56 protein-coding genes (2 of these 56 only partly in view) are annotated in these 57671 nt (G+C 30.8%); 51 read left to right on the top strand and 5 right to left on the bottom strand.

Features of this window, described 5'->3' with window-relative positions:
• The 12 genes from MOK21_RS10655 to MOK21_RS10600 form a co-directional block, all read left to right on the top strand.
• On the top strand, nt 1-686 hold the 3' portion of the coding sequence (locus MOK21_RS10655) for a hypothetical protein (protein ID WP_249073918.1). It extends 40 nt beyond the left edge of the window; 686 of the gene's 726 nt are visible here — the last part of the coding sequence; the start codon falls outside the window, past its left edge; the stop codon is at nt 684-686.
• 28 nt (nt 687-714) lie between these two features.
• Nucleotides 715-1077, top strand: coding sequence for a hypothetical protein (locus MOK21_RS10650; protein ID WP_249073917.1), 363 nt, complete (start codon nt 715-717; stop codon nt 1075-1077).
• Between the two features lie 26 nt (nt 1078-1103).
• Nucleotides 1104-1286: a hypothetical protein gene (locus tag MOK21_RS10645; protein ID WP_249073916.1), complete on the top strand. Its 183-nt coding sequence runs from the start codon at nt 1104-1106 to the stop codon at nt 1284-1286.
• Nucleotides 1287-1310: 24 nt separating this feature from the next.
• The gene (locus MOK21_RS10640) at nt 1311-1535 is read left to right on the top strand and encodes a hypothetical protein (RefSeq protein WP_249073915.1); all 225 of its coding nucleotides are present in this window, start codon (nt 1311-1313) and stop codon (nt 1533-1535) included.
• Nucleotides 1536-1587: 52 nt separating this feature from the next.
• Complete coding sequence (locus MOK21_RS10635) at nt 1588-1794, top strand: hypothetical protein (RefSeq protein ID WP_249073914.1); 207 nt, start codon at nt 1588-1590, stop codon at nt 1792-1794.
• A 68-nt stretch (nt 1795-1862) separates the two neighbouring features.
• Nucleotides 1863-2078 (top strand): hypothetical protein, encoded by a 216-nt coding sequence (locus MOK21_RS10630; RefSeq protein ID WP_249073913.1) that lies wholly within the window; start codon nt 1863-1865, stop codon nt 2076-2078.
• 40 nt (nt 2079-2118) lie between these two features.
• Entirely contained in the window at nt 2119-2262 is a 144-nt protein-coding gene (locus MOK21_RS10625) for a hypothetical protein (RefSeq protein ID WP_249073912.1), read from the top strand.
• A 187-nt stretch (nt 2263-2449) separates the two neighbouring features.
• On the top strand, nt 2450-2617 hold the full coding sequence (locus MOK21_RS10620) for a hypothetical protein (protein ID WP_249073911.1): 168 nt from the start codon (nt 2450-2452) through the stop codon (nt 2615-2617).
• A gap of 25 nt (nt 2618-2642) precedes the next feature.
• A complete protein-coding gene (locus tag MOK21_RS10615; protein ID WP_249073910.1) occupies nt 2643-3095 on the top strand; it encodes a hypothetical protein in 453 nt (150 codons plus the stop codon).
• A 77-nt stretch (nt 3096-3172) separates the two neighbouring features.
• Nucleotides 3173-3436, top strand: coding sequence for a hypothetical protein (locus tag MOK21_RS10610; protein WP_249073909.1), 264 nt, complete (start codon nt 3173-3175; stop codon nt 3434-3436).
• A gap of 1098 nt (nt 3437-4534) precedes the next feature.
• Nucleotides 4535-5506: a hypothetical protein gene (locus MOK21_RS10605; protein ID WP_249073908.1), complete on the top strand. Its 972-nt coding sequence runs from the start codon at nt 4535-4537 to the stop codon at nt 5504-5506.
• The gene (locus MOK21_RS10600) at nt 5475-6701 is read left to right on the top strand and encodes a hypothetical protein (RefSeq protein ID WP_249073907.1); all 1227 of its coding nucleotides are present in this window, start codon (nt 5475-5477) and stop codon (nt 6699-6701) included. The genes MOK21_RS10605 and MOK21_RS10600 overlap by 32 nt, the downstream gene beginning before the upstream one ends.
• Before the next feature lie 1639 nt (nt 6702-8340).
• On the opposite strand, the gene MOK21_RS10595 is transcribed toward MOK21_RS10600, so the two are convergent.
• Entirely contained in the window at nt 8341-8541 is a 201-nt protein-coding gene (locus MOK21_RS10595) for a hypothetical protein (RefSeq protein ID WP_249073905.1), read from the bottom strand.
• Between the two features lie 382 nt (nt 8542-8923).
• Here MOK21_RS10595 and MOK21_RS10590 point away from each other — a divergent pair, with 382 nt between their 5' ends.
• The 35 genes from MOK21_RS10590 (at nt 8924) to MOK21_RS10410 (ending at nt 51099) form a co-directional block, all read left to right on the top strand.
• Nucleotides 8924-9157, top strand: a complete 234-nt coding sequence (locus MOK21_RS10590) for a hypothetical protein (protein WP_249073904.1) — start codon at nt 8924-8926, stop codon at nt 9155-9157.
• Between the two features lie 210 nt (nt 9158-9367).
• Nucleotides 9368-10828: a competence protein CoiA family protein gene (locus tag MOK21_RS10585; RefSeq protein WP_249073903.1), complete on the top strand. Its 1461-nt coding sequence runs from the start codon at nt 9368-9370 to the stop codon at nt 10826-10828.
• Nucleotides 10815-13406: a hypothetical protein gene (locus MOK21_RS10580; protein ID WP_249073902.1), complete on the top strand. Its 2592-nt coding sequence runs from the start codon at nt 10815-10817 to the stop codon at nt 13404-13406. The genes MOK21_RS10585 and MOK21_RS10580 overlap by 14 nt, the downstream gene beginning before the upstream one ends.
• Nucleotides 13396-14232 carry a hypothetical protein gene (locus MOK21_RS10575; RefSeq protein WP_249073901.1) on the top strand — a complete coding sequence of 279 codons (837 nt, stop codon included), beginning with the start codon at nt 13396-13398 and terminating at the stop codon, nt 14230-14232. Before MOK21_RS10580 ends, MOK21_RS10575 begins: the two co-directional genes overlap by 11 nt.
• 75 nt (nt 14233-14307) lie before the next feature.
• On the top strand, nt 14308-14637 hold the full coding sequence (locus MOK21_RS10570) for an HU family DNA-binding protein (RefSeq protein ID WP_249073900.1): 330 nt from the start codon (nt 14308-14310) through the stop codon (nt 14635-14637).
• A 59-nt stretch (nt 14638-14696) separates the two neighbouring features.
• The gene (locus MOK21_RS10565; protein WP_249073899.1) at nt 14697-14999 is read left to right on the top strand and encodes an HU family DNA-binding protein; all 303 of its coding nucleotides are present in this window, start codon (nt 14697-14699) and stop codon (nt 14997-14999) included.
• 200 nt (nt 15000-15199) lie between these two features.
• Entirely contained in the window at nt 15200-15391 is a 192-nt protein-coding gene (locus tag MOK21_RS10560) for a YonK family protein (protein WP_249073898.1), read from the top strand.
• Nucleotides 15392-15402: 11 nt separating this feature from the next.
• Nucleotides 15403-16620: a hypothetical protein gene (locus MOK21_RS10555; RefSeq protein WP_249073897.1), complete on the top strand. Its 1218-nt coding sequence runs from the start codon at nt 15403-15405 to the stop codon at nt 16618-16620.
• Nucleotides 16621-16939: 319 nt separating this feature from the next.
• Nucleotides 16940-17944, top strand: coding sequence for a hypothetical protein (locus MOK21_RS10550; RefSeq protein WP_249073896.1), 1005 nt, complete (start codon nt 16940-16942; stop codon nt 17942-17944).
• A gap of 43 nt (nt 17945-17987) precedes the next feature.
• Complete coding sequence (locus MOK21_RS10545) at nt 17988-18872, top strand: hypothetical protein (protein WP_249073895.1); 885 nt, start codon at nt 17988-17990, stop codon at nt 18870-18872.
• Nucleotides 18872-20659 carry a terminase gene (locus tag MOK21_RS10540; RefSeq protein WP_249073894.1) on the top strand — a complete coding sequence of 596 codons (1788 nt, stop codon included), beginning with the start codon at nt 18872-18874 and terminating at the stop codon, nt 20657-20659. Before MOK21_RS10545 ends, MOK21_RS10540 begins: the two co-directional genes overlap by 1 nt.
• A gap of 47 nt (nt 20660-20706) precedes the next feature.
• Entirely contained in the window at nt 20707-22230 is a 1524-nt protein-coding gene (locus tag MOK21_RS10535) for a hypothetical protein (RefSeq protein ID WP_249073893.1), read from the top strand.
• A gap of 31 nt (nt 22231-22261) precedes the next feature.
• Complete coding sequence (locus MOK21_RS10530; RefSeq protein ID WP_249073891.1) at nt 22262-23710, top strand: AAA family ATPase; 1449 nt, start codon at nt 22262-22264, stop codon at nt 23708-23710.
• Between the two features lie 31 nt (nt 23711-23741).
• Nucleotides 23742-24278 (top strand): hypothetical protein, encoded by a 537-nt coding sequence (locus tag MOK21_RS10525; RefSeq protein WP_249073890.1) that lies wholly within the window; start codon nt 23742-23744, stop codon nt 24276-24278.
• A 41-nt stretch (nt 24279-24319) separates the two neighbouring features.
• Entirely contained in the window at nt 24320-25336 is a 1017-nt protein-coding gene (locus MOK21_RS10520) for a hypothetical protein (RefSeq protein ID WP_249073888.1), read from the top strand.
• A 76-nt stretch (nt 25337-25412) separates the two neighbouring features.
• Nucleotides 25413-25877, top strand: a complete 465-nt coding sequence (locus tag MOK21_RS10515; protein ID WP_249073887.1) for a hypothetical protein — start codon at nt 25413-25415, stop codon at nt 25875-25877.
• A 12-nt stretch (nt 25878-25889) separates the two neighbouring features.
• Nucleotides 25890-26288 (top strand): hypothetical protein, encoded by a 399-nt coding sequence (locus MOK21_RS10510; protein WP_249073886.1) that lies wholly within the window; start codon nt 25890-25892, stop codon nt 26286-26288.
• The gene (locus MOK21_RS10505) at nt 26285-26539 is read left to right on the top strand and encodes a hypothetical protein (RefSeq protein ID WP_249073885.1); all 255 of its coding nucleotides are present in this window, start codon (nt 26285-26287) and stop codon (nt 26537-26539) included. Before MOK21_RS10510 ends, MOK21_RS10505 begins: the two co-directional genes overlap by 4 nt.
• Nucleotides 26505-27197 (top strand): hypothetical protein, encoded by a 693-nt coding sequence (locus tag MOK21_RS10500; protein WP_249073884.1) that lies wholly within the window; start codon nt 26505-26507, stop codon nt 27195-27197. The genes MOK21_RS10505 and MOK21_RS10500 overlap by 35 nt, the downstream gene beginning before the upstream one ends.
• On the top strand, nt 27194-27739 hold the full coding sequence (locus MOK21_RS10495) for a hypothetical protein (RefSeq protein WP_249073883.1): 546 nt from the start codon (nt 27194-27196) through the stop codon (nt 27737-27739). The genes MOK21_RS10500 and MOK21_RS10495 overlap by 4 nt, the downstream gene beginning before the upstream one ends.
• Nucleotides 27736-28494, top strand: a complete 759-nt coding sequence (locus MOK21_RS10490) for a hypothetical protein (RefSeq protein WP_249073882.1) — start codon at nt 27736-27738, stop codon at nt 28492-28494. The genes MOK21_RS10495 and MOK21_RS10490 overlap by 4 nt, the downstream gene beginning before the upstream one ends.
• A 36-nt stretch (nt 28495-28530) precedes the next feature.
• A complete protein-coding gene (locus tag MOK21_RS10485; RefSeq protein WP_249073881.1) occupies nt 28531-29502 on the top strand; it encodes an Ig-like domain-containing protein in 972 nt (323 codons plus the stop codon).
• Between the two features lie 70 nt (nt 29503-29572).
• The gene (locus MOK21_RS10480; RefSeq protein WP_249073880.1) at nt 29573-30073 is read left to right on the top strand and encodes a hypothetical protein; all 501 of its coding nucleotides are present in this window, start codon (nt 29573-29575) and stop codon (nt 30071-30073) included.
• A 45-nt stretch (nt 30074-30118) separates the two neighbouring features.
• Nucleotides 30119-31099, top strand: coding sequence for a tyrosine-type recombinase/integrase (locus tag MOK21_RS10475; RefSeq protein WP_249073879.1), 981 nt, complete (start codon nt 30119-30121; stop codon nt 31097-31099).
• A gap of 223 nt (nt 31100-31322) precedes the next feature.
• On the top strand, nt 31323-31820 hold the full coding sequence (locus MOK21_RS10470) for a hypothetical protein (RefSeq protein WP_249073878.1): 498 nt from the start codon (nt 31323-31325) through the stop codon (nt 31818-31820).
• Between the two features lie 101 nt (nt 31821-31921).
• Nucleotides 31922-32440, top strand: a complete 519-nt coding sequence (locus tag MOK21_RS10465) for a hypothetical protein (protein WP_249073877.1) — start codon at nt 31922-31924, stop codon at nt 32438-32440.
• Nucleotides 32441-32656: 216 nt separating this feature from the next.
• Nucleotides 32657-41512 (top strand): phage tail tape measure protein, encoded by an 8856-nt coding sequence (locus MOK21_RS23755; protein ID WP_283164675.1) that lies wholly within the window; start codon nt 32657-32659, stop codon nt 41510-41512.
• Nucleotides 41512-42297, top strand: coding sequence for a distal tail protein Dit (locus tag MOK21_RS10445; protein ID WP_249073876.1), 786 nt, complete (start codon nt 41512-41514; stop codon nt 42295-42297). Before MOK21_RS23755 ends, MOK21_RS10445 begins: the two co-directional genes overlap by 1 nt.
• Before the next feature lie 15 nt (nt 42298-42312).
• The gene (locus tag MOK21_RS10440) at nt 42313-45351 is read left to right on the top strand and encodes a phage tail protein (RefSeq protein WP_249073875.1); all 3039 of its coding nucleotides are present in this window, start codon (nt 42313-42315) and stop codon (nt 45349-45351) included.
• A 126-nt stretch (nt 45352-45477) separates the two neighbouring features.
• Nucleotides 45478-45876, top strand: a complete 399-nt coding sequence (locus MOK21_RS10435; protein ID WP_249073874.1) for a hypothetical protein — start codon at nt 45478-45480, stop codon at nt 45874-45876.
• 76 nt (nt 45877-45952) lie between these two features.
• Nucleotides 45953-46381, top strand: coding sequence for a hypothetical protein (locus MOK21_RS10430; RefSeq protein ID WP_249073873.1), 429 nt, complete (start codon nt 45953-45955; stop codon nt 46379-46381).
• 35 nt (nt 46382-46416) lie between these two features.
• Entirely contained in the window at nt 46417-49323 is a 2907-nt protein-coding gene (locus tag MOK21_RS10425; protein ID WP_249073872.1) for a peptidase G2 autoproteolytic cleavage domain-containing protein, read from the top strand.
• A 240-nt stretch (nt 49324-49563) separates the two neighbouring features.
• On the top strand, nt 49564-49977 hold the full coding sequence (locus tag MOK21_RS10420; RefSeq protein WP_249073871.1) for a hypothetical protein: 414 nt from the start codon (nt 49564-49566) through the stop codon (nt 49975-49977).
• 17 nt (nt 49978-49994) lie between these two features.
• Nucleotides 49995-50279, top strand: coding sequence for a phage holin (locus MOK21_RS10415; protein WP_249073870.1), 285 nt, complete (start codon nt 49995-49997; stop codon nt 50277-50279).
• Nucleotides 50280-50346: 67 nt separating this feature from the next.
• Entirely contained in the window at nt 50347-51099 is a 753-nt protein-coding gene (locus MOK21_RS10410; protein WP_249073869.1) for a peptidoglycan DD-metalloendopeptidase family protein, read from the top strand.
• 167 nt (nt 51100-51266) lie between these two features.
• Here MOK21_RS10410 and MOK21_RS10405 read toward each other — a convergent pair whose 3' ends face one another.
• From MOK21_RS10405 to MOK21_RS10395, 3 genes are all read right to left on the bottom strand, one after another.
• Complete coding sequence (locus MOK21_RS10405; protein WP_249073868.1) at nt 51267-53552, bottom strand: FtsK/SpoIIIE domain-containing protein; 2286 nt, start codon at nt 53550-53552, stop codon at nt 51267-51269.
• Nucleotides 53549-54709: a hypothetical protein gene (locus tag MOK21_RS10400; RefSeq protein ID WP_249073867.1), complete on the bottom strand. Its 1161-nt coding sequence runs from the start codon at nt 54707-54709 to the stop codon at nt 53549-53551. The genes MOK21_RS10405 and MOK21_RS10400 overlap by 4 nt, the downstream gene beginning before the upstream one ends.
• A gap of 381 nt (nt 54710-55090) precedes the next feature.
• Complete coding sequence (locus MOK21_RS10395; protein WP_249073866.1) at nt 55091-55228, bottom strand: hypothetical protein; 138 nt, start codon at nt 55226-55228, stop codon at nt 55091-55093.
• Between the two features lie 80 nt (nt 55229-55308).
• Between MOK21_RS10395 and MOK21_RS10390 the strand changes: the two genes are divergently transcribed.
• From MOK21_RS10390 to MOK21_RS10375, 4 genes are all read left to right on the top strand, one after another.
• A complete protein-coding gene (locus MOK21_RS10390; protein WP_249073864.1) occupies nt 55309-55485 on the top strand; it encodes a hypothetical protein in 177 nt (58 codons plus the stop codon).
• A gap of 393 nt (nt 55486-55878) precedes the next feature.
• On the top strand, nt 55879-56091 hold the full coding sequence (locus MOK21_RS10385) for a hypothetical protein (protein ID WP_249073863.1): 213 nt from the start codon (nt 55879-55881) through the stop codon (nt 56089-56091).
• Between the two features lie 256 nt (nt 56092-56347).
• Nucleotides 56348-57184, top strand: a complete 837-nt coding sequence (locus MOK21_RS10380) for a ParM/StbA family protein (RefSeq protein ID WP_249073862.1) — start codon at nt 56348-56350, stop codon at nt 57182-57184.
• Nucleotides 57171-57482 (top strand): hypothetical protein, encoded by a 312-nt coding sequence (locus MOK21_RS10375; protein ID WP_249073860.1) that lies wholly within the window; start codon nt 57171-57173, stop codon nt 57480-57482. The genes MOK21_RS10380 and MOK21_RS10375 overlap by 14 nt, the downstream gene beginning before the upstream one ends.
• A 149-nt stretch (nt 57483-57631) precedes the next feature.
• Here the strand turns inward: MOK21_RS10375 and yfkAB are convergent, their stop codons facing one another.
• Nucleotides 57632-57671: the final stretch of a radical SAM/CxCxxxxC motif protein YfkAB gene (gene yfkAB / locus MOK21_RS10370; RefSeq protein WP_249073859.1), read on the bottom strand. It continues 1064 nt past the right edge of the window; only the last 40 of its 1104 coding nucleotides appear in the window; its start codon lies off the right edge, out of view; it ends in the stop codon at nt 57632-57634.

The raw sequence follows: 57671 nt of genomic DNA, 5'->3' as shown, positions 1-57671 counted from the left end.
ATGAATATGACGCAAGCGTAGGAATTTATTCAATTGAAAAAATTGATACAGAAGTTGCTTCAGAAATTGAAGAATCATTTAATCTAGACATAATTGACTATCAAGAAAATTACTTTATCTTCAAGGATAAAACAGACTATAATGTTTATCATAAAATTATTGATGGTACATGGAAAGAACGTATTTTCACTCAAAAGGAATATGAGCGATTACAATATAAAAATAGTGAAGAGACTGAAATTTATCATAATGGTATAAATGTTTGTAGGATCAACTTCTTTATGGATAATGAAAACTTCAAAAAAGCTCTACAGTTTATGAGAAATAATAATATGTATACTTTCGACGACAGTAAGATTTTAGATTTTTCCATTAGAGAAGGTAATAACTGTTTACCATACGTACCTGTAAAGTTTGTTTCTGAAATCGAAAAGCATCTTAATATAAAAATTAAAACGGATTTTGATCGTCATTTCTTAGGATTAAACGAATTAAAGGAATTAAACGTTGGCCAAAAAGTAGAAATAACTATGTATAATGTTTTTGGCGATAGTGTAGTAAAAGGTACAGTTATTCAAACAAATGATGATAGCGTGCATGTTAGACCGTATAGAAGTAAAAGTAAATATTATGAATTAAATATATGTTCAGAGTGTACAGTTAAACCTATAGAGAGTTTTAAATAATAAAATAAAAAAAGGATGGTACTTAATTATGAAAATCAAAAACATTTTACTTTCAATTGCTGCAGCTTTCACACTTTTCACTGGAGTTTCAAATACAGAAGTCTTAGCTAAAGAAATAAAAAACACTTCAAGTAAATGCACTTTAGTACAAACAAGTAAATTAAAAGATAATCAAACAGAATTATTCTATATGTATAGTAATGAGTATGGTCACTACTTCTTAGATCCTAAAGCAGAAACTGAAAACGTTGTTTATGTTGGATTAAACGATTATAAAATAGATGAGAATTTTAAAATTGATACTACTACCCTTCATCATGGTAAAAAGTTTATCGGTACTTTTGCAGACGATTCTTTATGGGAACTTATGAAGATTAAAGAAGCTAAGTAATTAAATCATGAATGGAGAATAAACATATGAGATGTCCAGAAAGCCAATCAATAGCTTACATTGAAAACATGTCAGACAATGAAAGAAATGTAGCTTATAAAATGTATTTAGAGGAATTAAGACATGAAGAAACCGATCACAAAAACTTTAATGATTGGCTTTCTGACTATGTGTTTTTCAAGATTTTTGAAGATGGATTAGATGATTAACTTTTAATAAATGGAGTGAATAAAATGAACATTACACAATTAGAACAAATATATAAATCATGCCTACTTACTCTTAGAGAGTACAAGATCCCATATAGCGAAAAGCATGAAGAGTTACTTAATACAATCATTAGCTATACTGAAACCGATGCAGTTGACTTATTAGACGTTATAGAGCCTTTACATGAACTAATTTACAATCATGAAAACTATGTACACTATCGAGAATTGGACAATGATGAAGATTAAGTAAAACAACTGTTTTTTTATCTAAAAAATATAAGAAAAGGAGTGAATAAAAATGTTTGATTCTTTATATGCTCAAATTGGCTTAAATGGAAAATATCAAGTATGGTATACGACAATTAAAAGAGGCTTAAGGAAATGCAAGTCATTTAATGACATGGCAGAAGTAACAAGATGGTGTAACTCAAATAAAAATAAAGTAACTGTCAACAGTGGTAGTTGGCAAGTATTAGACGCCTTTAAAGAAGTTACTTCTAAATAAAATAACCATATTAATTACTCCTCTCCCTCCTACAACAAGTTAGATACATAAAAAGGAGGTAGAACAAATTGAAAGTATACGCTGATTTAAGACACATCATAGATGATTTAAAAGCAAGTAAGAACTCAAATGAGTTATACAGCAAGATCCAAAAGTATAAAGATAGTATTAACTGTATAGCTGCAGAAAACGATACAAGTATTATTGTTGAAGTTATTCAAAATGAATTGATCGTTGTTGCTGATAATGTAGATAAGCATATAAAATTAAAATTTGATGATTGAGAGGTTTTCCCTACTCTCATCTTCCATAGGAGGAATCATGATGATTAGTAAAATTAAGTCTGTTGTAGATGATTTTTTATGGATGGATGATGACTCGCAAGAAGATAAGGTTTCTTTTTATAAGATCGGAGTTACTGTTAATGCAATTTCAGTTGCTTTATTTTTAATGACAATAATTAATTAATAAAATACATAATACAACTTTACATTATTGTGTATCTGTAGTATTATAAAGACAAGGAAATAGTAACGAGTCATTAAGTTGACTGCTTAAAGCTTAATCTAAGTAAGTAAATTAGATACAGTTATTTATTTAGATTAGGTTTTAAGTTAGAATGAAACTACATACTAAATTTTGGGAGGAAAAACAAATGAAATTAGTTTATGTACATGATGAAAACAATGTTGAAGTATTGACGGAGGTTGTAACTAATCATTCAATGAGTGTAGAGGATATACTTGATTTAACAGATTTTGATCTTAATGCTTGGGCAGACGGTGAAGATTATGATTATAATGCTTTGCAAGTACGAGCATAGTTAGTCCTGTTAGAGGTATATAAAAATGAAATTAATAGATTTAACTGGTAAACGTTTTGGTAGATTAACAGTCATAAATCGAGCTGATTACAATAAAAATAATCGTACTGTATGGTCATGTAAATGTGACTGCGGAGAGATAGTCGATAAGATTGGTAACTACCTAAAAAGTGGCGAAACGCAATCGTGTGGGTGTTATAAAAAAGATAAAGATTTTAAAAACTTGAGAGAAGAATATGACAATAAACGAGTTGACGGTATTGTGAAACCTCTCTTTAAAGATAAAGATCCTCGCAAAGATAGTACAACTGGGTTTAGAGGAGTTAGCAAGTATTATACCCGTAAATCTAAAGAAGTTCGCTATCGTGCTTGGATAACAGTTAAAGGCAAGAGACATTATAAGTCTGGATTTTTAACACCAGAAGATGCTTATTATAAAGGACGCTTGATATTAGAGTCTGAACATTTACCTAAATAAGTTCGGGAGATTATTTCTCCCCTACTCTTCTTTAAATAATATATGCTTTTTATCTAAATAATTGGAGGTAAAATAAAATGAAAACTCTTGAAACAAGCCAACCATTCACAACTTTAAAAGAGTTAAATAAAGAATATAAGATCATTCGTGAATCAATTATGATTAGAAATGGTTATGATAAAAATAGCAAAGTAAAGTTAGTTAACGCTGTAATGCTTTGGATCGATTTAGGAATAGGGTTTATGAAATGCACTTCTAATTTATCTGATATGAAAGACAAATTAAAGATGTATGAAGTTATAAACAAAAGCGTTAATTTTAAATTAACGGCAATGGTTTAAAATTAAATAATAAAATACAACACGAAAAGGATCGATAAAACATGATAATCAAAATTATTGTAAATTTTCAATGTAGAAGCCTATGATTACACGTAGAGAACACCATAAACAATTTAGTATTAAAGAGCATGTAATAAAGCTTATAAGTAAAGTTATCTTTAAATTAAACCTTAATCCGCCTACTCCACTGCCTAGTACAAAATTAAAATTTGAAAAGTGGAAATGCGAACCGCTTCAAGGTGAACAGTTATATTTTATTACAGTATGTAACAATGAGATAAATAATGGATTACGCAGTATAGAAATAATAAATGGAAAAGTAATTGATATGGTTAAAAAGTCAGACGATGAATATAGAATTAAATTTAAAAACAATAGAGTCTACAAATTGAGTAGATATATTTAGCGTGAAATTATTTAATAAAATACATAAATAGTATTGTGTTTTATTAATTTATGGTATATAATAGTAATATATTAAAGGAAAGGAGATGACACAGTGAAGTATGGATATTGAACACATTATCATGATAACAGGCTCAGTCGTAGCAATCTTTAAAGGAATTACTTCTTCCTTAAAAGACATACACGATATGAGGACAAGCAAAAAGCGACCTTCTTCTAAGCCCTACCAAAAGCCAAAGAAGAAAAGTCGCAAGTAGTCGGAGGGGATTTATTCCCCTTCCCTATTGATAATAATATTACCATACTCACTTAAAATATGCTAAAAAAAATCGGTTATCTTAATTTATTTTTTATCTTGTTCTTACCGTTTCTTATGTATCAGTGGATTGATTTCGGAAACTTAACTGTATTTGATTGGGTTATTATTGGATTGTACGGAATACTTGTGATTGTATTTATAGTTAGAATTGTGATTACAGTGATTGGATCAAAGGGAAATTAAAATGAGAATTGTGATATTTTGAGCAGCTAACTTATATTTAAGCTGCTCTCTTTTTGCCGTTACTAAAAATTATAAATATATAAAATACATAACAAAGGATTGATTCAAAATTGAATATGATTAGAGCCGATACATTATAGAGTTGTACCACTTCCCTACTACACATTAATAATAGAAAAGGAATTGATTAGATGAACAGTAAAACTGAAAAACTAAAACAAAGAAAAGAAGAGTTAGAAAAGGAATTACAATACATAGAGTCCCAACTTATTGATAACGAAGAAGTAGCTGAAGTATGTATACCATGCGAACATTATTATGGATCATCTTCCAGTGTATTTTTAATATTTGGCATCTATGATTCAGAATCTAATGACCCGAATCAAGAACATGTAAATTGTTTCATATGCAAAAACAAAATAAAAAGACATCACTCATTTATTAATAGTTTAAAGCTAGTTAGAGATGATGATTTTTTAATTCAAATTGCAAATGAACATAGACCATTTCTGACAAATGAAACATTAAAATGGTTAATGAACATGATAGTAAACATATCAGTCCCCTCTTTCTTTGTTAGAATTAATAAAAAGCATGGAATTCAAAACAATTTAGACGAACTACTAAAACATAATTACATAAGAGTACTGGAAGCAGAAAACATTAATCACGTTACAGTCATTTTAAACGCAAAAAAGTTAAGATTATATGAAAATGAAGATGTACTTAACACAATGGAAGTACAAAATCAATTTAATTATCCATACATAACTAACAAAAATAAAAGAATCGAAAGATTGAAAAAATTAAAGAATGACTTTACAGAAGAAGAAAAAAGTGAATTATTAAAAATGTTTGATGATAAATGTGCGTTTACAGGTAAAGAAGTAAATTTGCATATGGATCATGTAATACCAGTTGCATGGGAAATTGAAGGCACTACACTTTCTAACATGCTTCCAATTTGGGACAGTATAAATTCATCTAAGCATGATAGTAACGTATTTGAATGGTATAAGAATAACGCTAAAAGATTTGATATCAAAGAAGATCTATTTATTGATGCCTTAACTTATATTGCTGAATTAAACGGATATACATTTGATGAATACAAAGAGTATGTATATCATTGTGAAAATATTAAAAATGGAAAGGTTGATTAATATTAATTTAGATAACGTTAAGGTTGGAGACGTATTTAAGAATTATCCTGAATTATGTACTGTATTAGGTGAAAAAGTAAAATCTGGAGCTGCTAAGACATCACAATTAAAAGAATTGGAAAGATACATTGACTACGATAAACAAGGACGTAAATTTATTATCAAAGAAATATACCAAGAGCCAAAAGAAAAGAATGATAACCGCTCATTAAATGGAAATACAGCACCGTACATAACTGATGCAGAACTATTACTTATTGATTTAATGCTTTGCGGTGACGGTGAATTGTTGTTACCTAATAATGCACTTATGCAAGCATTAAAACTGGTTAATCATAATTATAGTAAGTATTATGGTTACAATCGCCCACTCCTTGCTAATGGATTAAATATTGATTTAGAGCATGTTAATGACTATTACAATAATGTAAACAGTTCCCTAGTAGGAAACTTAAAGACAATTATGAATAGGCTCGAAAAGAAAAAGCTTCTATTTCACAAAGAAGTTATTATGATTAAAGTTGTCGAGTTAGCTTCTACTAATTACAATGAGTATGGAAATTTAAAGCTATATATCGATAGCAATATAGACCATAATGGAATAGAAAGGACTACATATAAACCTGCACCGTTACAAACCAAAGAAGCTCTTAGAGAAGCTACTACAGATGAATTAAGAAACATATTACGTATACATAGAGAAACAATGATTCAGTTAGGATTCAATAAAGATGATAAATACAATGTACTATACAAAGAAGGATTGACATTCAAATTTAATAAGATAGTAAATGATAGACTATTAAAGGAACTAAATATACTTAGAAGTTTCAAGTCACACCATCTTATATTTAATAATGATCACTTGGAAGATGAGCGCATAGATTTGTTAGATAAGATAGAAAAGCAATTAATACATAACAAAGTTAATTATGAAGTAAGGAAACGTATAATGGAAAATGCACGCAATCGTTCTAATGATGCCAGTAAGATACTTATAGATTATTTAGATAAAGATAAGGATGTGAACGATAAACTGATTAGACGTTCAAGTACATCATACATAAATAGCTATGAGTTACTCAATACATTCTTAATTGATAATAGCTTAACACCACAACAAGCACATGCAATGTTTAAGATACAACCAAAACAAGTTGAAGATATTACTTTAGAGTTACCAGAGTTAATGTGATTAACGGTATAAATACATAAATTATTTTGGCTATAATATCCCTATTTAATACTAATATATAATGGAGGATATTATAGCCAAGTTTCAACGTTGATCGTAATAAAGAGATTAAGTGCCTGACGCACAACTGCAAGCAGTCGTTTGTCCACAACGCTAACAAGTTAGTTAGCTTATGTGACTATCATTTATATAACAGTTAATAACTAGATAGTATGTTTAGTGTACAAGTAAAGTAAGTTGATAAGATAATAATCATCAAAGTTAAAGAAGTAAGATATAGGAGTACTACTTGTAATATGACTATCAAGCACTATTACTATATGTAAGATACTATGCAACTACATTTTATTTTTCTCATTTTTATATTTTACATATTCTATTGTTTATATAAAACATTCAATTATTATTGCAATGAGTAGTACCAGTAACCTTAATAAATAAATGTTATCCTATTTTATTATTTACATAACAGTTTAACATTAGATTAGTAGCGAGTTGAAATATACTTGCTGCTTTTTTATTTTGTATGGAGTTTGATTATTGAATTTTGCTGATTAAATTGTTAGTTATTTATAAATGTGTATATGCTGCTAACAGTTATAAGTATAGTTAGAGTGATATTAATGTAATTGCTACCAGAGTAAAGAGTTGAATATAATAATTTATACTACAATTAAAATTATCAACAAAGTTATACACAGGTTATCAACATATCCACAAAAAGTGAAATACTTAAAAAGAATACCTCGACTGTGCGCGTCCTGTTATACTACGAATATAACAACACATTCTAAATTTTGCTGATTTAAAAAAGCTAATATTCGATTTTATATAATATAGTTATACTTTACGGTTATAGGAGCATATGTTCGTATTTTTTTATGAGATATTGGAGAGTTTTAGGTGTGAGAGTGGTAGTTGTAGATGGTATTTATTGTAAGATATAGGTAAAATAATATACATTATATGCCCTTATAGCTTGGATATGGGGGTTAGTTTACATCTTGAGTTTTATGGAGTGATCAATTATTAGGGCTACCACATCTATTTCCACACCATGATAATTTTTACGTTTTCATATTTTCATCACTCTCCTCTCACCTTCTCTATCAATAATCCGATATACCTAAAATTAGTACTACTTACCTATTTAATCACTGTTCCATTACTCGTAATCGTAATCGTAAATTTCATCAAATATCCTTACTATCATTGAATATCATAGAATAGTAAATTAGTCACAAATCACACTTTTCAACCTATATTCACCGTATTTTCACCTCTAAAACCATTATAAACATTGGATATTCACGACTAAACATGAACGACTATTTCCTATATAAATTACACATTACATGTAATATCCTTATAAACGTTGAATATAAGCTTAATTTTGCAGCTCTAATTAAACATAAAAATGACTCGAAAATAAACGACTAAGTAGCATCATTCCCCTTATATAATCTACATTTCTACTATTAAAATGAGATCTAGTTACGAGTAATGATACTTTCATTAGAAATCGTCTTTTCGAGTCAAATTATTTAACTATTTATCAAACATATGTATTCCTACTAACTAACTTATAATACAAATTTATTATTTTTAGTAAAATATTGATATGTATTTTAAACTCAATCTAGCTTAGATAATTATTCTTTTCAACCATATCTAGTGCATAATTTAAAACACTCATCTTAGGTATATCATCTTTTGCACACATTGCCAGTAACTTTAATGATTCCTCTGGTTGTGAAATAGATAACTTACTGATCACTAAAAGTAATGCAGACTCGACAGATTCATCTTTCTTTATATGTACTCTCTTTACATTATTCATTTTAATAATTCATTCCCCTTCCTTATTATATATTATAATTATTGGAAATTTTCCTATAAATTACAAGTATAAAGTTAGTGATTGTTATAATTTTACTTCTGACATATCATTCACTATAGTCAATAATACAACAATTCAAATATGAATGAAATGTTATTTCTTTATTTTTCTACAAGTTTCGACAAAACTTCTTACCAATTAATTGAAAATTAAGGTTTATATCTTTATTTAAATTTATTTTTAAATCTCACTAGATGATTTGATAGTTTCGCATTATTATATAAACAAGAGCACAATTAAATAACAAAATACATAATTATCTTGACTTTGTGTTTAGCAATGATATAATTTAATAAAATACATAAAAAGGAGATTGGTATTATTGAAAAGCTATGAAACAATTAATGAAGAGGTATTCGAAATGAATAAGACTAAGGAGATCAACTTTAGTAACAGCGAGATCATGTACTACTTGGAAGAAATGATTAGTGTGGGTATGGTAGAAGATTATGAATTAGAAGCTCATCAGGATATAAAGCAGTATGGGAAAGTTAAAAAAAGTGCTTTAAAGAAGATTAAGCGTAACATGTTTAAATTATATAATGAGAAGTTTTAATAAGAATACATATGAAGCATGACGTGGAATTGCTGCTAATTAATACAGCGTTAATATGAATGATGTGGTACTTATTATTAGAAAATAATAAAGACTTGTTAAATCAATTGGAATTAATTAAAAACGTATACTTAATTGTTACTAAATTAAGTTTTAAAATTATTATAATAAATACATAAAATTATAAGTAAAATAAGGAGAAGCTACGCTATGAACGTTAATCTATGGTTTGCAAGAGATGAAAATAATGAAATTATAGGTGTTTTAAACGCAAGTAATGATAATACATATACCTGCCCTATTTGTACAAGTAAAGTAATTCCTAGAGCATTAGAATCTAATCGAGTAACTCCCCACTTTGCACACATTGATAAAGAAAAATGCTCAAGTGAATCAATGCTGCATTTTTGGTTTAAGCACAAGTTTATTGAACGTGGAGATACATTTACAATTAATACAGATGAGAAACATACATATAAACCTACGTATACTTGTAAAGATTTTAAAACAGAAGTTACATATCAATTAGATTCAGGTGTATATAGACCAGACATCGTAATCGAAACGGTTTGTGGGAATGAAATTGTTTTTGAAATGGCAAATACCAATAAGAAACAAGTTAAAGATTATATTGATCGTTGGATTGAGTTAGATAAAATTGTTGTTGAAGTAGATATCCAATCATTAACTGATGAAAGTAAAGCGACGGAATTCAAAGCTCTATATTATAACGGTAAATGCTTCAATTTCAATAAACGTGACGGTGGATATTACAATACTATCGGTAAATTGAAGGAGGAATTGAAACAAAATAATGAGTATGATATTGAGTTAGTTAAGAAGTTGGATTGGTTTTGGACTGAAATTTGCAAATATGAAAATGATGAATCTATTAACTTAGATGAAATGTATTTATTTTTAGAAGTAATGAGACCCAAGGAGTTCATGTTAATCAAAAAAGCTTTAATTAAGAGAAAAAGTAATGAGATAATTAAAGGATTTATAGACAAGTTGAATAAAAAGACAAGAGAAGAACAAAGAAAGAAAGTTAAAACTATAGAAGAAAAATTCTTAAATACCAGTTACTTAAATCAGATCTTAAAAAATAATAATGCAGATTATATTGTTGAATTCATAGAGTTTTCTATTAATAAATTCTATATTCATTTTCGTAACAAAAGTGAATCGTTGTATAAGTTGGATTTTAAGATGTATAGATATGATGGATTGGACATCGAGGAAAGGTTAAATAATATACATAATAGGATGGCATATAAAGAAATAGAAAAAGAATTAAAGCAATCTATCGAGGAATTAAATGACGATTATAAAGAAGTGTCTTTTAAATTAGACTTTGATAGAAATGGCTTTAATATTACAGTTAAACACCTATTCAATAGATTGGATGAGTTATTCTATTTTAATTACTATAATTACAATGAAATTTACGACCATAGAGATGCTTTTATTGATAAAAATAAATTTAAAAGTGAATTACTTGATAAATCATTTAATGGTTCAAGGGAAAAAGAATGTAAATCTTGTAATAACTTGTTTAACATTTCTTCGAAAGAATATTTCTTTTATGTCGGCAATAAATTAGAGTTGCCAAAGCGATGTAAGACATGTCGAAAGAAACGAAAAAAGGAGAGATTGAATGGAGAAAATTAAAATGTACTCGTTATTAAAGATCAAAATACAAGACATAATTAAATCTGACTACCATCTATCTATTGATGATGACTCAAAGAAAAAGTATCAAATTAAATTACCGGAATCTCTCCTATTTCAACAACTAAATATTGTACGTGGTCATGATTCTAAATTAATTAATGAGTTCATTTTTGTGGAAGCAAAAAGAAATAAAGACAGAGAAGATAAGTTAATCAAATTATTGAGAGATGGCTTCACTTGTAATGATAAAAAATACATAAGATATGGCAAAAGTCCATCTCAAGGTAAGGATGGTATTACAACATTTATACAAGAAGAGTTTTATAGAGAATTAACCGAACGTAGTAAGTTGGGATTAGAAATTGAAAAGTGTGTAATCTCTAAATACGAAAGCTACAGATCGCTTATATTTAGCTCGTGCCATATCGTAAATGAAGACTTACCTAACATTGTCATTGTAGATGAGTATGAAAAATTAATACCTAACCAGAAAATTCGATGTGCTGAAGTAAAGGAATTTGAGCAAGTAGACAAAAATACAGGTGAAAGTAAAAAATATAAGAATAGAGTCATTGTAGAGGATACTACTAATATAAGTATCTCCCCTTTTGATGGGTTCGGTTTACATACTAAAGAAATATCTACACTATTAAGGAATGCTGTTTCTGAAAAATGCGAATCAATTTTATTCCAAATAAGAATGCCATTTATGAAAGGTGTAACTATCGAGTTTAATTTCAAAGACTACCTTAAAAATGAATTAAAAGTGGATAAAATTACTGATGTTTTTGGTAAAGTACATAATGTAGATGATATAGATTGCCTATGGAATACAACTATGTGGAAAGGATATTCGTACTTCAAAAAAGAATATGGTGATAACGGTTGGATTAAATACATAGAAAGCGTCAATAAATACGGCTATAAGTTAGGTGTAAGCAAGTACAACCATTACAAGGACGAATTAAAGTTGTATTCACGTATGAACTTTCAATATCTACAATGCTTAGATTTATTGAATTCTAAATATGTAGATAAATATAAAAAACATGATTTTGATTATGATATCTTAGATGAATCGAATCATGGTAAAATCATAAACTTAGCTAAATACTCAACAAACCTAATTGAAAACATTGTGAATGGTGATAAATTATACGCTTTAAAGTTTTTAGGAATACATAATACAGGTAATCTAGATGAAATCACAAGCAATTATGAAAAGGCTATATTAATAAACGACGCAATGTTGGACGATATCAGCGTAAAGAAAATGCTAAAGCGTAGGATTAATAAGACAATTGATATGATGAAATATGGAAAAATATATGTCAAAGGTTATTATCATACGGTTGTTGGAGATATTATAGGTTATTTAGAGTTTTGCGCTAATAAAACTGTGAAAGGTTGTTTAAAAAAGGAACAATTTTTAGCAAAGACGCTCCCATTAGGTAAAGTTGCATCTATGCGAAGTCCATTAGTAGATGCCTCTGAAGTAAATATTGTTGATTTAATTGAAAATGAATTTATAAACAAGTGGTTCTCACATTTTCAAGATCATGATGTTGTAATGATAAATATGTACGATTTGACTATGCAACAACAAGGCGGAATGGATATGGACGGAGACACTATTCTGTTGACTGATAACGACATAGTTATTAAATCTAAGATTAAACTCCCAATAGTAGTAGATATGGAAGATAAGAAAGGTGCTGACCCTGAAACATATGATACAGAAAACATCATCAAATATGAACTTAACAGCAGAGATAACCGAATTGGAGAAATAACAAATATTGCTACATCTATCTTAAATCACTATACAGAAAATCCTAAATGGAAAAAGATAAATGAAGACAATATTGCCATGTTGAGGCTTTATCAAGGTAAGGAAATAGACTTTTTAAAGACAGGTTTCAGATGGCATATGACAAAGAATCTAAGTAAGTACAAAGATAAACTACCTCACTTCTTACTATATAACTACCCTAATAAAATGAAACGTTATAAGAAAATCAAGGAAATAAATAAATCATTAGAAAATGAAGATAAAATAAATACTGATTCATTTAACTCCCCTACCCCACTGAACGAATTATGTGAATATATTTGTCAGTGGGAAAGAAAAAAGTTGAAGATGAATAATTCAGTTAAAAATAGTCAGAAGTTGTTGACTAATAATTCATTGGAGTTAAATGATAAAAGAATAATACGTAAAATATCATCCGTCTATACTGAGTTCACAGAGAAACTACGTGAATGCGATGAAGATAACATAAATGAGTTGTATGTTGAATATGGAGATAAGTTAAATGCATTAAAAAATGAGACGCAATCGTTGCCTACTGATGATTTTATTAATTACTGCATTAAAACAGCGTATCGATCAATGGGAATTGATAAATCCTTATGTTGGTATTTGTTCGGTGATGAGATGATTAATAACTTAAAAAACAACTCCACTATTACAAAGGAATTGAAAATTGTAGAGTGTGATGAAAATGATACTGATGGCAAAGAGTTCTTAGGAAGGTATTATAAATTCGTAGGAGCTGAAGTCGATGTTGAATGAATTGTTGGAGGATTATCAAGAATTTAACGAAGATGAAGCTTTAGATGAATTTATTAGATTATTGTGGAGTAGTGACTATGGTTGTAGAACGTATAGAAAAACCTATGCGTTCAAATTGCAACCAGAACTTCTTAATAATAATGATGAATTAATTAAAATCTTTGAACCTTATCAAAAAATTAAAATTAGACACGTCATCAGTTATTACAATGATAAGCCTAACTCCATCGATATGATAAGAATACATATAAACAATATGTACATGTATCTTACTAATAGTGAAGTTTATATGTCTAAGGAATACTTTAATTTTAAGATACAACCCAAAAAATTGTATTTTAAAACAATTGAACGTATCAAAAATGGAGAAGTTGTAAATATAGATGAAATAAGAAATCAATTATTAGATTTTGAAAAAAAGACTGAAGAGTTACGTTTAAGAGATGTTGGAAAGAAAATAGAATTACCTTTTAACGAATATAAGAAAATTATAAATGGATACATATTTAGAATATTTAACAATTACAAGTCACCATTTGAGTACGAACAGGAAAATGGATGGGAATTAAATGTCATACATGATGCGTGGCACGAAGATAATTATATCGTAAAGTATTTTTGTAAGAGTTTGACTGGTTATATGAAGAATTACATTAGAAATAACAAAGAAAAAGAAATCAGGAAGAAGAAATGTAATCATTGCAATGAAGAATTTATTATTGCAAACAATAACCAAAAATACTGTACAATATGCTCTCCTGTAGTAAGAAGAGAGAAAGTAAGAAAGAATATGAAGAAAATGAGAAGTAAGAAGTTATCATTCTAAATGGTATTTATCACAGTGGATACAGGTTGAACATATGTCAATATGAAATTTACAAGGATAAAAAGGATGATAATAATGAATAATGCGAAAAGGGATGATTTGAAGCGTGAATTAAAGAATGTACTTAATAATAATCAAAAATTTATAGATTCAATAAGCAAATCAAACCAAAAAGGAATTGGATTAGAAGACACTGACTTTATTATAGAATCAATACTATCTACTATAATCAAATTAACAGATGAATATGATGAGCTAATGTTGCAAGGATTCGGAAGTTTTAAGTCTGTAATTAGAAATCAACGCAAGTATAATAACTTCGGTAAAGATGAAGTCGTAGTAGAAGCTAAGAGAGTTCCTAAATTTAAAGCAGGTAAAACATTTAACGATACAGTTAAGCGTTGAATTTTAAATAAACAAAATACATAAAACAAATTTAAGTGGATAAAAGGAGAAATTAAATTATGACAGAAAAAATTAACACTCAAGAATTAGGTAAAGACTTACAAGGAATTTTAGAAGCAAAAGGAATCGTCATTAAAGCTAAAGAATGTAAAGAAATTGTAGAAGAGTTTGTAGATGCGATCTTTAAACGAGTAAATGATGGTGAAACTGTAAAGTTAGGTGCTTATGCTGATTTAGAACCTCGAACTCGGGCAGCTCGCAAGGGTCGAAATCCAGCCACTGGTGAAGAAATTGATATCGCTGAATCTCGTGCTGTAGGATTAAAACCTCATAAAAAATTAAAAGACTTATTAAAAGGCTAATTTTTAATACACAGTAAATTAATACAGACGTTTTAAATACAAAATGGAGTTAGTGGTAGGGTTCTCCCCTACTCTTCTCTATTAATTAAATTTTAATTAAATAATCCTATCTGTAAAAACAGAACAATTAGTTCATTAGAATTTTGCAGATAGGATTATTTTTGTACTTTTAATTATACGGAGAAAAGGATGATGAATTTATGGCTAAAGAAAATAAAGGCTTTGGATTTAATGGGAAACTGAAATTCGAAGATGGTAAATATTACATTACTGAAACAGTTAAAGGTGTAGAATCTACATATGATTTTTCAGCAAAATTAGATGAATTCTTAGGTAATCATGTTTCTGTAAGTGGAAAACTAGAAACTTCTATTGATCCAATTGAAGATTAAGGAGCGATTAAATGACTTCTTATGATTTAAAACGTAAAAGTAATGAAGAATTCGAGGATTATCACGTTCGCTTATTTGAAGATATGTCTATACATGAATTAGATTCAGATGAGGTAGCTGAACTTCTTAATAGAGAATACGGAGTTAACTATTCAGAATCTAAGTGGCGTAAGGATTATGCTCAATATGCAAAATGGAAAGATTATATCCTTTCAAAACACAATAATGATACTGAATTAGATAAACTTACTATTAAGAAATTGGAGCTGCAAAAAGAACGTAACAAGCTATCATCTGAGAAAAATGAATTAAATAAATGGATTCGTGAACAGGCTCGTACTGAAAATATTTATGAGAAGATTGAACAAGCTATCGCTAACCTATCCTCTATTCAAGTTCCTAAAGTTGAAATTAAAGAGAATAACAACAAACGTACAGCAATTATTGATATCGCTGATTCGCATTTTGGTCGTGAAGGTAAAATCACAGGATTCAATAATGAAGTATTAGCTGAGTACAGTGTAGATATCTTTAAACGTAGAATGTGGGATTTATTAGAGTATGCTATTGCAATTATCGATAAAGAAAAGCTAACGCATGTTACGGTGTTAAATTTATCAGATTCAATCGACGGTTTACTACATATGAACCAATTACAATTTCAACAATTAGGTGTAGCAGACCAAGTAATGCAATTTGCAGAATTTATGAGTGAATGGTTAAATGCTTTATCTGAGTACGTTACAATCGATTATCGTTCAGTATTAGGTAATCATAGTGAGAATCGCTATTTAAATAGTTCTCGTGGTGAACTTGCTCAAGAAAATATGGAACGTTTAATTGAATGGTACATTAAGACTCGATTAAGCTCTAATAATCGAGTAACTGTATATGAAGCAAAGAATATTATCTATTTTGATGTATTAGGAACTAAAATTTTGAGCGCACATGGTCAAGATGAGAGAAATTTAGAAGTTTCTATTAAAGATTACATGATGATCTATAATGTCCCTGTTCACCTTTTCAAAACTGGACATTTACATCATGGAAATAATAAAACTATTGGTATGAATGGTTTACAGAACATTGAGTTTGTGCAATCCCCTTCTATTTGTGGTATCGATGAGTATAGTTTAAAACTTAAGAAGACAGCTAATGCAGGCTCATTGATTACAATCATAGAAGAAGGATACGGTAAACTTTGTACATATGATATTCGTTTGAATTAGGTGATACATATGAAAAATCTAATATTTGAAATCAAGTTACTGCTTTTATATATGTGCAGCAAATTAAAAATTTATTAAAACGGTTATTTTATTTAAATTAATACATAATTACACTTAGATTTTAAGTAGATATTTATAGAAATCTCTCCTTTTAACACATCTATATAGGTTTACCGCTTATTTAGGTGTGCAATAAAGCAGAGATGCTTATTGAGTAGGAATATTTAGGAGTAGCTACCTGAATATAAGTGTACACATTCCTTACACTACCCTACTCTTTTATTTTTTAGGAATGAAAATACATAAAGGAATGATGTATTTGTTAATAAGCGATTTTGTGGAAGTAACATTAAATAGCTCAAACATCTCTTATTACGAGGATTTAGGCTATGAAATACCTAGATGGAGAAGAAGCACAAAAAGAAGTAAAACAGATTTAACTGTACGCAAAGGTTCTAAAATTATTGTAGATATTAAACACGTACCTAAAGGATCGCATATGAAAGTAAATGTACAATGCGATTACTGTGGAGGAATATTACATAAACCTTATTTTAAATACATATCACAAAATGAGAATAGCACAATCAAAAAAGATTCTTGCAACTCATGTAAAGGAAGAAAGACTAGTGAGTATATGAAATTAGTTCATGGAGTCAATCATAATTCACAACTATACAGTTTTAGAGAAAGTGTTTCTGATAAAAATAGAACAGACTCTTTTGAAGTTTTATCGGCATTTAATAAATTGAATTATACTATGTTAAGTGAATATGTGCGCTATGCTGACCCAATAGAATTTATTTGTAATAAGCATGAATGTCTTGGAATACAGATCACTTCTTACAATATAGTTAAGAATTTCCAAAGTGGATGTAAGGCTTGTCGCTATGAAAAGATAAGTGGAGAAAATTATTATAATTGGCAAGGCGGAGTAACTAATATCTATAATTATCTTAGAGGTAAATTAGGTAAATGGAGAAAAGATAGTTTAGATAACGCAAATTATAGATGTCTCCTTACTAATTCAGAAGAAAATTTAGTAGTTCATCATCCTTATAATTTTCATAAGATTGTACATGAAGCTTTAAATTGTTTGAATCTTAAAGTCCATGAAAACTTAGATGATTATAGTGATGACGACTTATCAAAATTAACTAATACTTGTTTAGAACTACATAATAAATATGGTTTAGGGTTAGTTATTTGTAAAAGTTTGCATAATAAATTTCATGCAATATATGGTAATAAGAATAATACATATGATCAATTTAAAGAATTTAAGAACAACTACATAAATGGCGAATTTGGAGATGTCGTATAAACGGTGTCTCTTTTTTTATTTATAGAAATGAGGTGGATTATAGTTGTCTACTGATAAAGAAATAACTTGCTGTTGTTGTGGAAATATTAGGAAAATAGAAGAATTCTACTCATCAAGCTCTTATTTTATGAAAAATAAAGGTAGAGTTCATACATGTAAGAAATGTTTATGGGAATATGTGATTCCTGATGATAAGGTAAGTTATGATATCAATAAGGTAAAAGAGGTTCTTTTATCTATTAATCGTCCATACATGAAAGATATTTGGAACGCAGCAGAAAATGAATCCCTTTCTCGTGATACAAAGTCAGATATATTCAAACTATACATGAAGAACTTAGGTATGAAGGATTTTAGAGATCTGACATGGGATGATTCTGATTTTGATAATAAAGTTAAAAAAGAAGCATCGGAACAAGAAGTTCGTTTATTAGATGAAGAAGATTATATTTATTCACCAGAAGAAATAAAGAAAATGAAAAGAGTTTGGGGAAACAACTTTGCGGAACAAGATTTCATATTTTTAGAAAATTTTTATGGAGAATATGAGAACAACTTCCCTACAGACACACCTGCCCAAATAAATATTTATAGAAATCTAGCTAAAATACATTTGCAAGCAGAGAAGGAACTAGAAAAAGGTAATATTAAATCTTATAAAGACTTAATGGATTTATCTTCAAAAATGCATAATGATGGTAACATTAAGCCTATTCAGTCTTCTGGAATGAATGATGATAAAGGTGTTTCAACTTATGGTATGTGGATTAAAACCATTGAAAATGATGAGCCTTGTGAATACTTCGAAAATAAAAAGACATATGAAGACTATGATTATTTTAGAAGATACATAGAAAAGTGGTTTGTTAGACCGTTTAAAAATATTTTCAACATATCAAAAGATTTTGATGTAAAGGATGATAAATAATGTCGTCACATCAAAACTTTCAAGTAGATAGAAATAAGCACTCTAAGGGTCAAAATCAATTAATCAAAAGCAATCCAAATAAAAAACGTATAGAAAATACAAGTAAAAATGATAGAATGCGTACTCAAATGAGGAAATGGACTTCGTTTTATCGTTTGAATGTACATAGGTTTGTTGAACATTATCTAGGTATAGAACTATTCCTGTTTCAAAAGATATTGATATTTTTTATGAATTTGAATTCATATGTAATGATTATTGCTGCTCGTGGATTATCTAAATCATTTATCATATCGATATACGCAGTTTCTCGCTGTATACTTTATCCTAATACTAAAGTTATAATAGCTTCTGGTCAAAAATCACAAAGTAGATTAATCATTACAGAAAAAATAGAAAAAGAACTGATGCAGTATCCGAATGTTGCTAGAGAGATTAAACAAATTAAAACCTCAGCAAATGATGCAAAAGTAATTTTTCATAATGGCTCATCTATAGAAGCCGTAACTTCTTCTGATGGTTCACGAGGTTATCGAGGAAATATTTTAATATGCGAAGAATTCAGAATGATAGATTTTGGTATTTTAAATACTGTACTTAAGCCTTTCTTGAATGTTTATAGACAACCACCGTATCTAAAGAAACCTGAGTATGCTCATTTAACAGAAGAGAATATCGAGCTTTATATTTCTAGTGCTTGGTACACATCTCACTGGATGTGGAAAGCTATGCAATCATCTAGGGATTTGATGCTTCAAGGTAAAGATTCCATGTTATTTTCATTGGATTACTTAACTTCCCTGCATCATGGATTATTGAGTAAAAAACGTATCGAGAAAGACAAAGAAAGCTCTAACTTTGATTCAGTGGGATTCATGATGGAATATGAAAATTTAATGTATGGTCAAAATGAAAATGCATTATTTGCTCTAGAAGATGTTAATAAGAACAGAAAATTGAAAAATATATTCTATCCTATAGATAATGTGGACTACTCAGAATTAAAGAATAAAAGAAAAGAAAAACTAAAAGACGGAGAAGTTAGGATTATAGGGATAGATATAGCTTTGATGGGTGGTAAGGCAAATGATAATACTGTACTTACTTGTACTAGATTAATTCCTAATGGTAGTACGTATTTAAGAAAAGTTTCTTATATAGAAACGATAGAAGGTAAACATTCTGAAGATCAGGCTATTAGAATAAAGCAGATATTTGAAGATTTTCAAGCATCATACATAGCACTAGACTGTCATGGTAATGGTATGTCAGTTTATGATGAGTTAGTAAAAGTCCAATATGATGAACAAAGAGATGTTGAATATGAGGCATGGTGTTCATTTAACGATGATGAAATGAGAAGTCGTGCAAAATCACAAAATCCTTTACCTGTTATATTCTCAATTAAAGCAGGTGTTCGTTTGAATCATGAAATAGCGTCTTCCCTACGTGTAAATTTACAAAATTCTAATATAGAGTTACCTATTAATGATTTAGAAGCTAGAGAAATTCTAGCTGAACGAAAATACTATTTGAATGCTTCCGAGGAGAAAAAAGCAGAATACATTAAGCCTTATCTACAAACTACAATATTAGTAAATGAGTTGGTTAACTTAGATCATGAAATTGTAGGTGGGTTTATTAAAGTAAAAGAAAAATCAGGCAAGAGAAAAGACAGATACTCTTCTCTAGCGTTTTCTAACTACTTAGCTAAAATTTTAGAAACTGAAAATCTATCTTCTGATTTTAGTACATATGAAGAAGACGATGAATTAATCTACTTCTAAAAAATACATAAAATAATTAATCATATTAAAGTATTGGAGGTGAACGAATGTCAGAAGTTGTACAAATAGATACAGAGACAGAAGAATATAAAAGAATGGTTAATGATTATAACGATTACATTAATACCTTTGTTTCTGGATTTGTTACCAATTTATTCACACAAGGGATTATTGAAGAAGTAGATGCTGAAAAACTTAAAAAATATTTTTCTAATCCAGATACATATCAAAAAGAAATTGAAGATTTAGCTCAATATTATTATATTTCTTCTGGCGAAATACATCAATTATTCGAATTAATTGAAGCACTCCCCTCTTTAAACTATAAAATAGATTCATTTGATAAGAATAAACACACAGATAAGCATATCGGAATGATTAACAAATCACTTCACAAAATAAAACATAAGCGTTTGACTCGTGATTTACTTAAACAAACATCTGCATCTGGAACTTTAGTTGGTATTTGGTTAGGTGACAAGAACAATATTTACCCGTATATATTTGATGATGTATCAATGGTGTTCCCTGCCTATAGGAAAAATGGTGAATGGCAATGCGTTATAGATATGGAGTATTTTTCAACATTACAAGAGGATTTTCGTAATGAACAATTCAATAACATGTCACCATATCTTACGAAAGCAGACTATAAGAAATACCAAGAAGACACTTCTAAATACAAGTATAAAGAATTACCACAAGATAGAACTTTTGTTTTGAGAATTGGAACATTGAAAAGAAATCAAGGATTAGGCACGTCTTTAGTGACATCTGGTTTATATGATGTATTACATAAGAAGAAACTTAAAGATGTAGAGTATTCTATCGCTAATAAAATTATTAATGCTGTTGCAGTATTAACTGTAGGGGTAAATGGTAATGAAAAGTATGATACAATGACGAACTTAAAACTACCTAAACCTGTAAAGCAAAAAGTCCATTCTGGTGTTAAGCAAGCATTAGAAAAAAGTAATACTAAGGGTGTAACTGTAGTAACAATACCAGACTTTGCGAAGTTAGATTTCCCTGATGTTTCTACTGATGGACTAGGTGACAAAAAGTATGAAAGTGTCAATTCAGATATTAAGACTGCATACGGTATGTCTGGAGCATTGTTGAATGGTGATGGCGGTAACTTTAGTGCATCTAAACTTAATCTCGATACATTCTATAAGAGACTTGGAGTTTTACTAGAGGATGTGGAACAAGAATGTTACCAAAAGATGATTAATCTAATTCTCCCATCTTCTCAAAAAGACAATTTTGTAATGGAATATGATAAATCAACTCCACTTACTCACAAAGAGAAAGTGGATATTTTAATGAGGTTAAATGATAAAGGATGGTCAATTAAACATGTAGTTGATCATTTGGATGGTGTTTCTTGGGAGAGTTACTTTGAACAAACTATCTATGAAACTGAAGAACTTCATTTACAAGACAGAATTCGCCCTTATCAAAGCACCTATACTATGACAGGTGAAAAAGGTGGAAGACCAGAAGTAGATAGCAACAATGATAATACTGTTAAATCAAAAACAGGAAATGGTAACGATTTGCCTGAATAAGTGTAATTAGTCTTTTAAAGGAGGTGAAATATTGAAACAAAAAAGGCATTTATTTGAAATACAATTAAATTCAATTACTGACACAGATAATCCTACGAAATCAGAAGTTGAATTTATTCTACATGGATTTGAAGTATCTCATAACTACGCTTTCATATCTAAAGAAACTGCTAAAAAATCATTACACACACTAAACGGGATGCCTATAGTTGCTAGATATTATCCTGTTTCAGAAGCAGGTGCTAATGACGATGCACTAGGTTCTCATGAAATGTACATAGATAAATATCGTGAAGATGGTAGTGAGATTGTAGCAATGGATACAATTCCTATTGGAGTATTTACAGAAGACGCATACATTAAAACTATTATTGATAATGAAGGAAATGAGAAAGAAGTAGTAGTAGGTAAAGGCATTTTATGGACTTCTAGATTTCCTAATGTAGTCGGATTATTAAAAGAGTGGATTGATGAAGGAATCAATGTTTTATCTAGTATGGAAATTTTATATGACACCTATAGAGTAGAAAATGGAATTACAGAAGTTCTTAATTATGTGTATGAAGGACATTGTATTCTAAACTCAGAAGATAGAGGCGGTCATAATAAGATATACCCTGCTTATGATGAATCTAAATTAACAAAATTAGTTGCACAAGCGATTAATCAGAAAGACAAGGAGGAAAAAGAAAATATGGAATTCTTTAAGAAAGTTTACGAATTATCTCATAGTGACGTTCGTTCCCTACTTTATACACAACTTGAAACATTCTTAGGTAAAAAAGAATACTCTTATATTTCAGATGTGTATGAGACATATTTTGTTGTTAATACATACAAATATGATGAAGATGATAATTTAGAATATGATAAGTACTTTAAATTTAATTATTCTAAAGGTGAAAATGATTCAATTGTTATTGATGGTGATTCGAAAGTAGAGGTTACGATTAAACGTGATTGGGTAGAAGTAAGTCAATTCGAGTCAATTCAAAATGAGTTAAAAGAGGTATCTACTCAATTAAGTGAGAAAGAATCAAAAGTAAATGAATTAGAAAAGCAATTAAATACTATTTCTACAGATAAGAAAACAATTGAAAATAAATTCAATACTGCATCTGAAACAATCGTTCAACTGAATTCTAAAGTGGATGAACTTACTCCATTTAAAGAACAATTCCAACAACAAGAATTGGATAAGGCTTTAAATGAAAAGAAAGAGTTTTATGGTGGTAAATTTGAAGCTTTAAACGCTAAAGAAAAATTTGAATCAGAAGAAGTACAAGAATTAATCAATAAAACAGTTTATGAAAATGAAGAAGGATCTAATGCAATTCTTCAATTAAATTCAATGTTAGTTGATATGGTTACATCAAACAAAGAAACAAATTCAGAAAAACCTGCAATCAGAGAAGTTTCTAGTAAGCGTGAAAATCTAATTCCGTCTAGTGATGATTTTGATAGCAGATATTCACTATAAAAAAATACATAATAATTGGAGGAAATTTAAAATGGCAAGCGATATCTTAAAAGCGTTACAAGAAAAAGGAAATCATGCGGTAGGTAATTTGTCAAGCCTAAAAATCAAAACGGTAGCAAATGGTGCTATTGTTGAAGGAGCAGATATCGATAATTTTACGTTGGGTGAATTAGGCTTTAATGCGGAAGGAGAACGTACAGTAAAACAATTATCTGCAAATGATAAAAAAGCAGTGTTAGTAGCATCACCAGAGACTCGATATCTTGACGAAGAAATTACTAAATTCTACAATGCAGTTGGTGAACGTGTTCGATGTGTAATTTTAGAAGAAGGTTATACTCGTTTCGAAACTTCTGCATTCACTAAAAATTCTGGTGTTAGCGAAATTAAAAATGGACAAGTTGCTCACTTTGATGTAGCTACTAAAAAGTTCATTGTTTCTGATGCAGCTTCAGCACATGCTGATTACGCTACTGCTTCTGCGCAATTCTTAGTTGCAAATAATGAAGAAGATATTCAATACACTCTTGGGAAACCAATGATTCGCTTTGAAGTAATTAAGGCTTAATATCAAAAAATACATATTATACATTAAAGGAGATTAAAATAATGGCACTAGACAATACAAAATTAAAAGGTTTATTTAGTCGTGTATACAATAACAAAATGGAGGAAACTGATTCAACTGATATCAAAGCATATATCACAAAAGTATTCGGTGACGGTGGCGTAAATCCCGACCCAACAATGTTGCATCAATTCAATCAATTAGTTGTTGAGACAGCAGATCAAATTGCTAAACCGATGGTAACTGATTTACTTTCATTATTCGCAAATACTCAAACTCGTCAACGTGGAGACTTAGTTGAATTACGAATTCCACAAAAGAACAAGGCAAAAGTAGTATGGTCTGCAACTGGTTCAGGTGTAGATTTAGTACGTGTAGAAGGACGCAAATCAATTATTGCAGTACCTGCTCACCTTTCTACTGGTTTCTATTACGAGCCACTTGATTTAGTGAAAGAATCTGAAGAATATTTCCGTAAATTAGTAAATGATGTAGCTAATGCGAAAGTTAAATTATTCCTAGATAAAATTAATGAATTAACTGCTTCAGCTATTAGTTCTGGTAAAATTCCAGCCGCAAATGTTGTTACTGGTACTAATTTAACTTTAGCTAAATATAACAAGGCTGCGTCTGTACTTCAACGCTACGGTGGTCGCCCTGTATTTGTTGCAGATTCATTACTTATTGATCATTTTGCATTCCAACAAGCAAGCGACGCAAATGTAAAAGAATTACTTACTGAAGGTGTTAAAGAAGAGTTGCTTACTTCTCTTAACCCTACTACTATTCAACGTACAACTGCTGTGAACCTTGTAAATCCTTTCACTGACGAAACTAACTCTAAAGTTGAATTACCAGTAAATAAAGGTTACATGTTTGCAGGTAGTGTCACACAAAAACCATTCTCTATTATAGAATATGGTGGTCTACGTCAAATGACTGAACAAGATATTGAAGATGAACGAATTAAAGTTAAAATCACTCAAGATGTATCAATTAACCTTGTATTTGGTGAAGCAATTGCAGTGATTGAAGATGATAGCATCACTCTAAATTAAAATACATATCAATGAGGTGATTACTGAAAATGTAGTCACCTTTTTATTTTAAGGACTACAGGAGGAAAGAATAAAAATGAATGAAACTGTCAAGTTAGCACGTTATCGTAATACTTCTTATTTTGTTAAATACACAGGAAACGGACAAGAGAGGCAATATACTTGGAGTGGAAGTAAAAATGGTCGCCCTGATATTATAACCGTTCCTCGTGATGTGGTAGATTGGTTAACAATGAATACTTCATGTTTTGACAAAGGACAATTAGTTATTCTTGAAGACGAAGTGGTTGTAAAAGAAATAAAAGACACTATTACAGATGTAGAAGTATATGAAAATAACACTCATACTAAAGAAGAAATCGAGAAGTTATTAGGCGGTAACATTAATAAACTTAAAGCTGAATTAAAGAAGATCACGGTTGATTCTGAAAAACAATTTGTAATTGATGTAGCTTCAGATATGAAAGAAGATTTAACAAAAGGTAAATTAGACGCTCTAGCCGATTGGATGGGAGTTAGTGCAGATATTTTATTTGATTAAGGGGTGGTATAAATGAGTACCACTTTTGATGAAGTATGGAAATGTTTCTTGAATAACTGTAAAGTCTCTGACATTGATCTACCTAATACAAATGAAAAAATTCACGAAGCAATTAAAAATGCAACTATGTATTTTAACAATAGGATGCGAACAACTATTCAATGCGATATCGATTGCGAAACTTTTAGCAAAGAATTATCAGAAGATTATCTTTTAATTCTAGCTAATTTTATCAGATTAACGTTCTTAATTAATCAACGTACATATTTTGAATCATTATGGCAACCATTTGCTTCAGATGTTGGATTAAGAAATTTTGGCACTCAATTAAACTCCTTAAAAGCATCTGTTCAAGAACAAGAAAAGAAACTTGACACCTTGATTATTAATACAATGGAGGACTTTCTATGACTGATATCAAAGTGAAATCCTCTTACATTAATAATGAATTTGAAGATGAAAGTGTTTATTCTTATTGTTCTAAATTGAGTAAAAGAAACAATTCAATACTCTTCTTACTTGAATCATACCTAAATAAAAAGTTACTTAGCGACAGTGAATTAGCTGAAATAAGAAATGTAATTTTGACAGTTAGTGCAGATATAATAAGACTACCTTCCCTACTGTATGTCGAAGACGGTGATGAAAATGAAGGATTATAGCAATTATCACAATATCAATACTGGAGACAAAGTAGATCATGACGGATTATTACTACTCAATAAGTCTTTGGATGGTCATTCGTCATATGAAGTAGTAATTAATTATGAAAAACCTGCAAAAATACTGATGAGTCAAAAATGGGATGCTGACGGTGAGGCTATGAAAGTTATAGGTCATATTGTTGATATTGAAAGAGGAAATTTAATTGAGTATAACAATGAATATTGGCTTGTAGTAACTAAACCAGAAGACAATCGAATTTATAGGAAAGCAGAAGTTAGACTATGTAGCACTACATTCCCTGTAAAGTTAGAAGATAAGGAAGTACTCACTGGATACGACAAATTAGGTAGACCTGTTTATGAAGTTGAAGAAGGCGAGATTGTACATAAGCCATGTGTTGTTAAAATGAATGATGCGTCTACTGCAATTGCCGATGCAAATGAACCAGTGAACTTGTTAGCGAATCAGGTAATGGTAATTATTCCTTACACAGAAGCACCTTCTATTGAGTTAAATGAGCAATTCGATTTGTACAATGAAACCTATCGTATTATTAGGATTGACCCTTCAAGTTCAATAAATAAGGTAGGTATTTTAAGAATCACTGGTGAACGAGAAGGACGAAATAAATCTAGTGAGGAGGATTATGAATGAAGTTGAAAGAATCACTAGAGAAATTATTTATTGAGTTATCAAAAGATGAAGAGCTGCTTAGACTTCTCCATTATGTCCCTAAGAATGCATTAGATGACCCTTTGGATAAATCAAAACCAAATATATCTAACCTAAAAGATAAGCATAATATTATTTCTAAAGTTTTAATACCATCGGATAAGACATACGATTTAGTTTTAGAATCTAAAATGTCTCGCATTTGCTTCTATACAGGAACTCGTAAACCTCAAACAAGCTATAGTTCTTCATCAGGAAGATTGCACGACAATCCATATGCATCTGACCAAGTTTATAATTTTGATGTCTATGTGCATGTTGATATTGACATAATGGATTTTCGTATGACTTGGATTTGCGATAGATTAGACGAATTACTTCTCCTCAACAAAGTTACAGATGTTGGGGATTTTATTTTGGCATTCAGTTCCCCTATTAATAATACGCCTAAAGGATTTATCGGTTATAAGTTAGCCTATGAAGCTACTTCACTTCAAGAATCACCTAAGAGAGTTCGAAAATGAAAATTGATTTAGATAATGTATGGGGCAATCCGAAATACTATCGTAATATTCCAGTACATCCTGTTCAGATGGAGTATATTGAACAATTGTATGATGCAGTACAATGTCTACTAATTCCCAAAAACACAATTCAAGAGCCTATGATTATTAAAATGTCTTATTTGGCTTTTGTGATTTTCATTAGTTCAGATGAAGATAATAAGCACTTCTTTGATAAATTAGTAACGCTAATAAAGTTGATAAGTAGAAGTGAAAACATTAGGTTTGATGTTGATGAAAAGAATAAATATTCGATTGTAATTGATGATGACATAGTGATTAAAGAAAGAGACTTCGACAAAATCAAAGTGATTATTGGTGAGCAAAATTTAATTGATGTATCTGATGAAAGTTTAGGTAGTGAATTTGATAAGGCAAAGAGTGAAGCTAGAGCATTTATGAATAAAAGAAACAAGAAAATGGCTGATTTAGAACAACAAATAATTGCTTATAAGTGCGTTTCTCAATCATCTTACGAAGATATTAAGAAAATGACTATTTATCAATTTAGAAAAGAATTAGAAAGATACGATTTAATCAAATCTGCAGATATTCTTCAAAACGCTCAATATTCAGGAATGGTTTCATTTAAAGAAGGAACTACAATTCCTCACTGGTTAGATCAAATTGAAACTAAGGATGCAGATGATGACTTAGTGTTGACTGAAGAACAACTTAATCAGATTTCTTCAAAAAATGGATTAATAAGTATTTAAATAACAATATACATAAACGAAAGAAGGAATTTTATAATGACAGAAAAATTATTTGCTTTATCGGTAGCAGATGCCTTATTAATTGACTCACAAGCAGATACGTTAGTGGTCAAAGGTAATGCTTTATTAAGTTCTACAATGGAACAAACAATGCAAGAGAGTGAGATCTTTGCAGGTCGTGGATCACAATTACAATTCACTTATAACTATCAAAAAGTATTATCATTCCAAATCGAGGCTGCTGATTTCTCCCCTACGTATCTTGCGCTACAAACTGGTTCAAAAATTAAAAATGAAATGTCTAAATATTACACAGAAGAAACTGTTACTTTTGATGATACAGGTAAAGGTACATTAACTGACACACCAATTGGCGGCGTATATGTTGAGATGGCGTCTAATCATAATACAATCAATGCGAATAGTAAATCAATCACTGTACCTACTTTAGCTAATAAAACAGCGAAGGTTGTATATCAGTACAGCGTATTAGTTGACAAATTAACTATTCCTGCTGACTCATTCCCTAAAGCATATAAACTAGTACTTACTTCTGATATTTTCGGTGCTGACGGCGATAAAGCATTTGAGCAACAAATCATCGCTCCTCGATACAAATTAGATGGTGCATTATCAATGAACCTAACACATGATGGTGTATCTCAATTTACTTTAAACGGAAAAACTTTAGCTGATAATGACAACAACTACGCATACATTACATGGAAACCAGTTGGTAACACAAAAGTAGCAATTTCAATGTTAGCTGCTAATATTGGTGAAACTACTCTTGCTGTAGGAGAAACTGAAGCTGTTACTGTTTATGGTATTCGAGGTGGAGAGTATAGTAATATTGTAATGGATAATTCTGCACTTACATTCACATCAGACGATGAGGCAGTTGCTACTTTTGTAGATGGTGTTATTACTGCAGTTGCAGTTGGAGAAACAAACGTTAAGGTTTCAGATGGAACTAATACAGATGTAATTGAAGTTGTTGTATCTTAATTAAATAAATACATATTAGTGAGTAGGTTTAACTTCCCTACTCACTTTATTATTTTAGGAGAAAATAATTATGGTTAAATTTAAAGACCCTAATCATTTGCTTAGATATTTGGAACGCGGAGACATTATCAGTACTGTATTTAAAAATAAAAGCATAGAAAATGTATTAGCTAAAGAAATGTCTAAAGCTGTACAAGATGTAGTATATCGACGATACATACCTACTGAATATTTACGTAGAGGTAATGATGGTGGCTTATCTGACGTTCGTAACATGAAGATCACTAGAGTTGAAGTTGATAATGGGAAAGTTAGAGTATTGTTTGAAAACTTAACATTAGGACAAGGACAGTTTTCGCCTATTTATGAACATGATTATGATTCATTAAGGGGTCAGTTCATTACTGATACCATAGAAGATGGAATTACAGAAAATTGGTATCGTACTGGTAAATGGAGTGAAGCTAGACCTTTTGTTCAAGAAACAATATCTAGAATACAAGCTAATCCATTACCTCTGATTAATTCAATAAAAAGCGCATATAAAAAACTTGGATTTGAAGTCAAATAAGCTTCAAGTCTTTTTTATTTCATTTTTGTGAAAGGAGAATGATGAATGAGCAAAATTAAACCAGTAACAGATGTAGAATGGGAATTAATAAATAAAGAGAATAAACGTATCGCAAAAGCATTTCTAAACCAACGACAGTTATCTCCTAAAACATTAGAGCAATATGAATCTGCTGTTAGAATTTTCTTTAGGTGGGTCTATGAATATTTAGATGATGTACCATTACATAAATTAAAGCCAAGACATGGATTGGAGTACCAAAACTACCTTATTGAAGAAGGGTTGGCTAATGGTTCTGTACGATTTAAACGTTCAGTAGTTTCTTCCATGTGTGGATATGTAGAGAATTTCTATGATGATTTAGATGAATATAAGACTTTTAGAAATATTTATAACAAAAAAGTTCCCAATGTTTCTAATGTAAAAGCGAAAGAAAAAGTACCTCTTACTATTGAGGAATATGAGTTACTTTGTGAAAAGTTAGAAGAACAAGAAAGATGGCAAATGCTAGCGTTCTTAAAATTTACATATGCCTCTGGTTGTCGTAAATCAGAAGTTCATCAAATTTTAAAAGAAGTTGCCGAAGCTGAAAAAGTAACTGATAAAGAAGGTAATCAGAAAAACTACTATCTAACTGGACGAGTTCGTACAAAAGGAAAGGGTATAAAAGGTAATGTCAGAAGACTTCAGTTCAATAATGAAGCTATGACTGCTATTAAGAAATGGCTAGAAGTACGGGGTGAAGACGACTGTCCTTATTTATTTGTCAGAAAAGATTCAAGTGGTAATGTATTTCAATTATCAACTGCTACTTTTAATTATTGGTGTTCAGTAGTATTCTCTGAAATTATTGGTAGACATATGTTTGTACACTTAATTAGAAGTACAAGAGCAACTCATTTAGTTGTTGAAGAAGGCAAGGATATTAAATCTGCGCAAGCTATTTTAGGACATGCCGATTCATCAACAACTGAGATTTATGTAGTCAGAGATGATTCTGAAGATTTAGATTCAGCGTTTGATTAAATAGTTGAACTACTCCCCTACTCTATTTAGGGGATTACTTGAGTTATTTAAATAATACTAGAATTTTATTTAATAAAATACATAAAAATAACTGTAAAAATTTTTACCTTTCTGTTAATATTAAAGTTAGATAAATTCTAAATTAAATAACATATGTGCATAAATGCTTCATAATTATGGTATCCTTATATTACATATTATTTGTATTTTAGGAGGCGTAATTATGAAATTTAACAGATTGTGGATTGTAATACTATGCTTTACTTTCCTCCTATCAGCTTGTGGAAAAGAAAATAATGAAAAAATAAGTGCTAGTACTGAACCTAAAAATGTTAATAATGATTTAGAAGTGAATAAAGAAGATCCATCAGATGAGTTTTTAAAAGTAACAGGCGTAACACTGACTGGAAAAGAGGTGCAATTTGATTTAGCTAACAATTTAGATAAAGAATTTTATTTAGAAGGTCAAGTTGAATTGTGCGATTACTATAATTACGGTTACACAAATGAAGAAAAATTCTTTTGTGGACAATTAACTCCGACTGATGGAGGGTATTCAGATTCTTGGTATTTATACTTTCATAGGGATTCATTTAAAAATGAATATCAAGATTTATTGAATGGAGATGTCAATATGAGAGTTGTTGCACAAATACCTGCTAAAAGCTATAAGCAAGGACAAGGTAGAATGGCTGCTGTAAAGAAGTCACAGAGTTACTAACTTAAATATTATTTTCACAATGAGTCTAGCCATCTTGGTTAGGCTTTTTATTTTTTTATAATACATAATTTTATTTATATGGATATTAAGGAGGAATTATTATGACAAATAAAAAATCAAATCCTGTTGGGTTATCTTATATCAGCCAACAATCAGAGTACGTTAATAGTAAAGAGAAATATTATATTAATAAAGAGCAGGATAAATATATCTACTACTTCCCAACATTCGGTAAAAATAAAAGCGATGAGTTAATAATTGAACTAGCAACTACTATCAATTATTGTCATGATAAAAATATTGATTTCCTAAAAAATGATGCCGATGTTTTAAAGTACGTTCACTTTTTGATTATCAAGCACTTCTCTTCACTATATGAAGAAATAAAAGACAAATCGTTTGAAGTTCATATTGAAACATTAAGTAAAATGTACGATACAGGGATGTACGATTTATTTTTTAACGAAATTTTTAATGAAGATGAAGTTCAGAAAGTAATTGATCAACTTTATTTGACTGAAGAGTTGGCTGATAAGTATGTAAAAGAGTTAACTGAACAAAAAGAGATTATTAGCAAAAATGTTAATACGCAGTTGTTACGAGATAAAGTGTTAAATTAAACAATTATATTAAGATATATAAGTGATGTATTATTGAGAAATTTCATATTCACCTTATATATCTTAATATTGCTAGGTTTATATTAGCTCTAATCCACTACTACGTCTTTTAAAAACAAATTTTATATTAACCATAAAAAATAAAAAGAAGAAGTTGAGTGATTTTTTCGCTGACCTTCTTCTTTTTATTTTGCTAATTAATAAAGGGGGATGAAAATGGCTACCAATAATCCAATAGAACTACTGATAGCATTGGGAGTTAATGACAGTGCATCAAAAAATAATATCCAAAATTATTTAAATAAAATAAAACAAGATTTAAAATTTAATATTGAATTAGACGCGACAAAAGGTAACGGAAGTTCCTTTGATAGTATGCGTAAAGAAATAGAATCCTTACAAAAACAAGTAGCTCGACTAAATCAAGAATTAAGTAGTGTCGGAACAGGCAAGTCTCACTCCCCTACCCTATCTCAAGGTATAAAGCGAGATGTCGTAGAGTCAATTAAATCTTTAGATCAATTGAAAAACCACATTAATCAACAAAATGGCGAGTACAAAATAAAGACAATTACAGACTCGCAAGGCTTAGAAAAGATAGATGCAATTGTTACAAGAGTTAAAACAGGATTAAATCAGATTCAGGAAGTACATCTTAAACCAATATTAGATACAAATAATATGGTTGTAGGATTAAAGCAAGTTACCCAATTTATGCATGATATTAGCTCTAAAGATTTAAAAGTTAATGTTTCTAAAGGTATCGAGGAGTTAAATAAGTTTGCTCGCCAAGGTGAATTATCTAAAGAACAATACGAACAATTCAGAAACAGTATTAGTTCTTCAATTAGCAATACTGAGTTAAATAAAGTTCTGGAGTCTATGAGGAGCATCAATAAAGAAACTGCTCATGAAAATAAGATGCAGAATGCAATGGCTAATATTAATCAACAAGCTATTGAGCTATCTCAGAAATTAAATCAGTTTACTAAAGATAAGAATAGCGCTTTTGATCCTGTTGTTGTAGATAGGTTTATTGGTAAACTTGACAAATTAGCAGGTGTAAATTTTGATTCAGTTAAAGGTATGAAATCTGCTAATACAGACTTCTCTTCTGTTGAAAAAGAAATAAATACATATATTAAGTTACAAGAGAGATATAAAGATGTTACTAATAATTTAGAATTACTTCAGCGTCAAGGAAAAATCACTTCATCTGATTTAGCTAATTTTACTCAAGATGCAAAATTAGCTACCACTGTAACTCAATTAAATAATTTAAACAAAGAAATTAATCAGTTCTCTAAGAATACACACATTGATGCTCAAGTTTCAAATGCATTTAAGAATATAAGTAATGAAGTCGAACAATTAAATAACAAATTAAAAAATGTTACAAATAGTTTTAATGTACCATCAAACAATGCTCTATTTAGCAAAATTAAATCTGATATTGATTCAATCAACAATACAAAGATTAATACTCCTGAAGATATTAAAACTTTAAATAAATTAATTTCTGATACGTCTAAGAACATTAGACAGCTTGGACAAGACAGTATTAGCTTAAATCAATTTGAAATTAAGACCCGTGAAATTAATGATTTACTACAGAGAATGAGAGAATCAGGATTACTTACCAATAGAGAAATAAACAAGTTTGCAGATTCTTTGTCGAGAATTGAAACTGGTAACTTGGCTCATGTTAACAATTTGTTAACTCAAATGAGTACCAAATTTGATAAGTTAAAAAATAGTGAAAAGAATTTAGATACCTTTGAAAAACAGCAAAATTCTCTTTCTCGTCTTAATTCAGAATTAACCAGAACTGAAAAACTCTTCCCTCGTACAATGAATAAGTCTAAAGCTGAGGAATTAAGAAAAGAAATAGAAAAACTCAGCAAATTGAATGTCATTAATCCAACGACTTTAAAGAATAACCAAAAAGAAATTGATGCGTTAAGAGAAAAAGTTAAACAACTACATGCAGAGTCAACTCAATCTTCTAAATCATCAGAAGGCATTGTAAATTCGCTCAGAACAGCTTTACAAAAATTCCCAGTTTGGATGTTTAGCGCGACCCTCTTCTATGCCCCTATTCGAGGAGTCAAAGATTTAACTGAGCGTGTAATAGAATTGGATACAGCTATGACGCAACTTCGTCGTGTAATGGATATTCCAGACTATAAATTCAATGAAATACTTGAAAAGTCTATCGAAAATACTGAGAAGCTTTCAGGTAAAGTAGGAGATTATTTAAAACTAGTTGGTGAGTTTGGACGTACTGGTAAAAATGATCAAGAATCGATGGATTTAGCAAATACAGCAACACTTATTCAAAACATTTCAGAATTAACAGCAGACGAAGCAGTCAATAGTTTAACTGCTGCCATGATTTCTTTTGGTATCGCTGCAGAAGATTCTTTGACTATTGCAGATAAATTAAATGAAGTTGATAACAACTATTCAATTACAACGAAGGATCTTTCTCTTTCGATGAATAAAGCTGCGTCAACTGCAAAAACGTTTGGCGTAAGTCTTGATGAATTATTAGGTTACACAACAGCGATTGGTGCAGCGACGAGAGAATCTGGCAATATTGTCGGAAATAGCTTGAAAACTATTTTCTCACGTATTACCACTAATGATTCAGCAATTGGAGCACTAAATGACATTAACATTTCAATCAACGATATGGAGGGAAATGTTAAACCTGTATCTAAAATTATTGGAGAAATTGCAGGTAAATGGGATAAGTTAACTGATGCGGAAAGACAGAATACTTCAGTAAAAGTAGCAGGAGTTTACCAATTATCTAGGTTCAATGCATTAATGCTTAACTACCAGATGGCACAGGACAGTACGGCAACATCTATGGATTCATTCAACTCCGCTATGCGCGAACAAGAAGAGTACAGCAAGAGCTTACAAGCGAGAATTAATAGATTAGATACTGCATGGATGTCTTTCGCAAGCACTGCTGGAGATAAAGTGCTGTATGACGGAATTGTCGTTGTTACAGAAGCTCTTAAGGGTATGACAGATGGCTCTAATACCATAGCAAGTAAATTAGGTGTTTTAGCACCTGTATTTGGTTTAGTTGGAATGAGTGCTTATGGTCTAAGTAAGAATTTACGTACTTTAATTACTACTACTTATGCTCAAAGTGCCTCAACTGTAGCCGCAACTGGCAGCACAGGTATATTTGCAGGAGCATTAACAGGATTAAGAACTGTAGCATCTTTAACTACCGTAGCCTTGCGCGGCTTGATGATTGCCACTGGCGTAGGTGTTGCATTTGCAGGAGTAGGATTTGTACTAGAGAAATTAACTAGTGCTATGTCCAATGCAATTCAGAAAGAAGAAGAACTTGCCAACTACAACAACAAAAACATGTCGGCTTTAACTGAAAATAAAACAAAGATAGAGGAATTAATATCTACTTATAAACAGTTAAACGCTGAAAAAGAAGATGGAAAGTCTTGGGATTCAAATAAAGAAAAAGAATATCTTAAAGTGCAACAACAGCTTAGCGAGGTATTCCCTGCTTTAGTAGACCATATAGATTCAACAGGTCAAGCTCATTTAAAAAATAAAGAAGCTATTGATCACGAAATTGATTCTACGAACAAGTTAATTGATGCTCAAAATAAAATAACTGTCAATAAGGCTATCGATGAATTTGAAAAGTTAAGCAATGAATTAAACGGTTCTTGGTACGATTCAATTTCTAATTATTTTTACGGAAGCTTAGAAGCAAGTATTAAACAACAGAAGCAAATCATTGAGGCTATGCAAAAGAACGGCATAGACACTTCTGCACAAGAACTAGAATTAATGAACTTAGAACAACAATATCAGCAATCTAGCGAAAAAATAAAAGGTTATATTTTTGAAGTAACTAAAGCAATGGCTGATATGAATGGTACAGAAATTGATTCCGCACTCTCTAATTCTTTACAAAAATTTATTTATAGTTTGGATTTATCTAATTTAGATGCAGAAAAATTAAAGTCATTTTCTAACGAACTTGGGAAAATTCAAGAGAAGATGCAAAAAGCTATTGATACTAGCAAAGAAGGCTTGTTTAAAGACGCAGTAGGTGATCTTAATAAATTAGCTTCTCAGACTAATGGATTTGACTCCAAATTAGATAAATTTAAAGATACTTATTCAAAATTATCCAATGCTATTGAAAATGGGAATCAAGGAATAAGTGTAGCTACAGATGAGTTTGATGAATTAGATGGAAGTATCGATGAAGTTTCTGATTCAACAAATAAACTAGCTGCAAAAATGAGCGAATTCAAAGATGTAACTGAGCAAATGGCAGGTGTATCACAATCAGGAGTCGATGCATTAAATGACTTAATATTACGATATGACATGCTTACCTACCAACTAGCAGGATACACTCAAAAGCAATTAGAAGATATCTACACTAAAGAAAATTTAACCTCTAAAGAACAAGAAGTTAAAAAAGTTCTGGATGAACGTGTAGCTATTATGAAGGAAATGTCTAGTGTCTACCCTGACCTATTAGATAAAGATGGTAAAGCTATTTTCCTATCAGATGAGAAACGCAAAGCAATTGAAGTAGAAAATAAAGCAAATGAAGTACTGCTAAAAGGTTATAAGCTTGCTCGTGAAGGTAAATTAAATGCTGAACAACAAGCTACATTGGCATCAGCTAGTGGAGCTAAAGCACGTATTAACAACTTAAAAGTAGAAATTTTAATGCTTGAAAAGTACATTAGAGCGAATCAAATTGCATTGTCATCTGCTGTAGCAATCAATTCCTTACCGTTGTCTGGCGTTGCAGGTTTAGCTATGAAAGTTGGATTTGAAGGTCAACAAAAAATAGCGCAAGGTAGACTCGCAAGTGCTAGAGCAGAATTAGATAGTCTTAGTGGTAGCCTTTCAAGTAATATTGGTAAAATTCAAGGGTTCACTTCTGCAATTGAAAACTCTTCTAAATCGACTAAAGGTAATACTAAATCTACTAAAGATAATACTAAAGCTGCAAAAGAGAATAATGCCGAAAAAGAGAAATCAATTTGGATAACTGATAAGTATAAGCAGAAGTTAGAAGAACTTAATCTAGCAATAGAAAAACAACAAAAATTGCAATCTAAATTCCCTGAGTACTCTAATGAATATAAAAAGTCGTTAGAAGCTCAAATCAAGCTTGAAAAAGAAAAATTAGCACTACAACAAAAGCAAGCTAAAACTATACAGTCTCAAATTGCATCAGGTAAGATTCAACAAACTGGTAATGTTTCAATTAAGTCAAACTCAAACGGTAAAATTAACGGTTATGACGGTAGAATCACTTCTACTTATGGCTCTCGTGCGGACAAACATCGTGGTGTTGATATTGCAATGAATGTTGGAACTCGTGTAGATGCTCCTGTTAGTGGCAAAGTAATTAAAGCAGGTAGCGCCACATCAGACAAAAACGGGAAGGCAATGCACTGGTCGTATGGTAACTTAGTAGTTATTGAAGATAAAAATGGTATTCGTCATTTGTTAGCTCACTTAGATAAAACTTTAGTAAAAGTTGGAGATCAAGTACAAGCAGGAACTCAAATTGGTAAGTCTGGTAACACTGGAAAATCTACTGGTCCCCACCTACACTACGAGCAAAATAATTCTAAAGGTCAAACAATCAACCCTACTTCTACATTAAACGCTATTCGTTCTAATAAAACTACTCCCACTACCTCATCTGCATCTAGTCAACAGGCTGTGGTTTGGAATTACTTTAAAAATAAAGGTTTGAATGATAAAGCTATTGCAGGACTTATGGGTAATATCCAACAGGAATCAAGCTTCAATACAAATGCAGGTAAGAATGCTCCTAAAAGCGCTTATGGTATAGCACAGTGGCGAGGTAGTCGTCTAACTGGATTAAATAACTATGCTAAAAGTGTTGGTAAAAGCGCTAATGACATGCAAGTGCAATTAGAGTATATGTGGAAAGAGCTAAACAGCACCGAGAAAAACGCTCTTACCTCTCTTCAACGAAGTGACTTATCTGCCTCTTCTCACGCTTCAGAATTTGATAGATTATTTGAACGTAGTGGTCGCTCACATGTACCTAAGAGACAAAATTATGCTGACCAATATTATAAACAATTTGCAGGTACTAATGGTGGTGCAGGAGTTGGTATCGATACAACTCAACAAGCAATTGATCAAGCTAAATCAGATTTAAACGGATTAAATGCTGATATTATGCAACAAGAAGAAGCCATTTCAAACTTAGAAAAGCAGCTTATAGATGTTACATTATCTGCATACGAACATAAAAAGTCTAATTATGATAAAGTGCTCGAAAATGGCGCTAACCGTTTAAATAAATTGATTAAATCTTCTCAAGCTTATCGCGATGAATTAGATAGACAAATCGTCACTTTAAATGAGAAAAAGAAAGTTAATCAAGCTGAAATGGCAATGCTAAATAAATTCATCAAAAGTGGTAAATTATCTGCTGCTACTGTTGCAGAATATACTGACCGTTTGCATGAATTAGGTAAAGTAAATAGTGAAATTGATTTTGCTATAAAGGATATCGATACTTCTAAGTTAGAATCCTATGTAGCATTGGTTGATGAAGTATTTGCTAAGTATGATGTTCTACGTAAAGAAAAAGATACTTTTATACAATACGAAAATATTGCTATTGAAGAATTAGATACCTCTTCCCTACGCTACCTTCAAACTTTAGATAAAATTAATTCTAAAATGCGAGAAAAGCAAAATATTAATCGACAAGAATTAACAAGTCTTGAACTGTTAGTTAAGAGTAATAAATTATCTGGTGAAGCGTTAGAGAAAACCAAAGACAGAATTACAGAGTTAAATTCACAAATTAAACAGTTACAACTAGAGATTCAAAATGGTGACTTTAATATCATTGTTAATATCAAAACTCAATCTGATGCTGTAATTGGTAATATGCAGTTTGAAATCGATAGAAATGAAGCCATTCGTAAGATGTATGAAGAAGGTTCTGCAGATTACAAAAAGTATACTGAGAACATTCTTAAGCAATATGAAAAGATGGCTCAAAAGCATCTTGAAACTCGTGACGCATTAGTTGAAGAATTAAAACAACGTGACATCACTGCTGAAAGAATTAAAGAAGTAAAGAAACTTCTTGAAGAAGAGCATTTAGCATATTTAAACGCTACCCTATCAATCAAAGATTATACAAAGCAACTTGAAGAAGCAAATAAATCTCAACTTGAAGGTATTGCAGATAAAATTATCAATGCATATAAAGAATATGTTCAGGAACGCAGAGATGAGCATATGAAGATGATTGATGATGAGATTAAACGTGAAAATGAAAAACATGAGAAAATCATGAAACAACTCAATGATGAAATGGATTTATTCCGTAAAAACGTTGAAGAAAAATTACGCTTAATTGATCGTCAAGAAGCTGAACGCGATTACAATATGCAAATCGATGATATGGAGAAAGAACGTGATAAATTACAGTCTGAATATAATCTTCTATTATTAGATAACTCAAATGAAGCAAAACAGAAACGCAAGAAGCTTCAAGAGCAACTTGACAAAATTGATAAGGATATTGCCGAAAAACGTCATGACCGTGACATTGAGCTGCAGAAACAAGGACTTAATGACCTTCTTGAAACTAAGGAAGATGAAATAAACGGTAAGATTGAGCTTCAGGATAAAGAGCATGAAAACACTATCCATAAAATTAATCGTGAAAAAGAGTATTGGGAAAAGCACTATAACGACCTTTTAAATGATGAACGTAAGTTTGCTAGAATTCGTGAAGATATTTTAGCAGGTCATTTTGATAAAGTTATGAGCGAGTTTGAAGGTTATATTGCTGAAATGATTGCTACAATGCCTGAATTAGAAGATACTCTAGATGGAACAATGCAAGCAGTAGGAACTTCTATTCGTCAAAATGTAATAGACCATTTGAGAGAAGCTATTAGTCTAATAAATGAGTTCAATTCTACGCAGATAGGCTCTAATAGTTCTTTCGGTGAATTTAATCCTGGAAATATCTTTGATGAGAATAAAGGTAATGGTATTGGAACTTCAAACGGTAATTTAACTCAAGGTGATATGAAAGTTCTTCTAGGTAAATACTTAACTGATAATGTTGCTAACCAATTATCTGGTTCTGCTAAAAATAATGCACATACAGCAGGTAGTTCATTGGGTAGTGAAGGACGAAAAGAAGGCTCTAAGATCGATAAGAATACATCTTTTGATAATGCCATCAAAGGTTTAACTAGTGCTGAATTAGAAGCTTTAAATCAATACTTTGAAGCCAATAAACACCTATATGGTGGACAGTATGAAAAATACATAAACGACTTCCTAAAAGGTAACGGTTCTTATGTTAGCTCTGGTGATATAAGTGGTACTGATAAATATGGATTAGGCAACATCTTAACTAATGGTGACATGCAAGTACTGATGGCTAAATATGTTAACGAAAGTTTATTAGGATCAATTAATGACTCTAAACAGAGAGCATCAGTAAAATCAATTGCTGATAAAATGGCATCTGATGGACGCAACAATGGTATGTCTAAGTTAGAAAAGAATATTTCATTTGGCGCTATCACTTCACTAATGAGTAGATCACAAGCTAATCAATTAAGAGACTTTATGAATGCAAACTCTGGTGCATTTGGGGATGCTACTTTACAAAGTCAAATTAAAAAATACGCTGCATCATTGGATACTGGCGGATTTATGAATTGGTCTGGTTCTGGTATTGACGGTAAAGGTGGTAAAGCTATTATTGCTCACCCTAATGAAATTATGCTAAATAAAGTTGATACAAAAGGATTCTTTGACTCAATTAATGTCATGGATAAAGTCATGAGTAGTATTAAACCAATCTTAGCAAAATTCACACCACAACCTATCCAATCAAATCAAAAACAAAGTGGAGACATATATCAAATTCAATTTGGTGATGTTATCGAAGCCAATAAGGATCAAGCTGAAACATTTGCTACATCATTCATAAATAATGTAAAAAGAAAAAAAGGAGGTAGATTCTAATGTATCAATCTCTTAATTTTACTTACAATGGAATATCTAGTGAAGACATGGGCGTTGTAATAATTAATGAAGACGGAGGACTTTACAAAGATATCTTCCTCCCCCAACGTTCAATAAGAGAGAAAAAGATTAATGGGAATGATAGACCTTACTTTATGGGAGTGGATAATAATCCACTCTCTTTTCCTTTGTCTTTTTTCATCAAAGAGTGGGAAGAAAGAAATAATTTAAGGGCTATTTCCAGATGGATGTTTACCGATTATTATAAACCTCTAATTTTCGAGTCGAATCCAGATAGAATATTTTACGCAATAATTGAAGGTAACAGTAGTCTACTACATAATGGATGCCAAGATGGTCATATAACCCTAAATGTTAGATGTGATTCACCATTTAGCTACTCCCCTATTATAAGGCATGATGTATCTGTAAAAGGTAAAACAGAGCCGTATTTTTATAATGAAGGTGATTCAATTATTCGTCCTCAAATTAAGATCACCAAAATCGGTAATGGAGATATTTCTATTAAAAATACGGATAATAATCAAGAATTCAAACTCACTGGTCTTTATGATAAAGAAGTCATTCTAGTTAATTGTGAAAATGAGGAAATTGTAAGTAGCTTTCAAAAGTCGCTCAATAGGTATTTACACGACAATCATAATGATGTTTGGTTAGACTTTGACAGAAATTCATCATCTACTTTCACTTTTACAGGAAATTTTGAATGCGAATTTTATCTTGAATACAAATATTTAAATGAAGACAGACCAATATATTACTAGTAAAGGAGGAAATAGATGAACATTTTATCAGTATATATTGACGACATATTATCTAAAAAAGAAATTACTCCAAATATATACTTATGCAAACCAGATAGAAGTAGAATTCGTAAATTAAAAGATATTTATAATCTAAAATTGAATCTAAAACTTGGCGCAATAAATGAACTTTCTTTCACTACTCCATCTTTTATTGATAGAAATCATGAATTAATTAAGAATCCACTAATCTCAGATATTAAACTGTATTATTTAGTTGAATTTCAATTTAAAGGTACTACAGAATACTTTGTTGTAATGAGTCAAAATAAATCAATGTCAAATGATGAAGAAGTTATTTCTTACAACCTATTTAGTCTAGGATATCTTTTAAATAACAAATTAATTAAAATATATGAAGCTACATCATACACACTGAGTCAATTAGTCTTTGATTTTTTAGAAGAAACAGATTGGGGAATTGATCATATTGATGTAGATTTTGATGTAAATAATTCGAATGCATTAAAACGATCTTATGAGACAGATAATTCAACGGTGTTGCAATGTTTATTTGAAGTAGCTGAAAAGTTCAACGCAATTGTCTATTTTGATACTGTTTATCAAAAGGTCTCCTTCTATAATCCAGAAAAAATTGGACTAAATAGAGGTTGGAGATTGAAAAAAGGAAAGTACTTAGAGTCTTACAATGTAGATATTAATATCGATGAAATTGTAACTCGTATGTATTGTTACGGTAGTGAAGGTCTTGAATTTCGATCTCTCTCTCCTACTGGCTCAAATTATTTAGAAGATTTCAGTTGGTATATGTACCCTTTCAAATGTGATGATAACTACAAAGTTATTGAGCATTCAGAGTATATGACCGATGCTTTATGTATTGCTTTAATAAAATACAATAAGTTACTAAGTCAAAATGCAAGTAAATTTAAAGAGTTATCAACTTCGCTATCTACAAAAAAAGCTGAACTAACTACTCTAAATCAAGAATTAAGTGCTCTTGATACTGAGTTAACGATGCTTAATAATGAATTAGATGTTATTAATGCTACATATTTAGATAATGCGCCTTCCAAACAAGAATGGCAATCAGTTATTAGTAAAATTAACAGTAAAAAATCTCAAATTACATCTAAAACAAATCAAATTACCACCAAAGAAAAAGAAATTAAAAACACAGAAAGTTCTATTTCAGCCCTACATGATTTGTTAAACGTGGAAAATAATTTTAAAAAAGAAGAAATTCTTGAGTTAAATAAATACATAATACAAAGAGATTTTACTGATGACACAATTGTTGAAGAGCAAGATTTATTAGATGCTTCAATAAAACATTTTAAAACCATTAATGAACCTGCTATCACAATGTCATTTAGTATTGCAAATTTCTTAAATGATATGGAGTACGTAGCTGATAGAGACAAGATTAATCTAGGAGATACTGTTAAATTAATTTCTGAGACATTAGATGTTAGTATTTCATCTAAAATTATCGAGATTAGCTTTGATTTTGACAACAATGACATTTCATTAGTGATAGCGAATGATAAAGATTTACAAGATGATGATTCTAAGCTAACTAACATGATTTATTCGTCACACAATACTTCCACTACTGTCAATATGAATAAATACAAACTTGATTTAGCTGTAAATGCAAATAATTTGGTTACTCATATGATTAACAGTGAATTTGATACTGCTAAGAATGTATTAGTTGGCGGTACTGAAAATTCTAATACTATGAATGAACGTGGATTTTATAGTAATGATTTGAAAGATGACAATACTTATTTAGTAATCAATAATGGCATTTTAGCCATAACAAAAAATTCGGGTAATTCAGTTGAAGTAGCAATTTCTAAAAATGGGGTTCATGCTGAAAAATTAGCGGGAAAATTAATTCTCGGAAATAAGTTAGTAATTCAAGGTGACTTGGGTTTATTTGAAATAAATGGTGCTACACAGACTATCTATGATGCTAATGGTGTTAAAAAAGTTGAGATTGGTAGATATAAAGATCCTAACAATACCTCACAATATAAATACGGTGTCAACGTGATAGACGGAGCTATTGATATTCGAACTTCAAGTAATGCAAACCGAGGTACACAATTAGATGGAAATGGTTTTAGAGCATTTAATTCTAACGGTGTGCGTACTTTTAATGTTAATGCTGCTACTGGTCAAGTTGAAATTATCGGTGATTTAACTATAAAGTCCTCCCCTTCTTCTTATCGAGGAGTGGTTATTACATCTAGTGGGATAACTGGCTACAATGCATCAGGTGGAATTACATTCGAATTAAATGCTAATTCAGGCAAAATGACATCTCAAGAAAGTTTCTTAATTCAAACATCTACTTCACCGAATCGTGGGGTTAAAATTGATGACTATGGTATACGTGGATTTAACACGAGTGGCACTAAAACATTTGAAATTGATGTATATGGGAACGCAACTTTTAGTGGTAATATTACAGCCTCAAGTATTTATGGTACTACAATAAGTGGTGGTTCTATTTCAGGAACAACTATATCAGGAAATACTATAACTGGGAATACAATTAATGGTGGATCAATTAACGGTACGACAATTACAGGAAGTACTATTAATGGTAATGAAATATATGGTGGAACGATAAGTGGTACAACTATAACAGGTAATACAATTAATGGAGGCACTATTAACGGTACTACTATAAACGGTACTACAATTACTTCTGCTGATATTAATATATCGGAGGAGGCTACAATTGGTAACTGGTTAAACTTAGGTACTAGATGGAATGACCCCTATCCAAAAGGAATAAGATTTGGTGGTGGAGCAGGCGGGAGTCAAATTTCATTTAAAAACGATATGATAAATATTTCAGCAATGTCTGGAGTTAATATACCAGAAGGTTCATTATATATTGGTAATGAAACAGCAGTTACATCAAATTATACCGATATGCGCCTAGTTTGGAATGGTGCTCAAGGTGGAGAAAAAGGTGGTCGTTTATACGTCCGTAGTTACAGAGGAGAAATTGGATATATAGAATTGAAAGCTTAATGAGATTATTAGTTAGCCTACCACAGTTATAACAAAATAGTAAAATATTTTCAGTAAATCTTTTACTTTATTTACAAAACAGTATACAATATAAGTAAGTTAATGTATTAGAAAGGACGATTTACTATGAAAAAAATTTTAGTAGCAGGAGCGTTATCATTGGGATTACTGTTTATAGGTTTAGTTGATGCTAATGCTAAATATCCAGAAATGAAACCTACTCCTTATTTAACTTATGACAAGCAAGAGGACTATGCTGACATACTAAAAGGAAAAGGTTACACTAAAGATAATTGGGTTATGGTAATGGAAAAAGACCCTTGGATTATGTTGAAGGGTTATTCTGGAGTACGAGAAGTAAAAGGATTTACAAATGGTGAGAAGATTTTCCGCAAACGTCATATGTGGAAAGATAACGAACACCCAATTAAATTCGAAGATGGTAAACGCTACTTATTTGTATATGATGTTGATGATAGAACTGATAAAGGTATACTTGAAATTATTGAAATTCCAGAGAAATAACATAACACAGTAACTATGGACTACTCAATTTAGAGTAGTCCTTTTTTTTGTATTTAATTTTAAGGGGAATCTATTGATGAAAATAAAAAACAAACATATTTTAAATACGCATAAAATGCTTTTTGATTTAAAGCTAAAAGGTACAATATCGAGATTACGTTCAAGATTTAATCGACTATTACAAGAACATTATATTACTATTATTGACCCTGAAGAAAAGGAACTGCAACAACAGTATGCTATTAGAGATGAACATGGAAAGATCATTATTAAAGAAAATGGTAATTTTGATGTTGCTAAAGAATATTTAAATGATATGGATATATTATTGAATGAAGAAATGCATATTGATTTAAATGAAGCAAATAAAGAAATGTTGTTAACTGTCGCTTCCCTATTTCTAGATGAGGAATTGATAACTGTATCAGGAGAATTGGCAGAAACACACGATTACATATGCGAAAAATTTGAAAAAGTAATTCAACATTACGAATCACAAAATTAAAAAATACATAATTACATAAAGGAAGGAGTTTATAGATGTCATTTAGAAATGAATACATATTAAACGTAGATGTAAAACGCAGAATGACAAATCAAGTTCCAACATTCAAACAAGGTGATTCTGCAACATTGAAGTTCCGTATATTTGATAATGGTAAAGAATTTGACTTAACAGACTTTACAAGAGCTGAAATGACATTTAGATTGCCGTCTGGTCAAACAATTGTTGGTGAGCCGTATCTAGATGCAGAAACAAGTATGATAGTTTATAAATTTGTTGGCGTGGAAATGTCCGAAGTTGGAAAATTAGAGTCAATTCTCTCTATTTATTCTGGTACTTCTATGGTATCTATACAACCTTTTTCAGTTTGGATATTTGACCACTTGAAAGATAAAGATTTAAGTTATATCGGCATTCTTCAAGACTTAATTGCCGAAGTGGAGTTTCTTCATAAAGATGTAAAAAATACTCTAGAAGAAGCTGCTCAAGTAAAAGATGATTTAACTGAATTACTTAAAGAGTCAGATGAAGCTGAAACAATAAGAAATACAAACGAGCAACAAAGAATTGCAAATGAAGACGTTCGTAAGTCAAATGAGTTAGATAGAAAAGATGCTGAAGAAAAGCGTAAATATAACGAGACTACACGGATTCAAAATGAGCAAGTACGTAATACCAACGAACAAGTTCGTCAAAAAAGTTTAGATGACATGAATACTATCATTAATCAATATAAGTTCACTGGTACATATAAGACGAACGTTACATATAAAAAATTTAACCAAGTAGAATTTGAAGGTAGTTCCTATATTGCATTGGTTGACAATACAAATACTCCAGTATCTGATATAAATACATGGAGAATATTTGCTCAAAAAGGTTTAAAAGGTGATAAAGGTGATACTGGTGCAGCATTAAGCATCATTGGTAAGTTAACTAGTGAATCACAACTCCCCTCTACTGGTCAAGCAGGCAATGCTTACACTGTCAATGGTGAATTATACGTTTGGTCAGAAGTGACAGGTGAATGGGAGAATGTTGGTAACATTAAAGGTGAAAAAGGCGACACTGGCGATTCAGGAGAAGATGGTAAATCAGCATATGAAGTTGCAGTTGATAATGGGTTTGTTGGTACATCTGAAGAATGGTTAAAGTCACTAAAAGGTGAAAAAGGCGATGCTCCAGATTTAACAGAAATCAATGAAAAAGTTGATGGTGTCGAAAAGGAAGTTACTGAACATTTGGCACAAGATGTACTATCTGAAGATGGAGCACATGGTATTCGCTATTTTAAGGATGAGCTTGCAGTTGAAGATGAGGACGGGAATTGGCATAAGGTCAGTACAGGAGATTTATATCAAAAGGACATAAAGAGAGTAGATACTGCGAATGCTATAGGTTACAAAGTAGAGGCAATTACTGAGAATTCTACTGCGATAGGAAATGAGGCTTTAGCTATGTTCTCATTTACTACTGTCGTCACGTCTCAAAATAACTCCACAAAGACAATCGTCGTCAGTGATGCCAGTTTTATAACAGACTCAGTAAATGTAAGGTTATGGTCAAATTCCGGACAGAATGGGCAAATGTCTAAAGAATTTAAAGTTAGTAGAGTAAACGGGAACTCAGTAACTTTAGATACTACAGAAGAACTTCCTGGTTCCATAAAGTATGCGATGGTAAAGCAGGATAATATAGATACTACAGTAGCTATAGGAAGGTTAGCGACAGCTACGGGCTCAGCTTCAACATCTTTAGGTTATAGGACACTTTCTACAGGGTTTGCTTCTACTGCCATAGGTCATAATACTGAGTCGACATCTCTCTCTTCATTCGCCAGTGGTCAGAGAACTAGAGCTACGCGAGACATGGCACATGCAGAAGGTTCGCAAACAACTGCTTCTGGCGAAGCGTCTCATGCGGAAGGTAAATCTTCCACAGCTTCTGGCGAAGCATCACACGCAGAAGGTAACTTTACGGAAGCTACAGCCGGATACAGTCATGCAGAGGGTACCTCTACAAAGGCTACTCGGCAAGCATCACACGCAGAGGGAGGATATACACAAGCGAACGGGGTGTACTCTCACGCAGAGGGATTATATACTAAAGCTAATGGCGAAGCATCACACGCTGGTGGCAACACCACTCTTGCGGAGGCTAACTACTCTACTTCTATCGGAAACGGCACGCAAGCTAACTCGGTTGGCGGACTAGCCACAGGTAGGTACAATGCTAGAATGTCAGGAGACTCTACTACACCATCCGCTAACGATACGGCTTTCGTAATAGGTAACGGAACAAGTGCGAGTGCGCTAAGTAACGCATTTCGTGTAACTTATCAAGGAGCTGCTTATGGATTGTCAGCGTTCAATTCATCTGGTGCTGACTATGCTGAGTATTTCGAGTGGTTAGATGGTAATCCTCGTAATCAAGACAGGGTAGGTTTCGTAGTGACGCTCGATAAAGGCAAGATTCGAAAAGCTACGGCTAAGGACGATTACATTCTAGGAATCATTTCGTCTAATCCTTCCGTAATCGGTAACTCGTACCAAGACTCGTGGAATGGAATGTATATAACTGACGAGTGGGGACGTACACAGTACTACTGGGTAGATGTAGATTATACTGACTATGTAAAAGTCGAGCAGGAAGACGGCACAGTTACGGAAGTTCCTACGATTAAGACTCGAAAGGAATATCAAGCGATTATCAACCCGAACTGGAACCCTGACCTAGAGTATGTACCGCGTGAAAAGCGTGCCGAGTGGGATGCTGTAGGTATCACTGGTCAATTATTGGTACGAGATGATGGCACGCTTTTCCCTAATAACTTTGCTAAAGTAGGTTTCTTAGATGGTGAATTGACATTATCAGACGAACCTACAAATATGCGTGTTATGGAGCGTGTATCTAAAAATATTGTACGTGTGTTTATTAAATAATCGTTCCATATTGTTCAGTAGCTATACATAAGTAGGTTTATCAAATCTCTAATAAAAGACACATATTATTTAAAATTAAGTGTATATTAATACAAAAATTATGAATAAACAATGTATAAATTAATATTTATTGCAACATTATACATAAAAATTAAAAGTGAATCAGGAAATTTAGTTTAGAGTAGGTGTGAGTTAATTCTCCCCTACTCTTTTATTATTTTGATAAAGTCGGTGATTAAATTGAGTAATGATAAGCTTGGCGAAAGATTGGCAAGCGTGGAAACAGAATTAAGAAATCAAGACAACAGGCTTTCTAATATGGAAAAAGACAAAGAATTACTTTATCGATTAACAGTTGTATCTGAACAGCAGCAAGAAATGAATAAAAATCAACAAATACAATTAAACAAAATGGATGAAACGTTCAATAACATCAATATAAATTTAACTAAATTAAATATATCCCAAGATGAATTACAGAGTAATGTCAAAAGTATCGGGAAACGTGTCGATGGCATTGAAGAAGATTTAAAAGTTGAATCTGACAAAGGATCAATTAAATTTAATGAAATTCTATCTAAATACCTTATGTGGTGGATTATGATTCCAACAGTAATTATCGGGGCATGGATACTTTTTAAATTAGGATTATAAGAAAGGAAATGATATTTATGAAAATCAATTGGAGTGTACGTTTAAAAAATCCTCAATTCTGGATTGCTATTGGTATTGTATTTTTTGCCAATTTATTTGCAATGTCTGGAATAACATTTGAAGAAGTAACAAGTTGGGGTAAATTAGGTAGTTTAATTTTTGATGCGTTAAAGAATCCTTACACATTTATTAACTTAGGAGCATTTGTTTATGTAGCTGTTATTGATTTTACTACTAAAGGTATTGGAGACAGTGATTTAGTAATGAGTCGATTACAAGCCAAAAGCAGTCCTAAGAAATAGATCTTTCATAGGACTGGTATTATTTTGCATGACGTATTACTTATTAAAAAAGAAAGGATGAATAATCATGGGTATTTTTAATTGTCCAGTAGTAAATGCAAGATTAACAAGTAAATTTGGATGGAGAGATATTGGTAGAGGTAAAGAGTGGCATCAAGGAGTAGATTTAGCTTCTCCAACAGCGGGGTTAAAGGTTCCTGTATATGCAAGTGCGGGCGGCGAAGTAGTATGGGCTGCTCCATTAAGTTCTTACGGTAATTCAGTTCGAATTATACATATTGTTAACGGTAAAACTTATGAAACGAACTATGCTCATTTAGATAAAATTACTGTCAAAAAAGGACAACGAGTAAAACAAGGAGAACAAATTGGTATCATGGGCAATACTGGCGGCAGCTTTGGAGTTCATTTACATTTCGAAATTCATAATGGTCGATATGCTCCTTCTCAACCTAACGCGATTGATCCTATGAAATGGATTGAACTAATTACATGTAAACCATTATCAAATAATAGTATATCTACTAGCCCTACTAAGCCGTCAACTAATAATAAAATAGGATATAAGATTGATAGCAATGCTAAAGCATTTAGAATACATACTGATGCATTTAAATCTAAATCAGCTGCTCAGAAAGCTCAAAAAGATTTTGTAACTAAAGGTTATTTAAAATACGCTGAAGTATTCGGAAATGATAAGGACGGCTATCGTCTGCAAAGTGGTAAATATCTATCACAAAAAGATGCTGAAGCAGCAGGTAAGAAAATGCTAGATATAAAGGTTATTGGTTATGCTTCCATTATCGGTAGCAAATCTTAGTAACATTGCATTACATAGTTATTTTTACATATGTTAGACCAGTATAGAGTTTACACTTAAATCATATACATATTATAAAATATCAAATTAACATCATTTTATAAATCCCTATACAGTGATAAGTTTCTGATAGGGATTTATAAAATACTCTAGCTCATACACCATTCTCAGCTTTTCCACTTTAACCTTTCCTCTTCACTTATAATTAACTTATATCCTGACTGTTTAGTCTTTGGAGGCTCCAACCACCCCTCTTCTACTAAATCTCTCATTAAATCATTCAACTTATTTATATTAATTTTCATTAGACTACGTAAAGGCGATACTCTTGTTTCACCTGTGTTAGCAATCACTCGCTTCAACTTATTCAAATCACTTTCCTCTTTTGATTCATCTACTTCTGGCAGTTCCACTATTACTTTTTCATGCTTAATTTGATTTACTATTTTATTTATTAGTTTACCTTCCAAGTCCTCATCATTTGGATCATCCACAATTAAAGCACCTTGAAACCTTATGTGTTCATCAGATTGACCTTCAAAATCCATCACCCCATCACCATTTCCTAATAATTCGAATTTGGGTGAAGTATTTAAGAACGTTAGATAACTACGCTTATTTGCACACCGAAATCCAATTTTACTAGGTAAATTAGATTTTATTGTTCCACTAATCACATCAATACTAGGTCTTTGGGTTGCTATTATTAGATGAATACCACAAGCTCTAGAAAGTTGAGTTAACGATTGGATATAAGAGTGAACATCATTATTTCTGCTAGTTAATTCCGCATACTCATCAATAATACACAAAATATATGGGAGTTTATTTTTAGATGTCTTGTTGTACAGGCGAATATTTTTAACTCTTGCATTCTTAAATAATTCATATCGTCTATTCATTTCAGCAATTAATTGACTCAATAGTTTAACAGCTTCATTCGCTTCTGTAATAACAGATTGAACATGATTAAATGAAGAAAATTGAACTAATTCTACTTGTTTAATATCTATCATAAATAGTTGTAATTCAGAAGGATTCTTATAAATTAGCAATGTTAAAATTAACTGATTGAGCCACACGCTCTTTCCTGAACCAGTACTACCCGCAACTAGTAGATGCTTGATTTTACTCATGCAGCTATAAATAGGATTACCTATATCGTCTACACCTACTAGGAAAGGCAACGGATGATTGTCTGCGAATTCTTTAAACTCTTCATTATCAATGTAATTTGCTAAGAACACCTTTTGTCTTTTTTCTAAAGGAAGTATTACCTCAATTTCCCCTACGTTTATCCCCTGTTTAATTTGTAAGTGCTTAACTCCCATTTTTATTTGAATATCACTTATTACATTAGGTTTATTTATTTCGGAAAACTTTAATTGCTTAGACATTTTAAATGTTATCTTCATTGATGTTGTGCCTGATTGGTACTTAACCACTTCCATATTTCCTCTAAATGGTTTCAACTCTCTTAATGTAGATAAAAATTTATCAGCTAAATCATTACCATCAAATTGTTTAATGTCATTTCCTTTAGGTAATAATTTAATTAAATTGTTTGATTCAGACTTGTTTTCATCTATGCTCTTTTCTAAAAGGTTTACATTTTCATTAACTTGTGTCTTATCTTCTAAAACAATAAATTGTAGTAATTCTGACTCTGACAATGTATGATTTTTAGATTGATAATCTAATACCCTATTATTAACTATTTCTGATCCATACTTAAAGTCGATTCTATAGTCAACTAACCATTCATTTGTATAGGAATATTTATTTATTTCATTTTCAATCTTCGATAATGAATACTCTCTTTCTAGCTTACTCCCTCCAATTAGAGCCAATTTAATATTAAATCTAAATCCATTTTCGTTTAATTTTTGTTCAACTTCTTTGATTTCAGAATGTTTTTGTTCCCATTTCAATAATTCATCTATTTTTTCAGTGATACTTCTTTGTATTTTTCTAAATATTCCATTATCAGAAGGTTTCTGAACTCCGTTTAAATAATCGTTATATTGCTCTACAATTTTATCTCTCCATTTATCTTGTCTGTATACAAGGAGTAACTGGTATTTAAAATTAATGTGCGAAGGAATAATTGAATTAATTATTTCTAAGAAAGTTGTAGGAGTGTTCATTTCAATAGGAAACATTGAAGGTTTAGACATGTGCAATTGTGCAAATGTAGTATTTTCTGAGTCCGAGTTTAAATGCTGCGCTGAGTTATTTCTAATTGTTGTTAATTTACAGTCATAATTAGGTTGAGAAAAGAAAGTGTAATTCTCACTATTCGCTATCCTAAATGCTTCAATCCCAAATACTCCATCGATAAATGAGTTCGATAGTATTTCTTTTATGGTACTTCTCGTCAATGAGTCAATGTTGTAGTCACTATATTTTTCATTTGAAGTAACACTTGGATTTATTAATCTCTTTAAACTCATTTAGACTTCACACCTTTCAATACCTTTCTATTGTTTAATTTAAACTTTTTCTTAATCATAGTGATAGGTCTAACCACGTTGAATGCACCATTCCACATTGAAGTAACGTCTTCACCTCTGTCAATATAACGAGATAAGAAGTTTGGAGGAGTATTCATTCTCCATAAACCGCCAATAACAATTCCTAGTTGAATCATAACGTCCCAAGAATTATTAGAAAGCTTAGTTCCAAATAATAACGTTCCAATTAGCAGTAAGAATATAGCATAGACAACTTGAACAGTAGCACATTTTTTAATGTGATCTCTCCACATAATGAACCAATGTTCTTGTGATGCAAATACCCAACTTGCTAATGCCAATGGTGTCATAACACCTAAAGCTAGTAAATCGAACCATCTTCTAAAATTCTGTAAAAGTATAGGAATCATCATGGTAATTAACGCAATGTCAAATCCAATAAATCCGAATACTTGAAGTAAAGATATATCATTTATTGATAATTGACTCATACCTTTTTCCATTTGAAATTTACCGAAATCTATAATTATATCTGTAAGTTTGTTTAGTCCTTTAAACATGTAATAAAATGCACTAGGAGCTATTGCAGAACCTAACACAACTAATGGTATTCTTTTACTTATACGCTTTAAATCTGTGGGCTTTCTATTTTCAATTAATTCACTAGACATCAACTTCAAACCTTCAAACATGGATAATAATATGGAAGTGGCTATAGATAGTCCTGTGAATGTGAGGATGTTACTTTTAAACCAATCAGTATTGAATAAAATTGAAGGTGTATGTAGGGTCACTTTAGTTAATGTTTCATATACCCAAAACATTACGTCAGTCGATAGTTCAGCTATATTCTGTTTTATGTTTTTAAACCAATCAAAAATTTTATAGATAGTGTCGATTATCGAACTTACTTTTGTTTGCGTTTCTTTTGGTATTGGATTTAATTTGTCATACCAAGCAGCAGAGACTTTTATTTGTGCTGTAGTTAAAATTGAGAAAGGCACAGCAAGCGTTAAAAGAACATATTTAAGCCATGGACGTTTTTGAATATTAAAGCTGTTAAAGTCGTCAGTATCAATATGATTACTGGTGCTAATAATACTTGACCGAAGCCTTTTATTACATTTACTGACCACTCGCTTGCTTTCCTCTCGTTTCCTATCATTCGATACACTCCTGCTCCCATTAAAAACAGAATCGCCAATGCAACTGAAACTGTCCCGAAAGCTAAAATCAGTTGCTTCAGAATATCTATAATTTCTGGAGGTAATAATTCTATTCCTTGAGATTTTTCCAATAGTGGGAATCCTGTCATTTCTTGAGCATGAGCTATCTTTACTGGTGCAAGTATTGGAATTATTAATAAGGATAATTTCTTTAGCTTTGCATAAAATCTTTGCTGAATTTTCTTTGGTTGCATTGTCACCTCCTTTGTTAATTCCTCTATAAAAGTTAAAGTTTGATCTGCCTTATTCCTTTTCGCCTCTCTGCCGTTAAATGACATATGACGAACACCATTATTGTAATGGTAATTTACTATTAGATTTGTCATTCTTTTTTCCTCCTCCGTGATACCAACTCAGAATTGATGACATGCCTACAAATCCACCTAATGCAATTCCAACTTGACCTAATAAGATAACAATTCCACTCACAATATTCCTCCTCTTAAAATGTATTAAATAAATTTAAATGGACAGATTGATATTACAAAGCCGAAAAGGAGCAATGCTAAATGGGTATATTTTTTAATGATTGGTTACATCGTCCACAACCTGATTGGAAAGTAAATTTAGATAGTTGCGACCTTAGATTATTTCGTGAATTAAAAATGGAAAGAAAAGAAGTTGAAGAAATTTTAGAAATTCTTGATGAGTATGGAGTATTTGAAAAAGTTGAATATGAAGAGTGATTTATATTAGGGATTTGTATAACAATGTATCGAATTTTTCTTCTTATTATCGAAATAGATGTGTTGATTTCAACGATAATTAAGCCTTTTTCTTAGCGATAATTTGATTATTTGATAATTAGCTTCGTCTGTTTACTGCCATATTATCTAAAATAAATTGAAAATATACCTTAACTTTTAAAAACAGTTTTGATGTTTTACTAATACCTACCGTTTATCTCATTGTGTCAATTGCAATGGGATTTTGAATTGTTTTAAATTATTTTGAACTTAATCGTAATTTATGTAGGCATGATAAAAATAATTACAAATAATTAAAAAGAATTTTAAATAATTCAAACATATCCACTTCAAGTCTGACATAAATAATAAATATGGAGGGAGTGATATGTCTTGGCTATAATTAGATCAGAACAAGAAGCTGAAAGAATAATAGAAGAACTATTGAAAAAAGGTAGTGGAAAGTACATCACTCAGAGTGTTTTGTTTAAAAAAGACAGTCCACAACATTTGGAACTGTTAAAGAATGTGTTAATGAGAACTACTTCATTTGGTGATTACGCAAGAAGAGCTTTAATTAATTATATTGATACTGAAAATAAATAAAGAAAAATCCATCTGCGTTCCATCTATAGGAGTGGCGTTTGATGGTTTTTTCTTGTCTAAATTCCCTTTTTTTAATTACTTTTAATAAAATCCCCATTTTATTTAATTTTAATGACTTTAAAACCCACTGTTTATAAGGGTTTCGTAAATCAAAATAATTTAAAATAAGTCAAATAAGTTTAAAATTTTACTCATTTTTATAAATCTTAGTCATAAGCTACATTAACATCAACAAATTGAGAGAAAGGGGATTTTATTGAATAATACTATCGTAGGCGTGATCGCTATCGATGACGGAGGTAATTCAACTTGTGTAGTTACTAAGGATATTAAAGAAAGCTTCCCTAGTGTAAAAGGTTACTATGGTAAAAGAAATTTAACTGAAATAAGACATAAACATGATTTCATAGTTGATTACAAAGGACAGAAATATGTTGCAGGAATGTTAGCTAAGTATGATTGCACCATGCCATTACAAATGCATACTGAAACAAAACAACATGACTTTTATGACTTGTCCGTATTAATTGCGATTCATCAGTATGGTTATCCTGCAAATAACATTGTGGTTTCTGTTCCAATAAAGAGTTATTCATTAGAAGAAAGAGATGGTCGATTACAAAGGTTAAAAGGATCTCATACAATTTCTATAAATGGTGTAAGTAAAACCTTCTCGATTAATGATGTAAAAGTTGCACCTGAAACTGCTTCAGCATTTTTCATTAATGAACCTAATGGAAAGACACGATACATTGATTTTGGATCAAGGACTATCGGGGCTGCGACAACTATAAAAGAAGGTGATGTAATTAGATTTATAGATACTGAAAGTGACACTTTCTTTGGTAAAGGTTTAGAAGCATTAGATGGAAGCTATAGCCCCAAAGGATTGGCAGATTATGTATGTGGAATGTTATCTAAAATGTGGGGAAAGCATGACAAAGTAGAACTTCTAGGTGGAGGAGCGTTAGATGTTCAATTAGTTACTCATGTTAAAGAATTCTTTCCAAATGCAAAAGTAATGGATAATCCTAAGATGTCTAATGCTATTGGGATGTATAATTCAGGGAGGTTGGCATATGGGATATCTTAGGTCTGAAGAAGAAGTTGAGGCAATGATTGAAGAAATGAAGAGAAAGTCTAAAGGAAAATACATTACTCAAGGAGTTACTTTTAGCAAGGATAGTGAACGTCAAATGGAGTTGTTGAAATACGCACTCATGTATTCAACCTCTTTTAGTGGATTGGGAAAAGAATTAATTGCAGATAAATTTGAAAGTGAATTATCGAAGAATAAAATAAAAAGTAATAACTCACAACCATCCAACATAACTAATGATAGTCATACTGAAGTAGTTGAAAAGAAAGATACAGGTAATTTCCTTTTATAGAGTTTGAAAATGTCTTATTTGTTTTTAAATATTTATGATTGGTTAGTACTGAGATTTAAAATATTTTTAAATAAAGAAATCATGCAATATCTTTAAGAATTAAATAAATAATTTTAAAGGTAATACATGATTTCTTCTAATGTTAATAGTTATTTTACAGAACCACTAATGAATGTTTTATCTTGGTAG

Source organism: Lysinibacillus sp. BPa_S21, assembly GCF_023337795.1.
Taxonomy (GTDB): Bacteria; Bacillota; Bacilli; order Bacillales_A; family Planococcaceae; genus Lysinibacillus.
The sequence above is the reverse complement of the archived record's forward strand: the minus strand, read 5'-3'. Positions and strand labels throughout refer to the sequence as shown.

Coding starts and splice junctions, on each gene's coding strand:
- MOK21_RS10635 (WP_249073914.1), top strand. CDS start 1,588: ATGTTTGATTCTTTATATGCTCAAATTGGCTTAAATGGAAAATATCAA.
- MOK21_RS10525 (WP_249073890.1), top strand. CDS start 23,742: ATGGCAAGCGATATCTTAAAAGCGTTACAAGAAAAAGGAAATCATGCG.
- MOK21_RS10425 (WP_249073872.1), top strand. CDS start 46,417: ATGTCATTTAGAAATGAATACATATTAAACGTAGATGTAAAACGCAGA.
- MOK21_RS10480 (WP_249073880.1), top strand. CDS start 29,573: ATGGTTAAATTTAAAGACCCTAATCATTTGCTTAGATATTTGGAACGC.
- MOK21_RS10490 (WP_249073882.1), top strand. CDS start 27,736: ATGAAAATTGATTTAGATAATGTATGGGGCAATCCGAAATACTATCGT.
- MOK21_RS10475 (WP_249073879.1), top strand. CDS start 30,119: ATGAGCAAAATTAAACCAGTAACAGATGTAGAATGGGAATTAATAAAT.
- MOK21_RS10610 (WP_249073909.1), top strand. CDS start 3,173: ATGAAAACTCTTGAAACAAGCCAACCATTCACAACTTTAAAAGAGTTA.
- MOK21_RS10515 (WP_249073887.1), top strand. CDS start 25,413: ATGAATGAAACTGTCAAGTTAGCACGTTATCGTAATACTTCTTATTTT.
- MOK21_RS10485 (WP_249073881.1), top strand. CDS start 28,531: ATGACAGAAAAATTATTTGCTTTATCGGTAGCAGATGCCTTATTAATT.
- MOK21_RS10595 (WP_249073905.1), bottom strand. CDS start 8,541: ATGAATAATGTAAAGAGAGTACATATAAAGAAAGATGAATCTGTCGAG.
- MOK21_RS10625 (WP_249073912.1), top strand. CDS start 2,119: ATGATTAGTAAAATTAAGTCTGTTGTAGATGATTTTTTATGGATGGAT.
- MOK21_RS10470 (WP_249073878.1), top strand. CDS start 31,323: ATGAAATTTAACAGATTGTGGATTGTAATACTATGCTTTACTTTCCTC.
- MOK21_RS10445 (WP_249073876.1), top strand. CDS start 41,512: ATGTATCAATCTCTTAATTTTACTTACAATGGAATATCTAGTGAAGAC.
- MOK21_RS10495 (WP_249073883.1), top strand. CDS start 27,194: ATGAAGTTGAAAGAATCACTAGAGAAATTATTTATTGAGTTATCAAAA.
- MOK21_RS10560 (WP_249073898.1), top strand. CDS start 15,200: ATGGCTAAAGAAAATAAAGGCTTTGGATTTAATGGGAAACTGAAATTC.
- MOK21_RS10500 (WP_249073884.1), top strand. CDS start 26,505: ATGTCGAAGACGGTGATGAAAATGAAGGATTATAGCAATTATCACAAT.
- MOK21_RS10405 (WP_249073868.1), bottom strand. CDS start 53,552: ATGAGTTTAAAGAGATTAATAAATCCAAGTGTTACTTCAAATGAAAAA.
- MOK21_RS10410 (WP_249073869.1), top strand. CDS start 50,347: ATGGGTATTTTTAATTGTCCAGTAGTAAATGCAAGATTAACAAGTAAA.
- MOK21_RS10570 (WP_249073900.1), top strand. CDS start 14,308: ATGAATAATGCGAAAAGGGATGATTTGAAGCGTGAATTAAAGAATGTA.
- MOK21_RS10375 (WP_249073860.1), top strand. CDS start 57,171: ATGGGATATCTTAGGTCTGAAGAAGAAGTTGAGGCAATGATTGAAGAA.
- MOK21_RS10535 (WP_249073893.1), top strand. CDS start 20,707: ATGTCAGAAGTTGTACAAATAGATACAGAGACAGAAGAATATAAAAGA.
- MOK21_RS10620 (WP_249073911.1), top strand. CDS start 2,450: ATGAAATTAGTTTATGTACATGATGAAAACAATGTTGAAGTATTGACG.
- MOK21_RS10435 (WP_249073874.1), top strand. CDS start 45,478: ATGAAAAAAATTTTAGTAGCAGGAGCGTTATCATTGGGATTACTGTTT.
- MOK21_RS10465 (WP_249073877.1), top strand. CDS start 31,922: ATGACAAATAAAAAATCAAATCCTGTTGGGTTATCTTATATCAGCCAA.
- MOK21_RS10430 (WP_249073873.1), top strand. CDS start 45,953: ATGAAAATAAAAAACAAACATATTTTAAATACGCATAAAATGCTTTTT.
- MOK21_RS10585 (WP_249073903.1), top strand. CDS start 9,368: ATGAACGTTAATCTATGGTTTGCAAGAGATGAAAATAATGAAATTATA.
- MOK21_RS10640 (WP_249073915.1), top strand. CDS start 1,311: ATGAACATTACACAATTAGAACAAATATATAAATCATGCCTACTTACT.
- MOK21_RS10540 (WP_249073894.1), top strand. CDS start 18,872: ATGTCGTCACATCAAAACTTTCAAGTAGATAGAAATAAGCACTCTAAG.
- MOK21_RS10650 (WP_249073917.1), top strand. CDS start 715: ATGAAAATCAAAAACATTTTACTTTCAATTGCTGCAGCTTTCACACTT.
- MOK21_RS10440 (WP_249073875.1), top strand. CDS start 42,313: ATGAACATTTTATCAGTATATATTGACGACATATTATCTAAAAAAGAA.
- MOK21_RS10565 (WP_249073899.1), top strand. CDS start 14,697: ATGACAGAAAAAATTAACACTCAAGAATTAGGTAAAGACTTACAAGGA.
- MOK21_RS10555 (WP_249073897.1), top strand. CDS start 15,403: ATGACTTCTTATGATTTAAAACGTAAAAGTAATGAAGAATTCGAGGAT.
- MOK21_RS10575 (WP_249073901.1), top strand. CDS start 13,396: ATGTTGAATGAATTGTTGGAGGATTATCAAGAATTTAACGAAGATGAA.
- MOK21_RS10615 (WP_249073910.1), top strand. CDS start 2,643: ATGAAATTAATAGATTTAACTGGTAAACGTTTTGGTAGATTAACAGTC.
- MOK21_RS10510 (WP_249073886.1), top strand. CDS start 25,890: ATGAGTACCACTTTTGATGAAGTATGGAAATGTTTCTTGAATAACTGT.
- MOK21_RS10505 (WP_249073885.1), top strand. CDS start 26,285: ATGACTGATATCAAAGTGAAATCCTCTTACATTAATAATGAATTTGAA.
- MOK21_RS23755 (WP_283164675.1), top strand. CDS start 32,657: ATGGCTACCAATAATCCAATAGAACTACTGATAGCATTGGGAGTTAAT.
- MOK21_RS10390 (WP_249073864.1), top strand. CDS start 55,309: ATGGGTATATTTTTTAATGATTGGTTACATCGTCCACAACCTGATTGG.
- MOK21_RS10645 (WP_249073916.1), top strand. CDS start 1,104: ATGAGATGTCCAGAAAGCCAATCAATAGCTTACATTGAAAACATGTCA.
- MOK21_RS10520 (WP_249073888.1), top strand. CDS start 24,320: ATGGCACTAGACAATACAAAATTAAAAGGTTTATTTAGTCGTGTATAC.
- MOK21_RS10580 (WP_249073902.1), top strand. CDS start 10,815: ATGGAGAAAATTAAAATGTACTCGTTATTAAAGATCAAAATACAAGAC.
- MOK21_RS10605 (WP_249073908.1), top strand. CDS start 4,535: ATGAACAGTAAAACTGAAAAACTAAAACAAAGAAAAGAAGAGTTAGAA.
- MOK21_RS10415 (WP_249073870.1), top strand. CDS start 49,995: ATGAAAATCAATTGGAGTGTACGTTTAAAAAATCCTCAATTCTGGATT.